General features: G+C 54.1%; 50 protein-coding genes, 3 rRNA genes and 1 other RNA gene (2 of these 54 running past the window's edge). 27 read left to right on the forward strand and 27 right to left on the reverse strand.

Annotation, left to right across the window (positions count from 1 at the left end; translation table 11 throughout):
- A protein-coding gene (gene gyrB / locus SR894_RS22565; RefSeq protein WP_133733123.1) for a DNA topoisomerase (ATP-hydrolyzing) subunit B crosses the window boundary here: on the forward strand, positions 1-2,028 show its 3' portion. It extends 393 nt beyond the left edge of the window; 2,028 of the gene's 2,421 nt are visible here — the last part of the coding sequence; the start codon falls outside the window, past its left edge; its stop codon occupies positions 2,026-2,028.
- Between the two features lie 225 nt (positions 2,029-2,253).
- Here the strand turns inward: gyrB and gmhB are convergent, their stop codons facing one another.
- The 3 genes from gmhB to glyQ all read right to left on the reverse strand — a co-directional run bounded on the left by gmhB (position 2,254) and on the right by glyQ (position 6,005).
- Positions 2,254-2,802 carry a D-glycero-beta-D-manno-heptose 1,7-bisphosphate 7-phosphatase gene (gmhB, locus tag SR894_RS22570; protein ID WP_133733122.1) on the reverse strand — a complete coding sequence of 183 codons (549 nt, stop codon included), beginning with the start codon at positions 2,800-2,802 and terminating at the stop codon, positions 2,254-2,256.
- A gap of 165 nt (positions 2,803-2,967) precedes the next feature.
- Positions 2,968-5,034: a glycine--tRNA ligase subunit beta gene (gene glyS / locus SR894_RS22575; protein WP_223289079.1), complete on the reverse strand. Its 2,067-nt coding sequence runs from the start codon at positions 5,032-5,034 to the stop codon at positions 2,968-2,970.
- A complete protein-coding gene (glyQ, locus tag SR894_RS22580) occupies positions 5,034-6,005 on the reverse strand; it encodes a glycine--tRNA ligase subunit alpha (protein WP_133733120.1) in 972 nt (323 codons plus the stop codon). The genes glyS and glyQ overlap by 1 nt, the downstream gene beginning before the upstream one ends.
- Before the next feature lie 109 nt (positions 6,006-6,114).
- Here glyQ and rfaD point away from each other — a divergent pair, with 109 nt between their 5' ends.
- Positions 6,115-7,071 (forward strand): ADP-glyceromanno-heptose 6-epimerase, encoded by a 957-nt coding sequence (gene rfaD / locus SR894_RS22585; protein WP_133733119.1) that lies wholly within the window; start codon positions 6,115-6,117, stop codon positions 7,069-7,071.
- A complete protein-coding gene (gene waaF / locus SR894_RS22590) occupies positions 7,064-8,107 on the forward strand; it encodes a lipopolysaccharide heptosyltransferase II (protein ID WP_133733118.1) in 1,044 nt (347 codons plus the stop codon). Before rfaD ends, waaF begins: the two co-directional genes overlap by 8 nt.
- On the opposite strand, the gene SR894_RS22595 is transcribed toward waaF, so the two are convergent.
- From SR894_RS22595 to SR894_RS22610, 4 genes are all read right to left on the reverse strand, one after another.
- A complete protein-coding gene (locus SR894_RS22595) occupies positions 8,097-9,749 on the reverse strand; it encodes a sulfatase-like hydrolase/transferase (protein ID WP_223289080.1) in 1,653 nt (550 codons plus the stop codon). The two genes, waaF and SR894_RS22595, sit on opposite strands and share 11 nt — an antisense overlap.
- A 73-nt stretch (positions 9,750-9,822) precedes the next feature.
- Complete coding sequence (locus SR894_RS22600) at positions 9,823-10,527, reverse strand: YrbL family protein (RefSeq protein ID WP_223289081.1); 705 nt, start codon at positions 10,525-10,527, stop codon at positions 9,823-9,825.
- A complete protein-coding gene (locus tag SR894_RS22605; protein WP_223289082.1) occupies positions 10,503-11,666 on the reverse strand; it encodes a glycosyltransferase family 4 protein in 1,164 nt (387 codons plus the stop codon). The genes SR894_RS22600 and SR894_RS22605 overlap by 25 nt, the downstream gene beginning before the upstream one ends.
- A 30-nt stretch (positions 11,667-11,696) precedes the next feature.
- Positions 11,697-12,449 (reverse strand): glycosyltransferase family 2 protein, encoded by a 753-nt coding sequence (locus SR894_RS22610; RefSeq protein WP_133733114.1) that lies wholly within the window; start codon positions 12,447-12,449, stop codon positions 11,697-11,699.
- Positions 12,450-12,531: 82 nt separating this feature from the next.
- Here SR894_RS22610 and SR894_RS22615 point away from each other — a divergent pair, with 82 nt between their 5' ends.
- From SR894_RS22615 to SR894_RS22625, 3 genes are all read left to right on the forward strand, one after another.
- Positions 12,532-13,560, forward strand: coding sequence for a glycosyltransferase family 4 protein (locus SR894_RS22615; protein WP_246638298.1), 1,029 nt, complete (start codon positions 12,532-12,534; stop codon positions 13,558-13,560).
- Positions 13,561-13,601: 41 nt separating this feature from the next.
- On the forward strand, positions 13,602-14,567 hold the full coding sequence (locus tag SR894_RS22620) for a glycosyl transferase family 90 (protein WP_223289083.1): 966 nt from the start codon (positions 13,602-13,604) through the stop codon (positions 14,565-14,567).
- A 163-nt stretch (positions 14,568-14,730) separates the two neighbouring features.
- Positions 14,731-15,999: an O-antigen ligase family protein gene (locus tag SR894_RS22625; protein ID WP_246638299.1), complete on the forward strand. Its 1,269-nt coding sequence runs from the start codon at positions 14,731-14,733 to the stop codon at positions 15,997-15,999.
- A 55-nt stretch (positions 16,000-16,054) separates the two neighbouring features.
- Here the strand turns inward: SR894_RS22625 and SR894_RS22630 are convergent, their stop codons facing one another.
- Positions 16,055-16,762 (reverse strand): 3-deoxy-D-manno-octulosonic acid kinase, encoded by a 708-nt coding sequence (locus tag SR894_RS22630; protein WP_133733112.1) that lies wholly within the window; start codon positions 16,760-16,762, stop codon positions 16,055-16,057.
- Here SR894_RS22630 and SR894_RS22635 point away from each other — a divergent pair.
- The 3 genes from SR894_RS22635 to waaA are packed head-to-tail and all read left to right on the forward strand — an operon-like array spanning position 16,761 to position 20,581.
- Complete coding sequence (locus tag SR894_RS22635) at positions 16,761-17,858, forward strand: glycosyltransferase family 9 protein (RefSeq protein WP_223289084.1); 1,098 nt, start codon at positions 16,761-16,763, stop codon at positions 17,856-17,858. The two genes, SR894_RS22630 and SR894_RS22635, sit on opposite strands and share 2 nt — an antisense overlap.
- A complete protein-coding gene (gene hldE / locus SR894_RS22640; RefSeq protein WP_223289085.1) occupies positions 17,848-19,278 on the forward strand; it encodes a bifunctional D-glycero-beta-D-manno-heptose-7-phosphate kinase/D-glycero-beta-D-manno-heptose 1-phosphate adenylyltransferase HldE in 1,431 nt (476 codons plus the stop codon). Before SR894_RS22635 ends, hldE begins: the two co-directional genes overlap by 11 nt.
- Before the next feature lie 10 nt (positions 19,279-19,288).
- A complete protein-coding gene (gene waaA / locus SR894_RS22645; protein WP_223289086.1) occupies positions 19,289-20,581 on the forward strand; it encodes a lipid IV(A) 3-deoxy-D-manno-octulosonic acid transferase in 1,293 nt (430 codons plus the stop codon).
- Between the two features lie 126 nt (positions 20,582-20,707).
- Here the strand turns inward: waaA and rpiA are convergent, their stop codons facing one another.
- Positions 20,708-21,382, reverse strand: coding sequence for a ribose-5-phosphate isomerase RpiA (gene rpiA, locus SR894_RS22650; RefSeq protein ID WP_223289087.1), 675 nt, complete (start codon positions 21,380-21,382; stop codon positions 20,708-20,710).
- A gap of 175 nt (positions 21,383-21,557) precedes the next feature.
- Between rpiA and ilvA the strand changes: the two genes are divergently transcribed.
- Entirely contained in the window at positions 21,558-23,072 is a 1,515-nt protein-coding gene (gene ilvA, locus SR894_RS22655; RefSeq protein WP_133733107.1) for a threonine ammonia-lyase, biosynthetic, read from the forward strand.
- Positions 23,073-23,502: 430 nt separating this feature from the next.
- Here the strand turns inward: ilvA and SR894_RS22660 are convergent, their stop codons facing one another.
- The 3 genes from SR894_RS22660 to SR894_RS22670 all read right to left on the reverse strand — a co-directional run bounded on the left by SR894_RS22660 (position 23,503) and on the right by SR894_RS22670 (position 24,736).
- Entirely contained in the window at positions 23,503-24,117 is a 615-nt protein-coding gene (locus SR894_RS22660) for a 5-formyltetrahydrofolate cyclo-ligase (RefSeq protein ID WP_223289088.1), read from the reverse strand.
- A gap of 45 nt (positions 24,118-24,162) precedes the next feature.
- Positions 24,163-24,345: non-coding RNA, 6S RNA (gene ssrS / locus SR894_RS22665), on the reverse strand.
- A gap of 91 nt (positions 24,346-24,436) precedes the next feature.
- Positions 24,437-24,736 (reverse strand): cell division protein ZapA, encoded by a 300-nt coding sequence (locus SR894_RS22670; RefSeq protein WP_071694902.1) that lies wholly within the window; start codon positions 24,734-24,736, stop codon positions 24,437-24,439.
- Between the two features lie 180 nt (positions 24,737-24,916).
- Between SR894_RS22670 and SR894_RS22675 the strand changes: the two genes are divergently transcribed.
- From SR894_RS22675 to SR894_RS22690, 4 genes are all read left to right on the forward strand, one after another.
- Positions 24,917-25,495, forward strand: a complete 579-nt coding sequence (locus tag SR894_RS22675) for a UPF0149 family protein (RefSeq protein ID WP_223289089.1) — start codon at positions 24,917-24,919, stop codon at positions 25,493-25,495.
- 35 nt (positions 25,496-25,530) lie between these two features.
- Entirely contained in the window at positions 25,531-26,871 is a 1,341-nt protein-coding gene (gene pepP / locus SR894_RS22680; protein WP_223289090.1) for a Xaa-Pro aminopeptidase, read from the forward strand.
- A gap of 94 nt (positions 26,872-26,965) precedes the next feature.
- A complete protein-coding gene (ubiH, locus tag SR894_RS22685) occupies positions 26,966-28,195 on the forward strand; it encodes a 2-octaprenyl-6-methoxyphenyl hydroxylase (protein WP_223289091.1) in 1,230 nt (409 codons plus the stop codon).
- A 41-nt stretch (positions 28,196-28,236) separates the two neighbouring features.
- The gene (locus SR894_RS22690; protein WP_223289092.1) at positions 28,237-29,517 is read left to right on the forward strand and encodes a UbiH/UbiF/VisC/COQ6 family ubiquinone biosynthesis hydroxylase; all 1,281 of its coding nucleotides are present in this window, start codon (positions 28,237-28,239) and stop codon (positions 29,515-29,517) included.
- 11 nt (positions 29,518-29,528) lie between these two features.
- Here the strand turns inward: SR894_RS22690 and SR894_RS22695 are convergent, their stop codons facing one another.
- The 3 genes from SR894_RS22695 to gpmI form a co-directional block, all read right to left on the reverse strand.
- Complete coding sequence (locus SR894_RS22695) at positions 29,529-30,842, reverse strand: S41 family peptidase (RefSeq protein ID WP_223289093.1); 1,314 nt, start codon at positions 30,840-30,842, stop codon at positions 29,529-29,531.
- A gap of 106 nt (positions 30,843-30,948) precedes the next feature.
- Positions 30,949-32,091: a murein hydrolase activator EnvC family protein gene (locus SR894_RS22700; protein ID WP_133733101.1), complete on the reverse strand. Its 1,143-nt coding sequence runs from the start codon at positions 32,089-32,091 to the stop codon at positions 30,949-30,951.
- Positions 32,091-33,668 (reverse strand): 2,3-bisphosphoglycerate-independent phosphoglycerate mutase, encoded by a 1,578-nt coding sequence (gpmI, locus tag SR894_RS22705; protein ID WP_223289094.1) that lies wholly within the window; start codon positions 33,666-33,668, stop codon positions 32,091-32,093. Before gpmI ends, SR894_RS22700 begins: the two co-directional genes overlap by 1 nt.
- A gap of 366 nt (positions 33,669-34,034) precedes the next feature.
- Between gpmI and SR894_RS22710 the strand changes: the two genes are divergently transcribed.
- From SR894_RS22710 to ruvX, 7 genes are all read left to right on the forward strand, one after another.
- A complete protein-coding gene (locus SR894_RS22710) occupies positions 34,035-34,457 on the forward strand; it encodes a rhodanese-like domain-containing protein (RefSeq protein WP_022521003.1) in 423 nt (140 codons plus the stop codon).
- Between the two features lie 41 nt (positions 34,458-34,498).
- On the forward strand, positions 34,499-35,008 hold the full coding sequence (gene secB / locus SR894_RS22715; protein ID WP_133733098.1) for a protein-export chaperone SecB: 510 nt from the start codon (positions 34,499-34,501) through the stop codon (positions 35,006-35,008).
- A gap of 3 nt (positions 35,009-35,011) precedes the next feature.
- Positions 35,012-35,779 carry a 16S rRNA (uracil(1498)-N(3))-methyltransferase gene (locus SR894_RS22720; RefSeq protein ID WP_223289095.1) on the forward strand — a complete coding sequence of 256 codons (768 nt, stop codon included), beginning with the start codon at positions 35,012-35,014 and terminating at the stop codon, positions 35,777-35,779.
- Positions 35,780-35,907: 128 nt separating this feature from the next.
- The gene (locus SR894_RS22725; protein WP_223289096.1) at positions 35,908-36,600 is read left to right on the forward strand and encodes a CvfB family protein; all 693 of its coding nucleotides are present in this window, start codon (positions 35,908-35,910) and stop codon (positions 36,598-36,600) included.
- 77 nt (positions 36,601-36,677) lie between these two features.
- Entirely contained in the window at positions 36,678-37,634 is a 957-nt protein-coding gene (gene gshB, locus SR894_RS22730; RefSeq protein WP_223289097.1) for a glutathione synthase, read from the forward strand.
- 72 nt (positions 37,635-37,706) lie between these two features.
- Positions 37,707-38,264 carry a YqgE/AlgH family protein gene (locus SR894_RS22735; protein ID WP_133733094.1) on the forward strand — a complete coding sequence of 186 codons (558 nt, stop codon included), beginning with the start codon at positions 37,707-37,709 and terminating at the stop codon, positions 38,262-38,264.
- Positions 38,264-38,719, forward strand: coding sequence for a Holliday junction resolvase RuvX (gene ruvX / locus SR894_RS22740; protein ID WP_022520995.1), 456 nt, complete (start codon positions 38,264-38,266; stop codon positions 38,717-38,719). Before SR894_RS22735 ends, ruvX begins: the two co-directional genes overlap by 1 nt.
- 38 nt (positions 38,720-38,757) lie before the next feature.
- Here the strand turns inward: ruvX and SR894_RS22745 are convergent, their stop codons facing one another.
- Together SR894_RS22745 and SR894_RS22750 are read right to left on the reverse strand one after the other, a co-directional pair.
- Positions 38,758-39,783 carry an aspartate carbamoyltransferase gene (locus SR894_RS22745; protein ID WP_223289098.1) on the reverse strand — a complete coding sequence of 342 codons (1,026 nt, stop codon included), beginning with the start codon at positions 39,781-39,783 and terminating at the stop codon, positions 38,758-38,760.
- 29 nt (positions 39,784-39,812) lie between these two features.
- The gene (locus tag SR894_RS22750) at positions 39,813-40,145 is read right to left on the reverse strand and encodes a hypothetical protein (RefSeq protein WP_322535478.1); all 333 of its coding nucleotides are present in this window, start codon (positions 40,143-40,145) and stop codon (positions 39,813-39,815) included.
- A gap of 228 nt (positions 40,146-40,373) precedes the next feature.
- Between SR894_RS22750 and SR894_RS22755 the strand changes: the two genes are divergently transcribed.
- The 4 genes from SR894_RS22755 (at position 40,374) to SR894_RS22770 (ending at position 46,880) form a co-directional block, all read left to right on the forward strand.
- Positions 40,374-41,906 (forward strand): 16S ribosomal RNA (locus tag SR894_RS22755).
- A gap of 284 nt (positions 41,907-42,190) precedes the next feature.
- Positions 42,191-45,090 (forward strand): 23S ribosomal RNA (locus SR894_RS22760).
- A 151-nt stretch (positions 45,091-45,241) separates the two neighbouring features.
- Positions 45,242-45,357, forward strand: a 5S ribosomal RNA gene (gene rrf, locus SR894_RS22765).
- Together the 16S, 23S and 5S rRNA genes form the textbook arrangement of a ribosomal RNA operon.
- Positions 45,358-45,548: 191 nt before the next feature.
- Complete coding sequence (locus SR894_RS22770; RefSeq protein ID WP_223289198.1) at positions 45,549-46,880, forward strand: deoxyguanosinetriphosphate triphosphohydrolase; 1,332 nt, start codon at positions 45,549-45,551, stop codon at positions 46,878-46,880.
- Between the two features lie 16 nt (positions 46,881-46,896).
- On the opposite strand, the gene SR894_RS22775 is transcribed toward SR894_RS22770, so the two are convergent.
- The 3 genes from SR894_RS22775 to SR894_RS22785 form a co-directional block, all read right to left on the reverse strand.
- Entirely contained in the window at positions 46,897-47,805 is a 909-nt protein-coding gene (locus SR894_RS22775) for a nuclease-related domain-containing protein (RefSeq protein WP_133733578.1), read from the reverse strand.
- A gap of 70 nt (positions 47,806-47,875) precedes the next feature.
- Positions 47,876-48,250, reverse strand: a complete 375-nt coding sequence (locus SR894_RS22780; protein WP_223289199.1) for a translation initiation factor Sui1 — start codon at positions 48,248-48,250, stop codon at positions 47,876-47,878.
- Between the two features lie 2 nt (positions 48,251-48,252).
- Positions 48,253-48,951: an HAD family hydrolase gene (locus SR894_RS22785; RefSeq protein WP_133733580.1), complete on the reverse strand. Its 699-nt coding sequence runs from the start codon at positions 48,949-48,951 to the stop codon at positions 48,253-48,255.
- Between the two features lie 284 nt (positions 48,952-49,235).
- Here SR894_RS22785 and SR894_RS22790 point away from each other — a divergent pair, with 284 nt between their 5' ends.
- The gene (locus tag SR894_RS22790; protein WP_133733581.1) at positions 49,236-49,667 is read left to right on the forward strand and encodes a hypothetical protein; all 432 of its coding nucleotides are present in this window, start codon (positions 49,236-49,238) and stop codon (positions 49,665-49,667) included.
- A gap of 16 nt (positions 49,668-49,683) precedes the next feature.
- On the opposite strand, the gene SR894_RS22795 is transcribed toward SR894_RS22790, so the two are convergent.
- From SR894_RS22795 to tkt, 7 genes are all read right to left on the reverse strand, one after another.
- Positions 49,684-50,034 (reverse strand): hypothetical protein, encoded by a 351-nt coding sequence (locus tag SR894_RS22795; protein WP_022520988.1) that lies wholly within the window; start codon positions 50,032-50,034, stop codon positions 49,684-49,686.
- 148 nt (positions 50,035-50,182) lie between these two features.
- Complete coding sequence (fba, locus tag SR894_RS22800) at positions 50,183-51,247, reverse strand: class II fructose-bisphosphate aldolase (RefSeq protein WP_223289200.1); 1,065 nt, start codon at positions 51,245-51,247, stop codon at positions 50,183-50,185.
- Between the two features lie 70 nt (positions 51,248-51,317).
- Positions 51,318-52,487 carry a phosphoglycerate kinase gene (locus SR894_RS22805; RefSeq protein WP_223289201.1) on the reverse strand — a complete coding sequence of 390 codons (1,170 nt, stop codon included), beginning with the start codon at positions 52,485-52,487 and terminating at the stop codon, positions 51,318-51,320.
- A 60-nt stretch (positions 52,488-52,547) separates the two neighbouring features.
- Complete coding sequence (locus SR894_RS22810) at positions 52,548-53,585, reverse strand: type I glyceraldehyde-3-phosphate dehydrogenase (RefSeq protein ID WP_223289202.1); 1,038 nt, start codon at positions 53,583-53,585, stop codon at positions 52,548-52,550.
- A 101-nt stretch (positions 53,586-53,686) separates the two neighbouring features.
- On the reverse strand, positions 53,687-54,412 hold the full coding sequence (locus tag SR894_RS22815; protein WP_223289203.1) for an LrgB family protein: 726 nt from the start codon (positions 54,410-54,412) through the stop codon (positions 53,687-53,689).
- Positions 54,402-54,755 carry a CidA/LrgA family protein gene (locus SR894_RS22820; RefSeq protein ID WP_133733586.1) on the reverse strand — a complete coding sequence of 118 codons (354 nt, stop codon included), beginning with the start codon at positions 54,753-54,755 and terminating at the stop codon, positions 54,402-54,404. The genes SR894_RS22815 and SR894_RS22820 overlap by 11 nt, the downstream gene beginning before the upstream one ends.
- 3 nt (positions 54,756-54,758) lie before the next feature.
- Positions 54,759-56,750, reverse strand: coding sequence for a transketolase (gene tkt, locus SR894_RS22825; protein ID WP_223289204.1), 1,992 nt, complete (start codon positions 56,748-56,750; stop codon positions 54,759-54,761).
- A 254-nt stretch (positions 56,751-57,004) separates the two neighbouring features.
- Here tkt and metK point away from each other — a divergent pair, with 254 nt between their 5' ends.
- Positions 57,005-57,264: the start of a methionine adenosyltransferase gene (gene metK, locus SR894_RS22830; protein WP_133733588.1), read on the forward strand. It continues 961 nt past the right edge of the window; only the first 260 of its 1,221 coding nucleotides appear in the window; the start codon lies at positions 57,005-57,007; the stop codon falls past the right edge of the window.

A 57,264-nucleotide genomic window follows, 5' to 3' on the forward strand; every position in this document is an offset into this window, starting at 1 on the left:
CGCCTAACGATTTGGCGTCAGGGTGAAGTATTCGAACAAATGTACCGTCACGGTGTTCCTCAAGCGCCACTGGGCGTTGTGGGCAAAACCGAAAAAAGCGGTACCCGGGTTCACTTTCGCCCATCGCCAGAAACCTTTGGTAATATCGAGTTCCATTTTGATATTTTAGCCAAACGGCTACGCGAACTCTCCTTCTTGAACTCCGGTGTGGCTATCCGCTTGCTGGATGAGCGCAGCGGCAAAGAGGAGCTGTTTCACTACGAAGGTGGTTTGAGAGCTTTTGTTGATCACCTCAATACCAATAAAAGTGTGATTAACCCAGTATTCCACTTTAACGCTGTTCGTGATGATGGCGTTGAAGTAGAGGTAGCCATGCAGTGGAGCGAAGCCTTCACTGAAAACATTTTCTGCTATACCAATAATATTCCTCAGCGAGACGGCGGCGCGCACTTGGCGGGGTTCCGGGCAGGTCTTACCCGTACGCTCAATAACTATATTGAAGCTGAAAACCTGCTGAAAAAAGCCAAGGTGAATACCACGGGCGATGATGCTCGTGAGGGGCTAACGGCTATTATTTCAGTTAAGGTTCCGGATCCTAAGTTTTCGTCTCAAACAAAAGATAAGCTAGTCTCCAGCGAAGTGAAGACAGCAGTTGAGCAGGAAATGAGCCGTCTCTTTTCCGAGTATCTTGTTGAAAAGCCTAATGAAGCCAAAGCGATCGTTAATAAGATGCTGGATGCCGCCCGCGCACGTGAGGCAGCACGCAAAGCGCGGGATATGACCCGCCGTAAAGGCGCGTTGGATATTGCCGGTTTACCTGGCAAGTTGGCGGATTGCCAAGAAAAAGACCCCAGCCAGTCAGAGCTTTACTTGGTGGAGGGTGACTCGGCAGGTGGCAGTGCCAAACAGGGCCGCGACCGCCGTACTCAGGCTATTTTGCCGCTCAAAGGTAAAATCCTGAACGTTGAAAAAGCGCGTTTTGATAAAATGCTCTCCTCTGCAGAGGTGGGCACGCTAATCACGGCGCTGGGCTGTGGTATTGGCCGTGAAGAGTTTAATCCTGATAAGTTGCGTTACCACTCGGTTATTATCATGACCGATGCCGATGTCGATGGTTCGCACATTCGAACGCTGCTGTTGACGTTCTTCTTCCGTCAGATGCCGGAGTTGATAGAGCGTGGTCATATCTTTATCGCGCAACCACCCCTTTATAAAATTAAGCGCGGCAAGCAAGAGCTTTACCTGAAAGATGAACAGGCAATGGTGGATTATTTAACCACCACGGCCTTGGATGGTGCAGGCCTGCATGTTAACGCGAATGCACCAGGTATTTCCGGTTCGCAGCTTGAAGCGTTAGTGAACCAGTACCGCAATGTGATGAAGCGGATTGATCGCTTGTCGCGGGTATATCCCAATGAAGTGCTTAAGCAAATCGTTCATGCTTCGGCACTGAAGGGTGAAGAGAGCCTGAAAGACCGTGTGACCATGCAGAACTGGATTGATGAACTCCAGAAGATAATGGATGATATGGTTGCCTATGAAGGCGGGCCTCGTTACCACTTCCATCTTCAAGAAGATTCTGAGCGTGGACTTTTCCTACCCACCGTCTCGCTGGTTGCTCACGGTGTGACGACTGAGTATAGGTGGGGTCTCGATTTCTTTGAAAGTGCCGACTATCGCGGTATCGCTGAGCTGGGCGAAACCCTGGATGGCTTTCTGGAAGAGGGCGCCTTTATTGCCCGTGGTGAGCGTCAGAAGCCTGTGTCGCACTTCTCAGAAGTGCTGGCATGGCTAATGCAAGAGGGCCAGCGTGGGCTATCTGTGCAGCGTTATAAGGGCTTGGGTGAAATGAACCCAGATCAGCTCTGGGATACCACCATGGATCCCGATAGCCGCCGCATGCTGCGGGTGACGATTGAAGATGCCGTGGGGGCTGATATGATGTTCAACACCCTGATGGGTGATGACGTTGAGCCGCGTCGTGACTTTATTGAGACCAACGCACTGGTGGCGAATTTAGACGTGTAAGATATGGATGTGCTAGCAAGTGTTTCACGTGAAACACTACGTTAACGAGTCTTGCCTTAACATGATTTAATGTCACTATGAAAAGCGCCGCTATGTATTCCATAGCGGCGCTTTTATTGGTAAGTAAATTAGCAGCATGCTTTAGCAGGAGAGGGTAGTTCCTTTTAGGCAAAGTTTCGCAGGCAACATAAAGCGGTTATAACTCTTCAACTCGGTGTCGTTTAGCTATTTAATGAGCCACTCAACAAATTGCGCTAAATCATCGAAGACCTTGGTTTTTTCAAGGCCAACGCCTTTTTGCTCCGTCTTAACTCCTTTTCCGGTTCTCACTAGCGCTGTTTTACAGCCTACTGCCTCGCCCGCCTGAATATCCCGTAGACTATCTCCGACCATCCAGCTTCCCGTTAAACTTTCTAGCCCCAGGATCTGCTGGATCTGTATTAGCATTCCTGGCAATGGTTTACGGCATTGGCAATTATCATTTGGCACATGGGGGCAGTAAGCAATATGAGCAATATGCCCGCCTTCCGCTTCTACTAACGAAATTAAGTGTTCATGCATCGCATGGAGGGTTGCTTCATCATAATAGCCTCGGGCAATGCCTGATTGATTCGTTGCGACGGCAACGGTGTATCCCGTGCGAGTGAGGCGGGCAATGGCAGTGACTGAAGAGGGGTAGGGCACCCACTCGTCGAGAGATTTGATGTAGTTATCAGAGTCATGGTTGATGACGCCGTCTCGATCCAAGATGACAAGGTTATCTGCACTTAGCATAGTGATCCTATTGGTACGGTTGCCGGCGATGCATGCTGCCCGCGAGATGAATGAATATTTTACCCCGATCTAGCAAAGATGTTTCACGTGAAACATCTATACCCCAAGCAGTAAAAAGCCCAGCCGGTAGGGCTGGGCTTGGGTTGCGAAAAAATTAGTCGACGACTACTGAGGGAGCAGCGATATATCGGCGACTTCTAAAAACAGCGCTTGAAGGCTAGCAAGAAGCGCCAATCGATTACGCTGAATAGCCGGGTCGTCCGCCATCACCATCACCTGATCAAAGAAGGCATCCACTGGATCGCGTAGTGTGGCAAGTGCGTCGAGTGCACGCTGGTAGTCACCCGCAGCAAATAGTGGTGCCACCTGTGCTTGGCTACCTTTCACAGCGTCGAACAGTGCCCGCTCGGCATCTTCCTGCAGCAAGTGTTGATTGACCTCTGTGCTGCCGTCATGCTCCTGCTTGCTTAAAATATTTGAAACGCGCTTGTTAGCAGCTGCCAGCGCTGATGCTTCGTCACGCTGAGCAAAGGCCTTCACCGCGCGCAGGCGGCGAGCGAAGTCGAGCGGGTTTGTGACTGGGCGTGCACGTACGGCAAGGTACATCTCCGCGCTGATACCTTCTTCCTGGCCCCAGGCGCGGAAGCGATCCAGCATGTACGTCAGCACGTCCTCAACCAATCCCTCAGCCTTGGGGAGGCCCTGGTGCTGCTCAGAGGCAACCGTAAGCAGCTCGCGCAGGTCAAGATCCAACTCGCCTTTGACCAGAATGTTAAGCACGCCAATCGAAGCGCGACGTAGCGCGAAAGGATCTTTCGCACCGGTTGGACGTTGGCCAATCCCGAAGATGCCTACCAGGGTATCCAGGCGATCCGCCAGGGCTAATGCTTTGCCTGTAGCACTTTGGGGAATCGTATCAGTTGCAAAGCGGGGCAGGTACTGCTCCTCAAGGGCTTGGGCAACTTCCGCGGGTTCGCCATCCTGCTGAGCATAGTAGCGTCCCATAATGCCCTGGAGCTCAGGGAATTCGAGCACCATCTCAGTCACAAGGTCACACTTGGCGAGCGCCACGGCGCGCTGGGCGTGAGCTTCGTTGCCATTGATACGCTCGGCAATAAACGTCGCAATAACCGAACTGCGGCGAGCTTTATCCGCCAGGGTGCCAAGCTGCTGCTGGAATACCACGCTCTCTAACTGCGGTATGCGCGAGGCTAATGTGCGCTTGCGGTCGGTATCGTAGAAAAACGCTGCATCGGCTAAGCGCGGGCGAATGACTTTCTCATTACCGGCAATGACCTGGTCGGGGTCAGCGCTGTCGATATTGGCAACGGTGATAAATAGCGGTTTTAGCTTGCCCGCGTCGTCCAGCAGGTGAAAATATTTTTGGTTAGCCTGCATTGAGGAGATCAAGCACTCGGCGGGTACTTCCAGAAAGCGTTCATCGAAGCTACCGGTAAGGGCGACTGGCCATTCCACCAAGCCGCTCACTTCTACCAGAAGCTCTTCGTCGATAACCGCATTGGCCTCCTGCACTTCGGCCTCTGCTAATACCTGTTCGCGGATGCGCTCGCGGCGCTGTTCCCGATCCACCAGTACATAGGCATTTTCCAGCGTCGCCACATACTCATCGGCGTGCGCCAGCTGAATGGCATCAGGGGCGTGGAAGCGGTGTCCGTAGGTGGTACAGCTAGCCTCTAGACCCAGTGCCTCGGCGGCCACTACGTCGCTACCGTAGATGGCTACCAGCCAGTGTACGGGGCGGGAAAATTCAACCCGTGAAGCGCCCCAGCGCATGTTTTTAGGCACGGGGAGGGTGCTGATTGATTTGCGGATAATCTCGGGCAGCAGTGCTTGAATTGACTCTCCCTGCTGCTGCTCACGGAAACCTAACCAAGTACCTTTATCGGTTTCTAAATGAATTAGCTCGTCGACGCTCACCCCGCAAGAGCGGGCAAAGCCTTCCGCGGCTTTAGTGGCAACGCCATCCTTAAAGGCAGCTGACAGCGCCGGGCCACGGCGCTCGACGTCACGGTCAGGCTGTTTATCGGCCAGTTCATGCACCTGCACCGCTAAACGCCGTGGCGTCGCAAAAGCGGTAACGCTGGCGAAGGGAACATCGGCTTCTTGCAGGCCTTTCTCAATGCTTGCGGCGAAGGCGTCGGAAAGAGCGTCCAGGGCCGTGGGCGGTAGCTCTTCTGCACCGAGTTCTAGTAAAAGCGTATTAACAGCCATTAGTCGTCTCCCTGATCGGCGAGTAGCTCTTGTAACAGTTCTCGGCGAAGAATTTCTGGCGCCATGGGGAAACCTTCGGCCTTACGCGACTCAAAGTAAGCAGTGGCGACATCCCGGGCCATGGTGCGAACGCGCAGTATAAAGCGCTGACGCTCGGTGACCGAGATGGCGTGACGGGCATCCAACAGGTTGAATGTGTGCGATGCCTTCAGAACTTGTTCGTAGGCCGGCAGCGGCAGGCTGGCGACGAGCAGCTTGCCACACTCTTTTTCCTGGTGGTCAAAGTTAGCAAATAGCTGGTCAACATCGGCATGTTCGAAATTGTAGGCGGACTGTTCACGCTCGTTTTGCAGATAAACATCGCCATAAGTCACTTTGCTGCCATCGGGGGCAATGGCCCAAACCAGGTCATAAACACTGTCGACGTCCTGCAGGTACATGGCGATACGCTCAAGCCCATAGGTCAGTTCGCCGGTGACCGGGTAGCATTCGATGCCACCGGCCTGCTGAAAGTAGGTAAACTGGGTTACTTCCATACCGTTTAACCAGATTTCCCAGCCCAGGCCCCAGGCGCCGAGGGTAGGGGATTCCCAGTTATCTTCGACAAAGCGCACATCGTGAACCAGCGGATCGAGACCCAGGCGTTTGAGTGAGCCCAGATAGAGATCCTGAAAGTTGCTTGGTGATGGCTTCATCACTACCTGGAATTGGTAATAGTGCTGGAGGCGGTTAGGGTTTTCGCCATAGCGGCCGTCAGTAGGGCGGCGGGAAGGCTGTACATAGGCAGCATTCCAGCTTTCGGGACCAATCGCTCGCAGGAAGGTGGCGGGGTGAAAGGTGCCCGCGCCGACTTCCATATCGAGCGGTTGCAGGATGACGCAACCCTGTTCTGCCCAGTACTGCTGCAGAGCAAGGATCAAGCCTTGAAAGGTCGACACATCAGGTGTCGATTGGTTTGTCGAGACACTCATCGCGGAAAGCACCGTTGGCCATGAATTCATAAGGCGTCAAGTATACAATCCTAGGCAGATGGGTTATAGGCAAGTATGCCAACAAGCCGCTTTAGGTAAGGAGAACAGTATGATTGTGGTAACAGGCGGTGCCGGTTTTATCGGGGCCAACATAGTCAAAGCATTGAACGCCCGTGGTCGAAATGACGTGATGGTCGTTGACGATTTACGCGATGGCACCAAATTCGTCAATTTAGCCGACTGCACGCTGGCGGATTATCTCGATAAAGACGATTTCCTTGCCAGGGTAAAAGCTGCCCTGCGCGGTGATAACGTCGAGCTACCTAAGATCGATGCTATTTTCCATGAAGGCGCCTGCTCAGATACCACCGAGTGGGATGGCCACTACATGATGGAAAATAACTTTGAGTACTCCAAAGTGCTGCTTAATTACTGCGAGCAGCAGAGTATTCCTTTTTTATACGCCTCGTCAGCCGCCACCTATGGCGGCAGCGAGGTATTTAAAGAGGTGCCCGAGTGCGAAAAGCCGCTTAACGTATACGGCTATTCCAAGCTGCTGTTTGATCAGCACGTGCGTTCGCGCTGGAGCGAGCTAACCACTCAAGTAGTGGGCTTTCGTTATTTTAATGTCTACGGCCCCCGTGAACAGCATAAGGGCAAAATGGCCAGTGTGGCCTATCACAACCATCTGCAAATTCGTAATGGCGAAACGCTCAAGCTGTTTGGCGGTTATGACGGCTACGAGGCAGGCATGCAGAGTCGCGACTTTGTTTATGTGGGCGATGTAGTCGATGTGAACCTATGGTTTTTAGATCATCCCGACAAGTCAGGTATCTTCAATCTTGGCACCGGTCGGGCCGAGCCTTTTAAAGCCATTGGCGAGGCGGTTACCGACTTTTATGGTAAAGGTGAGATTGACTACATTGCCTTCCCGGAAGAGCTGAAAGGACGTTATCAGAGCTATACCCGTGCTGATATTGGCCAGCTACGCGAAAGCGGCTGCGATGTGGAGTTTAAAACCGTTGCTCAAGGGGTAAAGGCCTACTTGGAGTGGTTAAATGGCTAACTCAGCTCAGCGTTTGCTGGTGATTGGCCCCTCTTGGGTAGGCGATATGGTCATGGCACAGAGCCTGTTTATGACCCTAAAAGCCCGTCAGCCAGGCACGACGATAGGCGTGGTTGCACCAGCATGGTCACAGCCTATTTTAGAGCGGATGCCCGAAGTGGACGAAGTGCTGCCACTGGCAGTGGGGCACGGTGAATTTGGCTTGGCCAGCCGCCGTGAACTCGCCAACCGCCTGCGTGGACGTTTTGATCGTGCCATTGTACTGCCACGCTCGTGGAAAGCCGCGCTGGTTCCCTTTATGGCACGCATTCCTGAGCGTATAGGTTTTTTAGGCGAACATCGCTATGGGCTCCTTAAAGAGCGCCGCAAACTCGACAAACAGGTGCTTGATCAAACGGTAAAGCGCTTTGTATCGCTGGGTTTACCGCTTGAAGAAGCGGCTAGCGGCGATTTTGCGGTGCCTAAGCCGCGCCTGCAGATAGACCGCGATAATCTGGTCAATTTACGCCTGACGCACTCGCTTTCATCGCGTTCGGCGATTGGGATGATGCCTGGCGCGGAATACGGCCCTGCCAAGCAGTGGCCGGTTAGTTATTTTCATGCATTAGCCAAACGGCTGGTGGAAGAGGGGTTCGAAGTGCGCGTACTCGGTGGGGCAAAGGATCACCCAGCGGGAGAGGAGATCACACAGGGGCTTTCCCATGCGCATAACCTGTGTGGTAAAACGCAGCTGGCCGATGCAGTTGATTTGTTGGCGGACTGCAGACAGGTAGTCACCAACGACTCGGGATTAATGCATGTGGCCGCAGCGGTAGGCGTTCGTATCCATGCGTTGTACGGTTCTTCGTCGCCCGCCTACACACCGCCGCTGACCGATAACGCCGTCATTCATTACCTAGCGCTCTCCTGCTCTCCCTGCTTTCAGCGTACCTGCCCGTTGGGGCATACCAATTGTCTGAATCTGCTCAGCGTTGAGCAAGTCTACCAACAGATTCACGCGGCTCATCAGTGGGAGAGCGTGATCGTTAATGGATGAGCTCGACTTCGTCTGCCGCGTCAGCAGGCGTCTCTAGCGTTTGCTCTTGAGTGGCTTCTTGAGGAGGCTCATCGGGCTCGCGCCGCTGAGGGGAAATGCCCTCCCAAAGGCGGTGCTGAAGCGCCGTCTCTTCCCGTAAACGCTCATTAAGCACTTCGATGCCGTGGGCCTCGACCAGCGTACGATTATTGCTGAAAAGCGAAGTGCCCAATCCAGCGCGGTCGCGCTCTAAACTAAAGCCCAGCGCATCGAGTATCGTGGGGAAAACATCCAGCATGGTAGCGTCTCGGCGAATACGCTGTGGCTCGATATCGTTGCCCAGCATTATCAGCGTGTTGTCGCGGTCTAGCGCGGTCAATTGATCCCACACAGAAACGCGCATCGTCAGATGGTCGCTCAGTATGACCACCAAGGTATTATCGAGAAGACCCTCAGAATCCAACCGTTCAACCAAATCTTGAGCCAGCCAAGTCGCGCACTCCACCGAGTAAAGAATGTCCTGGCCGTCAAACTCACCTTGTCGTTCCACGCATGATTGGGAGGGATAACCATTGGGGGCATGGCCTGCTAAATTCAGGCTAACCACACCCCAGGGGCCGTTATCTTCTTTATCTAAACGCCTGATTTCATCGGCGGTGATGTCATACAGCGTGTCGTCATAGAGGCCCCAGCTATTTACATACTCAGGATTCTCTAGCAGGGGCTCTAAATCTTCACGCCCTTTCACCGTATTGAATTGGTGGCCGCGATAGAAAAGTCCTTTACCCGCGAACTGAGTGCTAGCACCACCTAGATAGCTTAGTTGGTAGCCCTGTTCAGCAAGGATGTCGCCCAAACAATCGACGCCAGGGACAACCTTGGAAAGAGGCTCAAACTGGCTGTCATGAAGGAGCCCTGCAGGCATCAATGGCACGCCGCACTGGCTGGCAATCATGCCCGCCATCGTCCAGCCTGTATTATCCATCTGGCGCACGCCCTCAAAGACGGTACCCTGTTTCCCCAACTCGTTAAGGCTGGCGTAAGCATCCCCGAATATGTCATTGGAGTAGGTGCGCTCTATGCTTTCCAGATATAGGATGAGTAGGTTAGGTGCGTCCCTTAAATGTTCAGTGGGGGGTGGCTTATAGCGTCGGTCTAGCCAGGCGCCATCATCAGTGACTATCGACGCGCTGCGTTGACCTAGGCCATAAAGTAGCGGGTTGCTAGCCAGCAACAAAATAGCGAAAAAGCGCTCGGCTAACCGCCAGCGCTGATCGTGACGTGATAGCCACGTCACGGCTGCTAGTACGCCGATCATTATCAACGTATAGAGCACCGCTGAAATCATTTTGCCTGCGCCACCATGCTCGGCCATGCCTGCCTGGAGGTGAAAAAACACCGCACCCAGATCGACAATGCCAAAGCTATCCGCCAAGTAAACGTAAACACCCCAAAGACTTAACGGTACCAGTGACCAGGGCCACATTTTACGATAACGGGCGTTGGCAGGTCGGCCCCAGCGTAGCTTATGCCCTACACCAATCCATGCTGCGGCTACAAAAAATAGCGTCCACCAGGGCAGGCGGGTCATTACTGTTACGGTATAACCCAGGCAGAGGCCGATAGTTATTATCGCTATTTTTTGAATAGCATGAGGATTCATATGTAACCTACGTATCAAGCGAATGTTGGTCATCAGGTGCATTTGGCTATTAAATCAATTACCCATGACGAATTCACCTCGGTGAGCTATTAGAGTATCTAGGAGTGATGTCGTGTAGCGGAGTCGCTGCCGCAAAGCGATAGTTCCCAGCATAAACTTTTTCTGCGCAATAGGTGAATCTCGATTTTGTTTTTCGCCATTTCCGCTTGGTATAGTAATTCGACAATACTTTACTATGCAAAAGCAAATGAGTTTTTAAATTAAGATTTTTAGGAGAAAAACCATCAACCATTATTAACTTTCTGTTATTAATATCACCCTCAAAAATGAAGTTGTCGATATTGAAGTCGGAGGCAGGGATGCCAATTTCAGAGAAATTCTTTATAATGTTTTCAATCATATTCAAGGCGGACTCGACACTAATTTCTTTTCTGAAAAGAAGTTTTCTTAACGTCAAAGACTGGCCTTTATTGTCAATAATTCTATTTACCACCAAACCAGGCCCCTTATTGGTTCGTACCCACTTTTCGCATAAACTGACCCGGCACTCTATACCCTTTGAAGTGATATTTTTTGAAACATACCATTCAGAAAAGCTTTGTTTGTGATCGCTCTCCCAATCCTCTGGGTGTCGGGCAACTTTTATTAGCTTTGTGGGATTGGACTTGTATAAGTAACAAACCCTATTCGAGCAATAAGATATAATATCATTATCATGAATTACTATTTCATCGCCATGCTCTATTGCTTTTTCTATTCTTTTAAGTGAGTAAAACATGCTTCATCCTTGATGCTATTTTGGAGGTGCTGGGAAATCAATCCCTGAAGAACATCATATTGATAATCGTAAGAATACTTTTTTGCAGTATTAACTAATTTTTCTGTTATCTTGCTGTTATTGCTACGATTTATGTTATCAATAGCTTGGAACCATTCCTTTGGGTCATATCCTTTTATAATCAAATCTTTTAATTCATTTTGAAGTAACTCACCTGCTCCAACCCGCTCGGAGATTAATGGAATGGTTGAGCACGCCATTGCTTCCAACACGACACAACCGAACTCTTCAATATGAGCAGGTAATACAAAAACATCTAAAGCAACATAGTAGCACTCTACATTAGGAACGGTTTTTTTCCACGTAAAGTGCTTTTCAATGCCAAGTTTAGTAGCTTTTTCTTTATAGGGAGTTATATCTCCTTGGCCGATTACCAAAAAACGGTATGTGATCTCTGAGTTGTGAATTAGCTCATACGCAATGTCGATAAAGAGGTCAAGATTTCTTTTCTTGAAGTCTCCCGAGGTTATAAGTCCTATGAGTTTTTCTTTATCTTTAATACCCAATTCTTCACGCTGTTTCATTCTAGAGGTTGTTTTAACTGAAGTGTTAAACTGTCGATCGTCAAAGCCAGGATAAGAAATGCTAACTTTTTCCGATGGGATTTTATAGCGTTTGATCAAGTCATTAGCCATCATTTGAGAGTTCGCGACAACGAGTTTGTATTTACTTTTTTGCAAAACTCTATGATGTATTTTGGATACGTCACTTTGATTGCCAACGACATGTGGGCACATAATTTCCTGCGCTAAGTCGATGCAATTATGCATATAAATGATATCTGAATTTTCCATATCTCCATGGCTAATTACAAGTGAAGGTCTGTGCTGACGACACCAAGCATTTGCACGTTTGGTGAACCAAAGTCGTCTTATGAAGCTGCTTAGAGGAAGCTTGGGAATGATCTTCAAATCCGCACCATAGGAAGCTACCGTTTTTTTATTAGCTTTTTCGCATATAACTTTGACCCGATAACCCATACTTTTCAAAATAGAAATTTGTTGCAAAGCAATTCTTGCTGCGCCAGTAGTCTTATTCAATTTACGAATAGCAATAACGGCGGTTGGCACCTCTTCCATGATAGAACCTGCTGATAGTGGTTTTAAAAATTAATGTCTAGCCTTCAAATAATTTTTCATATATTTCCAAAATACGCCGTTAGCATTCGATACTGCTATCACTAGCCCTCTCCAGCCATCGCGCCAAGCTTGCTGTAAAAAATAGGTGCGCAGAAAAGCGAATAGTGCTTTGAAAAAAATGACCGGCACTGAATAAATCTTAAGCTTTCCTGACTCAGCGCGAAGAGTAGAGTAACGATTAATTTTTTCTAAAAACTGCGATAAATCCGTAACAGCCGTATGTTCAATACTACCCGATAAGCGCTGTATCCGGCTAACGCTGCTTACAGCGATTGCTTCATGAACCATGGCGTCATTAAAATTATGATTGCGACGATTGAATACCCGAATTAGCCAGTCATTACCCCATCCAGAGTAGCGAACAGGTTGCCCCATCATCCAGTTCTCGCGCACTATTTCACCAAGGTCATTGGGTGATGCGCTATTGACCCAAGATGTAAGCGACTCAATGAGCGCTTTTGAGGGGGCCTCGTCTGCATCCAGTGAGAGTATCCAATCGTGTTTAGCTAAGGAAACGGCATGACGTTTAGTAGGTCCGAAGCCTAGAAAATCACCTTCGTAAAGGGAAACGTTTGGATAGCTTGCTGCAATAGGTAAGGTCTCGTCGCTGGATCCGTTATCATAAATCACAACGTTTTCGAAGCATTGCAGCGCATCCAGCGTATGCCTCAACGTCGAGGCTGCATTTCGAGTGATGATAACAACGCTAACGCCAGCGGGCATAATTATACCGATCCTGTTAGTGAGTAGGTAGTGGGTGCTATTATAGCGGCTTTGTATTTACCATATCCCCCGTGAGGCGCTTTTGCACATCATTCATGTCAATCTGGCCAGAGGCTTTCGTGGTGGTGAACGCCAAACAGTCCTGTTGATACAAGCATTAGCCAAACAGGATGAGATAGGGCGCCAGACGCTCGTATGCCAGCCATCATCACCGCTGCGTGCTGAGCTAGCAGATACTCCCGATGTTGAATTTGTTAATGCTAATCATCAATTAGCGGGCCATTGGCAGGCTGGTAAGGGGGGGATTATCCATGCGCATGAGGCAAAAGCGGTTCATTGGGCATGGCTACATAGCGTGCTGTTTCGTACGCCTTATATTATTACTCGCCGAGTTGATACCCCTATTAAACGTAAATGGAGTAATAAGGTTTTTTATCGTTACGCCCACTGTTGTGTCGCCATTTCAAATGTCATTGCCCGTGAGATTAATGCGTTAGTGCCGCGATCAATATTTGTTATCGCAAGTGCATATACACCTGTTCGCCATAATCCTGATGTTGCAAAAAAACTACGTGATACGTACCCAGGACGCTTTATTGTGGGACATATTGGGGCATTGGTGGATCGCCATAAGGGGCAGAGAGTACTGCTAGAGGTGGCTCGACAGTTTGAAAAAACGTATCCAGAGGTGCTGTTTGTATTTTTTGGAAAGGGGGAAGATGAGCATAAGCTTCAACAGGAGAGCGAATCTTTAAGTAATGTTCGTTGGTTGGGCTTCAAAGCCAATATTGGTGACTATATGCCAGCATTGGATCTTTTTGCCTTTCCTTCACGGAATGAAGGATTAGGGTCGGTACTCCTAGATATAATGACTGCTAAAGTCTCCATTATTGCCAGCGACGTAGGGGGAATTCCTGATATAATAACGCATGAACAGACGGGTCTTTTAGTGCCCCCAAATAATGCCGCAATGCTAGCCGATGGTATCAAGAGAATGATGAATGATAGCCGGCTTAGGGCTGAATTATCTTATAGGGCTTTTGCTCAATTGGAGAACTACTCTCCTGATGCAATGGCCGCAGCTTACTTGCCGTTATACCGCTCCATATAGTGCTCCTGTGACACTTCTTATGACAGTATAGGCTAAAGCTTATGTCCTTGAAAAATCGATGGAAAGCAAACAAGCATAAATTTTTGTTTTACGGTAAAGGTGTTTTTGAAATTGGCTTGCCTAAAAGATACTATCACTATGAGCAGAGAAAAATTCTCAATGCATTTAATAGAATGCCGCTAGGTAGAGATCGATATTATATTGAAAGTCGAGTTAATTACTATAACAAGCTCTCTGGACAGAGTGTCCTTAATCAGCAAGCGGAAAGAGTCGGCAGTTTTTCCAAACAAAAAAGCTGGTCTTACTATATCGATATGAAACGCTATTTGTTGAGGTTTAATGAGTCCTTACAATTCCATTTCTTACCAGGTGATGTTCGCAACGTACCTCAAGAGCCTGCTTTTGTAAAAAGCCGCCCCATTACTCAAGATAATCAGTACTCTATCCTGCTGAAATTAAACCGAGTGAGACATTATTATTTTGTTAACGATCCGCTAAGCTTTGACGATAAGAAAGATAAGCTGGTGTGGCGTGGGGCCTGTCATCAGTCGCACCGTCAGGCATTTGTTAAACAGTATTACGCTCATCCCCTGTGTGATGTAGGAGACACACGTAAAGGTGTCCAAGGTGATCCCTGTGCACGCCCGTTTATGAGTATTAGTGAACAATTGCAGTATAAATTTATACTGAGTATAGAGGGTAATGATGTGGCGACGAATCTCAAGTGGATTATGGCCTCTAACTCTTTATGTTTTATGGCTAAGCCTAAGTATGAGACTTGGTTTATGGAAGGAGTGCTTAAACCGGGCTATCACTACGTTGAGGTAGCTGATGACTACTCAGATTTAGAAGAGAAGATGGCTTATTACTCTTGCCACCTTGGTGAGGCAAAGCAAATAATTCAAAATGCTAATGATTATGTAAAACCATTTTTAAATTATCAGCAAGAACACCTCATTGGCCTTTTAGTAATGCAAAAATATTTTGAAAAGACTGGACAGTTGTAAGCACGACTGTGAACCTTGAAGTCGAAATAGTTAATTATAACCACTGCTGCTGAGATACAAGCTAGTCTTCACATTGAACCCTGGCAGAGGATTGGCTGTCACGCAGTAAAGAGTCTGTCAGAATAGCGACTTTTCTCCACCCCGTGCCCAAACGGAAATACTTATGGACTTATCGTCACTCTCTTCTGCGCCCTCTCATTTTTCGCTGATGCGCGGGTATACCTCCTTTGCGGTGTTGCTACTGGGCGCCATTGCGCCTATTGTACCCTCAGGCTACTCAGTAGGCGCCGGGCTATTGCTGCTTGGCGCTTTTGCGCTGCCCTTCATCCGCACAAATGTACGCTTTGACCGTCAAGATTGGTGGGTTATTGGTGTATTGGCTTTTTACGCACTGGTGGGGCTATTCGAAGCCTGGAGCGACGAGCAGGGATTTCGAGGTGCGGATAAACCATTGCGTTTTATATTGGTAGTTCCTGTATTAGCGTTGATATTGGCCTATCCACCACGGCTAGGTTGGCTATGGAGTGGCCTGGCCGTGGGGGGAGTGGCTGTTGGAAGCTGGGGTGCTTGGCAAAAGCTGCTTATAGGCGTTGAGCGCGCAGGCGGGTATACCCATGTTATCCAGTTTGGGAACATTAGTATGTTAACGGGCATATTATGTTTAGCCGGTATGGGCTGGGCAATTGTGCAGCCCAATCGCAAACAGTGGCTGCTTTTGTTGACTCTGGGGGCTCTGGGAGGTGTCTTGGGTTCGCTCTTTTCCGGTAGCAGAGGGGGATGGGTAGGGCTTCCCTTTGTACTTTGGGTGCTGTACCGCGCCTATGGATATGAGCTCGCTACGCACTGGAAGATAGGCGCCTTAACTATAGTGTTGTTGGGGGCGTTGTGCGTATATGCAGTGCCTCAGCTAGGTGTTCAACAACGTGTCCATCAGGCGTTCGAAGATATTGAACGCTATGTATCGGGCGAGAGCCGAACCTCCTCAGTGGGAGCGCGCTTTGAGATGTGGAAGGGGGCCTCCCATCTAATCATTGAGAAACCGCTGCTTGGCTGGGGTAGCAATGGTTATCAACACGGAATGCAGGCGCTAGCGGGGGTTGGTGTGATTGATCCAGGCGTTGTTCAGTATGAGCATGCACACAATGAGTTTGTGGATGCGACCGCTAAACGAGGAGTCCTTGGTCTTGCCGCTCTGCTATTACTTTATCTGGTACCTCTGCGGCTATTTATGCGCCAGTTGAATGCGCCTAATCTGGAACTTCGATCATTAGCCGTAGGTGGGGCGCTGCTGCCGGTCGCTTATATAGATTTTGGTCTCTCACAAGCTTTTTTGACTCATAATAGCGGGGTCATGATTTACACTTTTTGGCTTGTGGTGTTATGGGGTAGCTACCGAGCCTGCCAGCGGAAGCTTGAGAATCAAGCTATATGAACTGAACCCAGAGAGGAACACTCAAAATTGATACCCGGTTTAGGTAACAACTGAATTAGCAGCGGTATCCTTTATAAATGATAGGCATAAACGGCGCTTCGGTGAACTTTTTGATGGAGCGCTCCAGCCTCTCTAAATTTTCTTTCCCCCACTTCCCTGGAGACCGTAGCCTGCAGCGATCAAAATCAATCAGCCAAGGCTCGCCCGTGGGGTCGATCAAAATATTGCGGGCGTTCAGGTCAACATGATCAAGCCCCGCTTGATGAAAGCGGTAAATCATAGCACCTACACGCTTTAATAACGCTTCATCCGCCAGATCGTTGACGAGTAACTCAGCGAATGCTTTGGCGCCAGCAATGCGCACGGTAATCAACGCGGCTTCATAAGTAAGCCCGTAGTGGGTAACGCAGCTCGCTACGGGGCGGGGTACCGGTAGGCCTTGCTCAAAAAGCTTGGCGGTTAAGCGCAGTTCACGAAATGCCCGGGTGCGCTCAGCGCCAGTCCATAAATAGCGTTTCTCACTGAGTTTGGCCGCCATGCCCCCCCGGCGATAGGGCCTTAATACCCACTGCTCGGTCGGGGTTGCCTGTAAAAACAGGCTACTGCCCCGGCCAGGCGCTTCGCCCACAATTAATCCGCGTTCACACCAGTAATCGCGAGTGAATAGGTCTGGATCAATTTGGTGTGTTCCCGGCGCGTCACATAAACTGTCTACATCATGTAAAATCAGCCAATTTCTCTGCCGGAGTGCCGCTAAGCGCATGAAGCCCTCTCTGCCTGTTCAGCCTAACCACATTGCCATTTTGCGCCTCTCCGCCCTAGGAGATGTGTGCAATCTCGTGCCCACGGTGCGGGCGTTGCAGCGCCAGTGGCCCGATGCGCGCATTACCTGGATTATCGGTAAGGGGGAGCACAGTCTACTGGCGGGGCTTTCCGGGGTCGAGTTCGTTGTTTACGACAAGTCGACCGGTATTGCCGGTATGCGTGCGCTATGGCGGCAGCTTGCCGATACGCGCTTCGATGTACTGCTGCATATGCAGCAGGCCATACGTGCCAGCATGCTGTCACTTGGGCTGAAGGCCGACGTACGTGTGGGCTATGACAAGGCGCGCGCCAAAGATGCTCAGCACTGGTTCACCCAGCATCAGCTCGCGCCCCACCCGAATGCCCATGTGCTGGAGTCCTTTATGGACTTCGCCCGGGTGCTCGGGGTAGAGGATAACCGCTTAACGTGGGATTTACCTGTGCCCGATACGGCACGTAATGAGGCTCAGGTGATCAGCGGTGAGGCCCCTTACCTCGTCATTAACCCGTGTAGCAACGTTCGCCTGCGTAATTTTCGCAACTGGTCGGTAGAAGGCTACGCTAGCGTTATTGAACACGCTTGGGTGCAATACGGTCTTAAAAGCGTATTGACCGGCGGTGGTAGTGCCTTGGAGCGGGAAATAGGCGATCAAATCGAAGCGCTTTGCCAGCCAGGCAGTGTGATTAACGCCATTGGCGGCACCTCTTTAAAAGGGGTTTTAGCGCTGATCGATCAAGCCCAAGCGGTGATAGCGCCGGATACCGGACCGATTCATATGGCCAATGCCATGGGAACACCCGCACTGGGGCTTTATGCCTCCACCAATCCCCAGCGCGCCGCGCCCTATTTGTGGCGTGATTTTGCGGTCAACGCCTACCCCGAAGCGGTACGTACTTATCTGCATAAGTCGGTAGATGAGGTGAGCTGGGGCCAACGGGTGCGCCACCCAAGTGCCATGATGCTGATTAAAGCAGACGACGTTATCGCTAAACTGGATACACTGCTGGCGCATACCGACTCTACCGCCAGCGCAGGGAGCATCGATGAAGATTGATTTAACCGCCTTAGAACATGCCCACGTGCTAGTGGTCGGCGATGTCATGCTAGATCGCTACTGGCATGGCGGTACCTCGCGCATTTCCCCCGAAGCGCCGGTGCCGGTGGTGCGCGTGGAAGATGTCGAAGATCGCCCAGGCGGGGCGGCCAATGTGGCATTGAACATTACTTCCCTAGGTGGCCACGCGGTGCTAGCGGGCGTGATCGGAGACGATGACAACGCACAGATTCTACAAGCCAGCTTGAGTGCTTCAGGGGTAAGTACTTACTTTCAGCGTAGCGCTGAGGTGCCGACGATTACCAAGCTGCGTGTGATGAGTCGTAACCAGCAGCTGCTGCGCCTGGATTTCGAGCAGCGCTTGGACAGTGTCGATACCACTGAGCTAGTGACGCAGGTAGAAAAGGCGCTCCCTGATTGCGACATAGTGATCCTTTCCGACTACGGCAAAGGCACGCTGAACCAAGTAGAAAACTTGATAGCCAACGCAAGAGCCCAGGGTAAGCGGGTGCTAATCGATCCGAAAGGGCAGGATTTCAGCAAATATCGTGGGGCGAGTTTAATTACCCCCAATCTCACCGAATTTGAAGCCGTGGTGGGCCATTGTGCGACCGATGCTGAGTTATCCCGCCGCGGCGAAGCGCTGCGCGCTGAGCTTGAGCTGGAAGCATTGCTGATTACCCGCAGTGAAAAGGGCATGACATTGATTCGTGATGGGCATGCGCCGCTACACCTGCCTACCCGCGCTCAGGAAGTCTTCGATGTGACAGGGGCGGGCGATACCGTTATTGGCCTAATGGGGCTAGCGCTAGCGGCAGGCCACGCCTTTCCCGAAGCGATGATGCTGGCCAACCTGGGGGCAGGGTTGGTAGTGGCCAAACCGGGCACGGCAACGCTTTCCATCGCCGAGCTCTACACGGCCTTACATGGCGATAAGCTGGCCGAGTTTGGGTTGATTGAGCCGGATGTATTGATCGAGGCGGTGCGTGCTGCTCAACTGCGCGGTGAGCGGGTGGTCATGACCAACGGCTGCTTTGATATTCTGCACGCTGGCCACGTGGCTTATCTGGAGCAGGCTAAACGTCTGGGTGACCGTTTAATCGTCGCGGTTAACGACGATGCCTCTATTGGCCGTCTGAAAGGGCCCAAGCGGCCGATTAATCCACTTAACCGGCGCATGCAGGTGTTGGCGGGGTTAGGCGCCGTCGATTGGGTCGTGCCGTTTGGTGACGACACCCCCCAGGCGCTGATCGAAGCGGTGCTACCCGATATATTAGTCAAAGGTGGCGACTACCGGCCAGAAGATATCGCCGGGGGCGCGGCGGTTATCGCTAATGGTGGCGAGGTTAAAGTACTGGGCTTTGAAGATGGCGTGTCGACCTCGGCGATGATTAGTTCGATTCTAGATCGTGAGCGTTAAGAAACCTCTGATGTCTTCACCTGCCTGGCCTCGGCTTGCCTACTCAGCGGCACTGTATGCGCTCTCACCGCTGATTGGCTGGCGCATCTGGCGTGAGCAAGTACCCACTTACTCACGCCTTCAACGGCTGGGTTTACGCCTGCAGCCGCTTCCCCCTGCGCCACGCATTTGGCTGCACTGCGCCTCGGTGGGAGAAGTCCGCGCTGCTCGACCGTTGATTGAGGGACTACTAGCGCGTCACCCAATGCATAGCCTGCTGCTCACCACCATGACCGCTACCGGCGCCCAGCAGTCCCAAGCGCTCATTAGCGAGCAACCCCCAAGCGATCAGGCAAGGCTTACCCATCGCTTCCTGCCGTTGGATTTTCCCGGTGCTGCCAGACGCTTTGTACGCAGCGTACAGCCCGAACTAGCGATCCTGTTTGAAACCGAGCTGTGGCCCAACTTGATTCACGCCTGCCGCCAGCAGGGTGTGCCGGTGGCCGTGGTGAATGGCCGCCTATCGCCCCGCGCCTTTAAGCGCTACCAACGCCTGCGCCCGCTAATGGCCAGCACGCTCGCCGAGATTAGCTGGCTAGCTGCAAAATCATCGGCAGACGCCGAACGCTTTAATGCCCTTGGCTGCAGCACGGGTATCACCCGCATAGTCGGCTCGCTGAAATTTGAAATGGCTAGCCAAAATAAGGCGAAGAAAGAGGGTGAGCACTTACTTCAAGAGTGGGGAGAGCGTCCGGTTTGGGTGGCGGGCTCAACCCGAGATGGCGAAGAAACACTGATACTTCAAGCTCATCGTCAGCTACTTAGGCGCTATCCGAGCGCGTTGCTGGTGCTGGTGCCCCGTCACCCCCAGCGCTTTGATGAGGTGGCTAAGCTTTGCCAAACAGAAAGCTGGGCACTCAGCCGCCGCAGCCTCCAGCAGCCTGCCACAAAGCAAACGCAGGTTTACCTGGGGGATACGCTTGGTGAATTGGCTATGCTGTATGCGGCGGGCCGTGTGGCCTTTGTGGGGGGCAGCCTAGTGCCATTGGGCGGGCACAATGTGCTTGAACCCGCGGCGCTCGGCAGGCCGGTGCTTAGCGGCTCCTCAATTGAAAACTTCGCTGATGTGGCTGAGCCGCTTCTAGCGGCAGGTGCGCTAACCTTAGTCGATAGCCCGGAGGCCCTGGCAGACACTGTGGCAGGCTATTTTGCCAACCCCGAGCGCGCCCAACAGGCTGGACGCGCCGGCCGCGCGGTGATTGAGGCACAAAAAGGTGCGCTGGCTCGCACCCTGACAGGATTGGAAGCCCTGCTGCCCCGGTAACCAGTGCAGTTATTTATATGCCGTTGTCTTGTTATCCGCTTAAATGGTCGCAAGCTAAAGCTACCTCCCACCCGTGCAGAAATCACTCTGGCAGAGATAATTCCTCAACGAGTGACAATAGTCTTTTTATGAACGCGTGATGCGCTCTACGCCATCTTCCTTGCCCAGCAGCAGAACATCGGCGCCGCGGGCGGCAAACAGGCCATTGGTCACCACTCCGACGATAGCGTTGATACGCGCCTCCATGGCTACCGGGTCTTCGATCAAAAATTCAAAGCAGTCGATGATTTGGTTGCCATTGTCGGTGACTACCCCCTGGCGATAAACCGGCTCGGCACCAAGCGCTACCAGCTCGCGGGCGACATAAGAGCGAGCCATGGGGATGACTTCAACCGGTAGCGGAAAATGACCTAACTGAGGCACGTACTTTGAGCCATCGGCAATGCAGATAAAGCGTTCGGCACAGGCAGCCACAATTTTTTCGCGAGTTAGCGCAGCGCCACCGCCTTTAATCATATGTAAGTTAGCATTTACTTCGTCTGCGCCATCGATGTAAAAAGGGACTGTGCCAACGCTGTTGAGCTCAAACACCTCAATGCCCAGTTTCTCAAGGCGCTCGGCGCTTGCCTTAGAGCTCGCCACCGCGCCTTTAAAGTGATGGCGTAGGGGGCCCAGGCGATCAATAAACAGGTTAGCCGTGGAGCCGGTGCCAATGCCTAAGATGGTATCCTTTTCCAATTGAGATTTAATTTCTGCAATGGCGGCATCCGCCACGGCGGCCTTTAATTCATCCTGGTTCATAGCTTGGTTCATAAAAAGCCTTGTGAGTCAGAGGAGAGTTAGAGAAAAGAGATAGTGGCGCTAGTATAACGACCTAAACGTTGCCTGCCGATGGAAACGCGGCTAGACGCCGCTATACGTAATCTGCTACCAATGAAAGCTTTGTCCGCTCACGTTTTTCTCTTGGGATACCCGCATGCTCGAAGCAACCGTCAAAAAGATCCTCCAAGCCCGCGTTTATGAAGCCGCTTGTGAGACACCGATTTCCCCTGCACCCTTTTTGTCGCGTCGTTTCAACAACCAGATTTTGATTAAGCGCGAAGATCTACAGCCGGTATTTTCGTTCAAGATCCGTGGCGCTTATAACAAAATGGCGCAGCTCACCCAGGCTCAAAAAGATAAAGGTGTCATTGCCGCCTCCGCCGGTAACCACGCCCAAGGGCTGGCCATGGCCGCCAAGCTGATGGGGGTCAAAGCCGTCATTGTGATGCCGCGCATAACCCCCGATATCAAGGTGCAGGCGGTGCGTGCCCGGGGCGCCAAGGTCGTCCTCAAAGGGGATGCCTTCGCCGCTGCCGTCGAGCATGCACAAGAGCTGATCAAAGAGCATGGCTACACCTATATTCCGCCGTTTGACGATATCGATGTGGTGGCCGGTCAAGGCACCATCGGCGTGGAAATTCTGCGCCAACACGCTGGGCGTTTAGATGCCATCTTCGTGCCGGTTGGTGGTGGTGGGTTGATCGCCGGTGTCGCGGCTTATGTGAAGTACCTACGCCCGGATATCAAAGTGATCGGTGTGGAAGCCGAAGACAGTGCCTGCCTAAAAGCCGCATTGGAGGCGGGTGAGCGTGTGGTGCTCGACCAAGTGGGCGTATTTGCCGAAGGCGTTGCGGTGGCGCAAATCGGCGAGGTGCCGTTTTCGTTGATCAAAGATCTGATCGACGGCGTTATCACCGTTAATACCGATGAAATGTGTGCGGCGGTGAAAGATATTTTTGAAGATACCCGTGCAGTGGCAGAAACTTCTGGCGCGCTTTCGCTGGCGGGGCTGAAAAAATATATCCAGCAGACCGGTGCTGAGGGCGAAACGCTGCTGTGCATTAACTCAGGCGCCAATACCAATTTTGACCGCCTACAGCACATTGCCGAGCGCACAGAGCTAGGCGAGCAGCGTGAAGCGATCCTGGCGGTGACCATTGCCGAGAACCCCGGCAGCTTTAAAAAGTTTTGCCGCACGCTGGGCAAGCGCATGGTGACCGAGTTTAGCTATCGCTACGCTGACAGCAGCGAAGCGCATATCTATGTAGGCGTGCAGGTGAAGCCCGGCGGTGAAGATCGTCAGGCAGTAATCGACAAGCTGCGTGACGGTGGCTACCAAGTGGAAGACCTGACCGACAATGAGTTAGCGAAGTTGCATATTCGCCACCTAAGCGGCGGCCGTCCCAGCGAGCGTTTTGAAGAAGAAGTGTACCGTTTTGAGTTCCCCGAGCGCCCCGGTGCGCTGATGAACTTTTTGACGCAGTTACCCCACGACTGGAACATCTCGTTGTTTCACTATCGCAACCATGGCGCAGCCTATGGTCGCGTATTGGTGGGTATGCAAGTGCCCAACGGTGATCGCACCCATGTGGCGGAGTATTTAGACGCCATCGGTTACCGTTACTGGCGCGAAAGCGATAATCCGGCCTACCGACTGTTTATGGCTTAAAGTTGCCTTGCGGTGAGTAAAAGGTATGAGCAAATAGTTGTGTGTAAGTGGTTGCTTACCTTAAACGTCAGAGCTGCTAGTGGCTTAACGTAACTTAATCCTCAGAAATGGGGCTAAAAAATGTCGTTAAACCAGTTGTCAACGGTGGCCTAATAGCCCTATAGTCGTGAGCGAAATTAAGCAAATCTGCCACCCTTTTAAAACAGTAAAGTGTGGTGGATTTAGCACATTCGGCAACGGCAAAGGTGTTGGAGAAGCGGCATGCGGCGGAAGAAGCCTGATATGGTAATGGCGTTGATGGTGGTTTTTGCATTAGGTGTACTTGCTACCGGCTATGCGCAGGCGTTGTCGGGAAGCTAATCCCCGCAAGGTGACAAATAGCATATGAGAGAGGCTGATCCTTTATTGGGTCGGCCTTTTTTGTAGTGGTTTATTGGCGGCGTACGCAGCCTTGGTCGCTGACGACTACCTGTAAAGGCACATCCCATGGCTCCACAGGCAGAGAAGCCACCTGTTGGCAGGCATGAGCGACGCCAATCAAAGTCGGCGATGGGCCGGGGCGATGCATAAACGCTAAGCTGCGGTCGTAAAACCCGCCCCCCATGCCCATGCGGTTCGCATTAGCATCAAATCCGACTAGCGGAACAATCAGCGTTTCTAGTGCCCAAGCGGGCAGCCGATTACGCCGCTGGGCGCTGAATCGCACATCAGGCTCCCAAATCCCAAAACGGTTTTTCACCATTGGGGTGTCAGAGCGATAGGCAACAAACCACAGGTGGTTAGCGCTAAACGGGCGTAAAACAGGTAGGTAAATATCGACGTTACGCTGGCGTAACCAGGGAATAAGCGGAGTAGGATCGATTTCGCCGTTGACAGGCAGATAAAGACTTAAGCGCCGTGCGCGGCGTATTTCAGGCAGGGTTTTTAATCGTTGGCACAAGCGCTCTGCTGCAAGGCGCTGCTCATGCTGAGAAAGGGCTCGGCGTTGGCGACGTAAAAAGCGGCGTAGCGCGCGCTTATCCTCTTCCGGATGCAGGCGTTCCATGCATATGTTCTCTTATGCCCTATATTTTCTCACAGCTATGTTCGGGTGTTCTCCAGAGTGCCGCTGTCATTCTGGCCCTGAACCTACTGGTTCAGGTGGGTGGCCGCAGCCAGACCGTCAGGCTTTCCGACGCACGGACATGCACACGGGCCTGGCTAGCATTTGGCCCCCTGGGTATTACGCATAGGCTCGAGGGACTATAACGACTGGCGTACACCCCAGAGAACCCCGCCATCCTAACAGAGCGACGGCTAATGCCAAAGGTCTGGGTTAAACGTTCGCCGAGTCTTTAATCGCTGACAGCACTTTCAGGTAAAGCCTAGGACGGGCGCGTTTTGGCCAATGCTCGCTCAAGGCGTTCATTTAGGCGGTGCAGGTTCTCTTCACCGGCGCGGTGTTCATCCATGGCTTCAAGAAGCTCGTGGGTGATATTGAGGGCTGCCATGATCGCCACACGCTCACTCCCCAACACGCTGCTTTGGGCATTGATACCCTGCATGGCGCGGTCTAAGTAGCGCGCGGCGCGATCAAGTTTGGCCTCTTCGCCCGTGTCGCAGGCAATGATATAGCCGCGCCCTAACAGGGTTATTTCTTTGGTTGGCCGCTTGGCGTTGCTCATCAAAGACTCCAGCACGGGCCAGCAAGGGGCCCAATGCGTTAACATCACAGCATAGGAAGATAGGTGTCGCTCACTATAAGAGAGGCGCTTGTGCGCGGTCAACGCGCGGCGAGTGCATCTCGTACCATTGACGCCACCCTATCCATCACACGCCCAGTGAATACGAGGTTATTAAATACTATGTCATTGATTGATGAGCGTCAGGACTTCTCCGATGTCGCAGATGTCTTTCTTCTCCATGGCAGCATGCAGTCACCAGCGTTTTTGGATGGCCGTTTATGTGCGCTGCTGGCACTACGCGATGTGAATGCAGAGGCTTGGTTGGACGAAGTCTGCCAGAGCCTAGGCGTTGAGCAGCCTCGCGATCAGGCAAGCGCCGAGCGGCTACTAGGCTGGCGGCGGCAAACCGTAGAGGCGCTCAGCGCTAGCGACCTGGACTATACGCCGCTGCTACCCGACGAGCTGTTCTCCCTGGGCGAGCAGGCGCAAGGGCTTAAAGAGTGGACGCTGGGCTTTATCGAAGTGGTCGATGAAGTAGCCGACAACGAGCTGCGTGAGCGCTGGTCTCCGGCGCTCCGTGAGGCGATTGATGACTTGCAGGCGCTGGGCCGTATAGATACCGATATCGACGACAGCCCCGAAAATGAAAACGATCTGTTTGCGCTTACCGAGCATGCCCGTATGGCCGCCATGTTGCTGTATACCGAGCAACACCCTGGGATGCCGCAAGTCGAACAAACCGACGCGCCCGTTCATTAATCGCCTCAGTCTGAATCTCTATGCTAGGAGCCTCTATGCGGCCCGAAATGTTACCTCGTCCCCCTGCGGTCAGCGTGGCCGAGTATCGCCACCGCCGTGACGCCTTAATGGCCCAGTTGCCACATAACGCAGCGGTGGTTCTTCCCGGTGCCGGACTGATGACCCGCTCCCGGGACAGCGAATTTGCTTTCCGCCAGAACAGCGATTTTTACTACCTGACGGGCATACGCGAACCGGATGCGCTGCTGTTGCTGCTCCCAGGGCGCGCTGAAGGTGAAAGCGTGGTGTTCTGTCAGGATCGTGACCCCACCATGGAAGCCTGGACAGGGCGCCGCTTGGGCGCCGAAGGCGTGGTCGCTGAATACGGAATTGATCAGGCGTTTGAAAATGCAGTACGCGATGAACGGCTGACCGAATTGTTGACGGGGCGCGAGCTGCTTTATCTACCACTAGATAATGCTGACGCTGTCAGCATGGCTGAAGAGGCTTTACAGGAAGCCCAGGCCGGGCTTAGGCGTGGTCGGCCGCCGCTAAAAGGTTGGCTGGATATCAGCCCGTTGATTCACGCCATGCGGTTAATCAAAAGCGACGCTGAAATTGCCCTGCTCAGGCATGCGGCGTTGATATCTGCCCATGCGCACCGGCGCGCCATGCAGGTGTCTAGCCCCGGGTTGAGCGAATTTCAGCTCCAGGCCGAGCTAGAGCATGAGTTTGTATGGCATGGGGCCAGTGGCCCTGCCTACAGTACGATTGTGGGTAGCGGTGCCAACGCCTGTGTACTGCACTATATTGAAAACAGCGCACCGCTGTGTGAAGACGGCTTGGTGCTCATTGATGCGGGCGCCGAGTTTGAGTTATATGCCGGTGATATTACCCGCACATTTCCGGTGTCTGGGCGTTTTAATGATGCCCAGCAAGCGCTCTACCAGGTGGTGCTCGACGCCCAGCAGCGCGCTGTGAGTGCCGTCCAGCCGGGTGCCACCCTTGTGGATATCCACAAGGGCGTGGTGCATGACTTAACTACCGGGCTGATTGAGCTTGGCCTGCTGGAAGGTGATGTACAGGCGCGCATTGATGACGAGAGTTATCGACGCTTTTACCTGCACTCAACGTCGCACTGGTTGGGGCTGGACGTACACGATGTTGGTTCCTATCGGCTGGATGAGCAAACACCTCGGCCACTGGTCGCAGGCATGGTGCTCACCGTGGAGCCCGGCCTGTATATCCCTAGCGATGACGATATTCCTGACGCCTATCAGGGCATTGGTATTCGAATTGAAGATAATGTGGTCGTCACTAACGAAGGTCATGAAGTGCTGACCGCAGACGTGCCTAAGCAGATCGTCGAAATCGAAGCATTAATGGCTAAAAAATAACCAGTCATAAATGTTTGCAATGGCCTTTATGTAATTTACGTTACGAAATTATTAGTGCCTCTTTATGAAGTGGCGTCGTGGTCGGGAGAAGCCAATGCAGCAGTCTAATCAGGCGGTTAAGGGAGCGCTGACGCATGACATCGTGATTGTGGGAGGGGGCCTGGTAGGCGCCAGTTTAGGTTGCGCCCTGGCACCGCTGATTGAGCGCCATGGCTGGCGTGTGGCGATCATTGAGTCGGCACCGATGGCTGTTCAGTCGCAGCAAACTACCTGGCAGCCCAGTTTTGATGCCCGGGCCAGCGCGATCGCGGAGGGTTCAGCCCAGCGCTTTCAGCAGTTGGGCGTGTGGGAAGCGATGCGCGGTGAGGCCACGCCTATCAAACGCATTCATATCAGTGAGCGAGGCCGCTTAGGAGCGACACGGCTGAGCGCTGACGAGCTGGGCGTTGCAGCGTTGGGCCATGTAATCCCCAATGCGTGGATGGGCCGTGTGCTACACCAACGGCTTGCTCAACTGCCGCTGGAGTGGCACTGCCCGGCGAAGGTTGAGCAACTTACCCCCGTAGCGAACGGTCATGATCTGCAGCTCTCAGACGGTAGCCAGCTAACGGCAGGGCTAACGGTATTGGCAGATGGAGGGCGTTCTGGGCTGAAAGAGCAGCTTGGTATTGGCAGCCGCCATGAGTCTTACCAGCAGACGGCGCTGATCGCACACGTAGGGGTAAGCCAGCCCCACCTAGGGGTTGCTTACGAGCGCTTTACCTCCCAAGGGCCAATGGCGCTGTTGCCACTGCCCGGCCAGGCCATGGAGTTAATCTGGACGCACCCCAGCGGCAGCGAAACAGCGCGTATGGCGCTCCCCGAGCGTGAATTTCTGCTGCAACTTCAGCGTGCTTTTGGCGACCGGGTGGGTCGCTTTACCCGCGTAGGCACCCGACACGCCTATCCGCTTTCACTGGTCACCGCTGAAGAACCGGTGCGCCCAGGGCTGGCGGTATTGGGTAACGCTGCCCACGCTTTGCACCCGGTCGCGGGGCAGGGGTTCAACTTGGCCCTGCGTGGGGTAATGGATCTGGTCGAAGCGCTGGAGCAGGGCGAGCAGGCCAAGCGGCCGTTGGGCGATATGAGTACGCTGCAAGCCTTTGAGAAGCAGCGCTCCCGAGACCGCGCCAATGTGATTCGCTTTAGCGACGGCCTGGTGCGGCTATTCGGGCTCTCCTTCCCGCTGTTGCCCCATGCCCGGGCCGCGGGGTTAATCGGCTTGAATCTGGTTGGGCCCCTGCGGCGAGGGCTGGCTCGACGCGCCATGGGCTTAGAACGTTAAGCTTATACATCCTAGGCTATGAATATGAACAAGGGAACGCTATGCATACGGACTCTTCTATTGCGAAGCCGTCGGTGGAAAGCTTTGAAGCGATTATTGTTGGCGGAGGCATGGTCGGTACTGCGCTCTGCGCGCTGTTAGCCCAGGCGGGCATGCAGGTAGCGCTTGTGGAAGCAAAGCCCGCGCCGTTAAGCCTTGAACATGCCACTAGCCAGCTGCCAGCGCCGCGGGTAAGCGCGTTAACGCCGGTCTCTCAGCGTTTGCTAACCCATTTGGGCGCTTGGCCTGCAATGCAGAAATCCCGAGTGACTCCCTACCAAGGTATGCAGGTATGGGATGCCGAAGGCAGTGGTGAAATTGCCTTTTCTGCCGACGAGGCGGGTGTCGCGGTGCTGGGCCATATTGTTGAGAACGCGGTCACGCTGGCCGCGCTCAATAGCCAGGTCGTTGGCCATCCCAATGTCACCCCATTTTTTGGCGCTCGCCTACAGGCGTTGCAGCGCACAAGCTCACCTACTTCAAAGCCAGCCTCAAGTGGCGACTGGCTGATACTTGACGATGGGCGACAGCTACATGCGCCGTTAATCATCGCCGCAGATGGTGCCCACTCGGTGCTACGCGAAATGGCCGGTATCGAGGTGGCCAGCGACGATATGCAGCAGGAGGCTGTGGTGACCACCGTTATGTGCGCCAAGTCCCATGGTGGCGCTGCTCGGCAAGCGTTTATTGACGGTCGCCCACTGGCATTTCTGCCTTTAACCGTGGAAGGGAATGACCATTACTGCTCCATCGTATGGTCGACCACGCCGGAGCACGCCGCTGAGCTTAGTGAATTGCCCCGCCAAGCGCTTGGGGAGGCGCTCGAGAGGGCGTTTGGCCATCGCCTAGGTGAGGTAACGGTCTGCGATAAGGCCCACCGGTTTCCGTTAGTGCAGCGCCATGCCCGTCACTATGTGCAGCCGCATTTCGCACTGGTGGGAGACGCTGCCCACAGCATTCATCCGCTGGCGGGCCAGGGCGTCAATTTAGGCCTTATGGATGCGGCGGTCTTGGCAGAAGAGGTGGTGCATGCTTGGCAGCGCGGTGCGCCCTGGGGAGAGTTAAGTACTTTGAGGCGCTATGAGCGCCGGCGGCGCTTTGATAACAGCGCCATGCTGGGGCTGATGAAGGGGTTTAAAGTGCTGTTCGGCAGCCACGATCCGGCGTTGACGCTGGCGCGTAACCTGGGAATGAGCGGCATGAACCAGTTGGTGCCGCTAAAGCGGGTATTGATGCGGCAGGCGACCGGGGAGCGCGGCCGCCTGCCGCTTAGCTGTCGTTAAATCAGGCGTCGTTAACGCCGCTGACGGTCGACTACATTGAGTGCTTTAAGCAGATTAAGCGCTTCGCTGAGCTGGTAATCATTGAGTAGCCGCTCGGCCATTTCCTGGCGATCCCTTGGCGCCTGCTGAGCGCTTAGGTGGCCCTCGAGATCGGCTTCACGAATTTCACGACGGCTCTCGGCGACTTCCAAACGACCGCGCACGACGTCCACATCGGGCTCAATACCTTGGGCCTGAATGGAGCGTCCGTTGGGAGTGTAGTAGAGCGCCGTGGTGAGTTTGAGTCCTTCGCCATTACCGAGTGGCATAATCTGCTGCACTGAACCTTTACCAAAACTATCGGTGCCCATAATCACGCCACGCCGCTGATCCTGCAGCGCCCCGGCGACGATTTCCGCCGCTGACGCACTGCCGCCATTGATCAACACGACCAGCGGCACATCGGCAGCGGGCGTGGTGGGTGAGGCGGAGAACGACATTTCGGTATCCGAAAGGCGCCCCTCGGTGTACACGATCAAGCCCTCATCCAGGAACAGGTCGGCAATGCCGACGGCGGCCTGTAGCACCCCACCGGGGTTATTACGTAAATCGAGTATCAACCCTTCTAAAGGCTGCTCGTGAGCCATAAGCTCAAGCGCATCGCGCGCCTGTTCCGGGGTACGCGACTGGAACTGGCTAACACGCAGGTAGCCATAACCGGGCTCGAGCAGCTCATGTTTAACGCTTTCGCTGCGAATAACCTCGCGGGTCAAGGTAAATTCTCGCGGTGAATCTTCGCCTGAACGCAGCACGCTAATGCGTAGATCGGTGCCCGGCTCGCCGCGCATCAGGGTGACGGCCTCTTGCAGCGACATGCTGTCGGTGGGTGTGCCATCAATGGCGACGATAATATCGCGAGAAAGTAGCCCCGCGCGGGAAGCGGGTGTGTCATCGATAGGCGTAATCACCATGAGCTGCCCATTCTCGGTGCCCACCTCGATACCGATGCCGCCAAATTCGCCCTGAGTCGACTCGCGCAGGCTCTGGTACTCCTCCTCATCCAAGTAGGCGGAGTGGGGGTCTAGCTCGCTTAGCATGCCGCGCATAGCGTTGCGTAGCAGCGTGCTGTCATCGACCTCCTCAACGTAGGCACGCTTAATGCGCTCGAACACCTCGGCGAAGGTCTGAATATCTTCCAGGGGTAGTTCGTAGGATGGCTCATCCCCCGCACCACTACCAGCTGGTTGGGCGAGCAGCGGTAGCGGGGCCGACAGTAAAGCAATCGGGAGCAGGGTAGCCAAGAAGCGCTTGGCGGGGGCTGATACCCCGGTAACTGATAGCGTCATGCAGACTCCGCAGGGCGATAGGTGGCGCCATAGCGCGCACCCTGTCGTGGAAAATGTTTAGTTGAAAATGAACATTGAGACATCAATAGTCATGCAGCTTATCCCGTCAGCGACGCGCAATCCAACGCTGTGGATTAATTGGTTCACCCCCGCGGCGAACTTCGAAGTAGAGCGCCGCGCGGGTTTGACCACCGCTATCACCTACGCGACCAATTTCATCACCGCGACTGACCTGCTGACCAGGCCTGACGCTAAACTGTTGCAGGTGAGCATGCAGCGTCATGATCTGGTCACCGTGGTCGATAATCAACAAGTTACCAAACCCGCGCATCCAGTCAGCGAATACCACTCGGCCAGTGTGTACGGCAGTGACCGGGGTGCCAGCGCTGGCCTGAATCACAATACCGTTATAGTGCACGCCGTCGCGATGGTGAAAATTGCTGCTGATTGAACCCTGTACCGGCCAAGGCAAATCACCTTGGGTGCTTACAATATGCGTAGTAGGCGTGGGTTCAGCAAGTTTTGCCATCTCCGCCTGGATATTACGGAGTACCCTCTCGGCCTCTTCGCGGCTCTGATTGAGGTCGGCCAGCCGCTCCTCTTCACTGCCGTAGCGGTCATCCAGGTTGGAAACAACGCCTCGCCGTTCGGTGGTGCGTTGGGCTAACAGCGCGCTTTGCTCTTCTAGCTCATCGGCCAGCGTATCGAGGCGGGCCTGTCGCTCGCTTAGCTCCTTTTGGGTATCGGCGAGCGCCGTATCAAGGCGGGCGATAGCATTTAAGCGTCGATTGCGTGCTTCAGTTAGCCGATTCATATACGCCTGCATACGATCAAGCTCGGACGGGTCGCCCTGGTTAAGCAGCAGTTTGAGCTGCGGCGTTGGGCCAAGGCGGTAAAGCGCTGAGAGCTGCTGGCCTAAGGCGGCATATTGATCAGCACGCTCGCTCTCGAGTCGGTCACGATGTTGACGGAGCTGGGTCGTTTCATCATTCAACTGGCGGCGCTCAGCTTGTAGCGTGTCTAAGCGCTGATGAGTCTCGGCAAGTTTGGTTTCGACTTCCTTGAGCTCGCGTTCGGCGTTATCGCGGGCCTCGCCAGTGGCGCTGAGGCGTTGGGCAACGGACTCGATCTCTTGGCCAATCGCATCCAATTGCCGGCGCGCCGCATTTTCATCCTGTTGGGCGAAGCCTGCTGGCGCATAACTTAGCGCCAGCAGGAGAGTTATTGCCAAATAGCGCCGATTAGACATTACTTATAATGGATCAGTGGTTTACCCGTCATCGCCTCGGGCTGCTTCTGATCCATCATGGTCAACAGCGTGGGGGCCAGGTCGCATAGTTTGCCCTCTTCAAGCGAGGCCGCACGTTCGCCGACGTAGATAAGCGGTACCACAAAGGTGGTGTGGGCGGTTTGCGGTGCGCCGGTTTCGGGATGAACCATCTGTTCGGCATTACCGTGGTCGGCGGTAATTAAGCAGGCGCCGCCTGCACGCTCGATGGCTTCAACGACACGACCCACGCAGGTATCGACGGTCTCAATGGCTTTTACCGCTGCATTGAAGTCGCCGGTGTGGCCGACCATATCGCCGTTAGCGTAGTTGCAAACGATCAGGTCAAAGCTGCCGCCATCGATAGCGTCGACAAGCTTATCGGTAATCTCAAAGGCGCTCATTTCAGGCTTTTCGTCATAGGTGCGCACATCTCGCGGTGAGGGCACCAGGATTCGCTCCTCGCCTTCGTACTCGGCTTCATTGCCGCCTGAAAAGAAGAACGTCACGTGGGGGTACTTCTCTGTTTCGGCAATACGCAGCTGTTTCATGCCACGCTTGGCGACGACTTCCCCCAGGGTGTCATTGAGATCTGATGGCGGGAAGGCGGCAGGCGCAGGAATGTCAGCGGCGTACTGGGTCATCATCACCAGTCCTTTACCGGCAAGCTTGGGACATACCCGGCGCTCGAAGCCGTTGAAATCCGGCTCGGCAAAGGCGCGGGTCAGCTCCCGGGCGCGGTCGGAGCGGAAGTTAAGGAAAATTGCTGCATCGCCATCCTGCAGGGTGATGGCATTTTCTTTGGAACCATCTTTGAGCGGTATGCTGCTAGCCGATACGAATTCGTCGGTTTCACCGCGCTGGTAGGCGTCACGGAGCGCAGTTTCAGCGCTGGTGGCGTAGTACTCCGCTTGGCCCTCGGTGAGCAGGCGGTAGGCTTGCTCAACCCGCTCCCAGCGGTTGTCGCGATCCATGGCGTAGAACCGGCCAATAATTGAGCCGACAAAGCCGTTATCAGCGCCCACCAGCTCGGCCAGGCGAGCATTGGCGCGCTCTATCGAGGCTAACGCACTCTGCGGTGGCATGTCGCGACCATCGAGGAATGCATGAATAAAAATACGCTGGGCCCCACGGCGTGCCGCGAGTTCGGCCATGGCAATAAAGTGGTCTTCATGGCTGTGGACTCCGCCGGGGGAGAGTAGGCCAATTAAGTGTACCGGCCGACCATTGGCGACAGCTTCGTCAATTGGCTGGGTGAGGTTGTCATTAACATCCAGGTCGCCGTCTTCAATCGCCTTGCTGATACGGGTGAAGTCCTGATAAACGATACGCCCGGCACCAATATTCATATGGCCGACTTCAGAGTTGCCCATCTGGCCATCGGGTAGCCCCACGTTAAGGCCATCGGTATGAACGAAGGCGTGAGGGCGGGTTTCCCACAGTTTATCCATCGTCGGCGTATGGGCAGCGGCCACCGCATTATGGTCGCTCTCGGGGTTGTGGCCGTAGCCGTCGAGAATAATCAGCGCCACGGGGCGCGGGGTGCGAGAAGTATCCATAAAAAACCTCGTTAAGATTGGCAAGCCGAACGACTCGAAAATTCGGGGTCGCGACAGGCGCACGCTTGGGGCATCATAACGCAGGCAACTGCCAGGCGTCATGATTTAGGAGGCTGTCCGGCTTAACACTGATCTACTGCGAATCCCGGTATTTTGGCCAACTTTAGTCGATCGATTTCGTTAAATAGCGCGCTATTCGCCTCAATCGATCGATAAATTTGGATCAAAATCCGTGCTTCTCGCGACGATCGGCCAAGCCGGACAGCCTCCTGGCCTGCGCGGGAAGCTATCTGACGTGTATACTTGTCGCGTTTTGGCAGCGGTTAGGCCGCTTTTTTCTGCATAGACCAAGAGATTGTGTTCGCGATGATCGATCAGGTGTTCGAATTCGTACAGAACCACCCCCTGCTAGTTGGGGCATTTTTGCTGGTGCTGATAGCGTGGATTATTTATGAAACGCGCAGCGCCTCCACAAATGCTCTGACCGCCTCGCAGGCCACTCAGCTTATCAACCGCGAAGACGCGGTGGTGCTGGATATCCGTGAAAATAAAGACTTCAAAGCCGGGCATATCGCGGGGGCGCGCAACATCCCGCAGAGCAACCTCGATAGCCGCATGAGCGAACTGGATAAAGTGAAAGCCCAGCCGATCATCGTGGTATGCAAGCACGGTCAGAGTTCTGGTGCCGCACAGGCCAAGCTCACCAAAGCAGGCTTTGAGCGCGCTTACAAGTTGAGAGGCGGTATGGCGCAGTGGCAAGGCGACGGCCTTCCGGTGGTTAAAAAGTAACCAACACTACCTTTATTTAATCAACAATCAGGAGTTTTCTCATGGCGGAAGATAACAACACACCGCAGGCGGGCGCCGCGGCAGACGAAAAACCGCAGCTCAAATTCTCGCTGCAGCGTATTTATGTAAAAGATATTTCCTTTGAAGCGCCCAATTCGCCCTCGGTGTTCAAGCAGGCGTTCAAACCCAAGGTGAACCTGGATCTTAATACAACCAGCACTAAAATTGCTGATGACCAGTATGAAGTGGTGGTCAAAGTCACTGCCCAGGTGAACGACAACGAAACCGGTACCACCTCTTTCCTAGCGGAAGTGGAGCAGGCAGGCCTTTTCCGTATTGCCGGTATTGAAGGTGCGCAGTTGGATCAGACTCTAGGTGCCTTCTGCCCTAACCTGCTGTTCCCCTATGCCCGCGAGTGCGTGGATAACCTGGTCAACCGTGGTGGTTTCCCGCCGCTGATGCTGGCACCGGTTAACTTCGAAGCGATGTACGCCCAGCGTAAGCAGCGCGAAGCACAGCAGGCTCAGAAAGCAGAAGAGAATACCCACTAAGCGATGTCGTCAGAAACGCATGCCGCTGATTGGTATGCTCGGCATGGCAAAATGCCACGACTCTATGTGCCTGCTGCTTTCGTAGCAGGCAGTGACGTCGTACTGCCTGACGGCCCGGCGCGCCATATCACCCGCGTATTGCGCATGGGTGAAGGCGCGCCGCTGGTGCTATTTGACGGCCAAGGTCTCGAGGCGGGGGTGCGTTTGGCAGACGTTAGCCGCAAGCAGACGCTAGCGCGGGTCGAAGCTGTATGGTCGGGTAGTGGTGAATCGCCACTGTCTGTCCATTTAGGCCAGGCCATCTCTAAAGGCGACCGAATGGATTACGCCATTCAGAAGGCCGTCGAGTTGGGCGTTGCGGCGATTACTCCGCTGTATACCGAGCGCGGTGACGTTCGCTTAAAGGGCGACCGCGAAGATAAAAAGCTCGCCCACTGGCAGGCAGTGGCTGCTAGCGCCTGCGAGCAGAGTGGTCGTGCGGTGGTGCCCCAAGTGCATCCGCCTATGGCGCTATCATCATGGCTTGAAGAGCGCCAAGAGCCGCTGCGCTTGATGCTGCATCTAGCGACCGGCAATGCGTTCGATCGCCAAGACCGCCCGGCGTCGGTAGCGCTGCTTATCGGCCCGGAAGGCGGTTTGAGCGAGAGCGATATCGCCGCTGCCCAAACCGCTGACTTTACGCCACTGACACTCGGCCCACGGGTTCTGCGTACGGAGACGGCTCCTGTTGTGGCACTTTCGCTGCTGCAGCACTACTTTGGAGATTTGTAAGTACTTACTATTAGTGAAAGCCATCTATCATCAAGCGTGGCTGTTTTTTTTCACTCTTATCCTGCCGCGCTTTGCCTTATCTATCTTAGGCACAATAATGTTTATCTATTTCTTTAAGGACGACACCCATGGTGCGTGAGTCACACTCATCCCCCCGATCCGCCAGCGATGCAGCCGCCCAGTTGGGAGAGGTGGCGTACCTAACGGTCACGGCCGTCAATAACATCGGCGCGTTTCTACAATGGGGGCAGCCGAAAGATGTGTTGCTGCCGTTTAGTGAGCAGCAGTTCCGCCCTGATCCCGGTAAACGGGTACTGGTCATGCTGTATAGCGACGATCAGGGGCGGCCAGTGGCGTCGATGAAGCTGGATCGTTTTTTGACCGATGAAGCCTGGGCCATGGAAAAGGGTGACGAAGTCGCCGTCGTGGTGGCGGAGCGTACTGATCTGGGTATGAAGGTGGTGGTGAATCACCGTTACTGGGGGCTTATTTATCAGGACGACGTCACTCAGCCATTGCGCCGTGGTCAATCAGTCAAGGGCTACGTGAAGCAGCGTCGTGAAGATGGTCGCCTGAATATCTCGCTGCTACCGCCAGGTGCTGCTCGTTTAGATGTGGTGGGCGATAAGATACTGCAGGCATTGCGTGAAAGCGGCGGCTATTTGGCGCTGGGGGATAAAAGCCCTGCCCATGAAGTTAAAGCACGCTTAGGGGTAAGTAAAAGCGCCTATAAACAGGCCATTGGACGGCTTTATAAGCAGCAGTTAATCACCCTGGAGCCTGACGCTATTCGCTTAGTACCTGGTGCGCTCAGCGAGTAGTGAGCTAGGGCAGTTGGAGCCTAGCGGGCAGTGCGGCATACTGGGCCTCTATTGTTCATGTTTGGATAGTGCCCCCGATGAGCCAATCAAATCTGCAGCTCGGCGTTGTGATGGATCCCATCAGCGACATCGCTTACAAGAAAGACACCACCATGGCCATGCTATGGGCCGCCCAGGATCGCGGCTACACCCTGCACTATATGGAGCAGGAGGATCTTTTCTTGAATGCAGGGCAAGCCTACGCACGTATGCGGCCGTTAACAGTGCATCGTGATCCGAACCACTGGTACGACCTGGGCGAGCCCTCTGCGCGTCCACTGGTTGAGCTGGATGTGGTGTTGATGCGTAAAGATCCGCCCGTCGACGCTGACTTTACTAACGCTGTACATTTGCTGGGCTTTGCTGAGCGTGAAGGTGTGCTGGTGGTTAACCCCACGGCAGCGCTGTTGCAGTGTAATGAAAAGCTGTTTGCGCAACAGTTCCCTCAGTGCTGCGCGCCGACGCTTGTGGCCAGCCGCGACGATGTACTGCGCGCTTTCCATGCGGAGCACGGCGATGTCATCTTCAAGCCGCTGGATGGCATGGGCGGCACCGGCATTTTTCATATTGGCCCGGAAGGCCGAAATATCGGCGCGGTCATTGAGCAGCTTACCTTGCGCGGGCAGCGGCAAATTATGGCCCAGCGCTACCTGCCGGAAATTAAGAATGGCGATACGCGTATTCTGTTGGTCGATGGTGAACCCGTTCCTTTTGGACTGGCGCGTATACCCTCTGCGGGCGAGACTCGTGGCAATCTAGCTGCCGGTGGGCGGGGCGTGAGTCGCGAGCTCACTGATCGTGATCGCTGGCTAATTCAGCAGGTACAGCCCATGATTCGTGATAAAGGCTTAATGTTTGTCGGCCTCGATGTCATCGGTGACTATATTACTGAAATCAACGTTACCAGCCCCACCTGTGTGCGTGAAATTGATGATCAGCGGGGCACTAATATTGCCGGTTTACTGCTGGATGCCATTGAGCGCCGCTTAGCCTAAGCACGGCTTCACTCTTATAATGACACTTATTACGCTATGCCTGCTGGGATGCCAGCAGGCAGTGGGAGACGCATGCAAAGTTTGAAACATCACTTTCTAATGGCTATGCCGCATTTAGAAGATCCTAATTTTGCCGGTAGTCTGATCTATCTTTGCGATCACGATAACAACGGCTGCATGGGGGTGATCACTAACCGACCGTTAGAGATCACGCTTGAGGCGCTGTTTGATCAGCTGGAATTAGGCGGTGAAGCGAGTCCACACCGTAACGCGCCGGTTTATTACGGCGGGCCGATGCATAAAGACCGTGGCTTCATTCTGCATGTTGGCGATAGCCAGCAGTGGGACTCGAGTATTCAGGTGGAGGATGGCATTGCGCTGACCACCTCGCTGGATATCCTTCAGGCCTTTGCCGCTGGCGAAGGGCCAGAGCACTTTTTAGTCTGCTTAGGCTGCGCGGGCTGGGAAGTTGGGCAGTTGGAAGAGGAACTGAAGGAGAACAGCTGGCTAACGGTTGAAGCCGAGAGCAGCGTGCTCTTCAACACACCACCCGTTGAGCGCTTAACCGCGGCGGCTGGCTTACTGGGTATTGATCTTAACCTGATGACCCGAGACGCGGGGCACGCCTGATGGCCGAAGCGGGGCAGCGGTTAATCCTGGCCTTTGACTACGGCACTCGGCGTATCGGTGTGGCGGTGGGCAACGAGCTGCTGCGCAGTGCACGCGAGCTCACTCCGCTGACGGCAAGGGATGGGATTCCCGATTGGAATGTCGTGTCACGGCTGCTTAACGAGTGGCAGCCGGATCTGTTAGTGGTGGGGCTGCCGCTTAATATGGACGGCAGCGAGTCAGATATGAGCACCCGCGCTCGCAAGTTCGGAAATCGTTTGCATGGTCGTTTTGGTAAACCGTGTGAAATGGTCGATGAGCGTGGCACCACGCGGGAAGCCAAGCTAATCGCTCGTGAGGCGGGCCATAAAGGCAACTATCGTCAAGACAGTGTCGATGGCATCGCGGCCATTCTTATTCTTGAGGGCTGGTTCGCCCACCAGGAAGGCTTACCTGGCGGACGCCTCTCTTTATAATTCCTGTCTTGAAATTCCTACCCTTAAACTTTTGCGCTTTATCGATCCAACGTGCCCGTTTGGGTGGGTACGTACCAGCGCACGGGGCGTAGCTCTTTTTCGATTAGCTCATCGACTTGGAGCAGTGTCGCGAAAATCGCCATTCGCATGGGGATGCCGTTATCGGTTTGGCGGAAAATCGCCAGACGCGGGTCGCCGTTAAGATCGACATTTAAATCATTCGCGCCGGGGCGGCTATCCCTGGGCAGCGGGTGCATCACAATGGTGCTTTGGCTGCAGCGGTGATCGAGAAAATCGCGGTTAACCATAAAGTCGTCAGAGAGCCCCTGAAAGCTCTCATTCATCTCGTCGGTAAAGCGCTCCTTCTGTATCCGCGTGGTGTACACCACATCTAAATCGGCAAAACCACTAGCGAGTGAATCGCGCTGCTCAATGCGGTGGCCGCGAGAGGCTACTAAGTCAATCAGTTTGGAAGGCATCTCAAGGCCCGGCGGCGACACCAGGGTAATGCGCAGCGGATCATAGAGGGATAAAAGCTTAATCAGTGAATGTACGGTGCGGCCGTACTTCAAGTCGCCGGTGAGTAAAATATGCGCACCGGTCAGTGATTTGCCCAGGCGCTGGAACTCTTTATCAATCGTATAAAGGTCAAGTAGCGCTTGGCTGGGGTGCTCACCGGGGCCGTCACCGCCATTAATCACCGGCACATTCGTCGCCGCAGCAAACTCAGCCACCGAGCCCTGGTCGGGGTGGCGCATTACAATGGCGTCGCAGTAGCCACTCATTACGCGGCTGGTGTCATATAGTGACTCCCCCTTCGCCATAGAGGAGAAGGTGAAGCCCGTGGTGTCGCAAACGCTGCCACCTAAACGGCAAAAGGCAGCATTGAAGCTTACCCGCGTACGGGTGCTGGCTTCAAAAAACAGGTTGCCGAGTACCGCCCCTTCCAACACGCGTGTCACCTGGCGCCGCTGAGCGATTGGCTCCATGCGTGCAGCCACACGCAGTAAATGATCAACGCTTTCGCGGTTTAATGAGTCGACAGTTAGCAGGTGGTGGCTCATGACGGACCTCAGTAAAGTGGTAGATAGCGCTAGTGTAACCGCCAATAAGGGTAGTGCCGAAGGGCTTTCATTCGCTCATGGCGACCAATCTGTAATTTTTCTACAAAACCGCTTGCCAACTCGGCAACGAAACCGTAAAGTACGCATCCGCTGCCGGGGACGCCAAGCGTTACCAGCGGTGAATGAAGTGTAAAAGCAAAGCTTCGGTTTGTCAGGTAGTTAGTGCTTTTACGAAAGCCAGCGGTTTTGGATGTGGTCAGGTTTGCATCGAAAACAACGCCCTTGACAAACACCAGGAAATGCGTAGAATACGCCTTCCTCGCTGAGGCAAGCCAAGTCAACGGCAGCTCGGTTGCTTTCACAGCAACCTAACAGCGAAACAGCTCTTTAACAATTTGATCAGGTAATTCATGTGGGCGCTTGCTGATGTTGGTGACAAATCACCCAATATCAAGGCAAGCGACTCAAGCAATAAGGTTTTAAAGGATTCGTCCTTTGGGATCTGTTTTGAATGAATTCGTTTGAACCTTGAGCCAAGTTTGGTTCGCTTCTGTCACTTTCGAGTGGCGGGTAAGAACCGCATAGATCTTAAACTGAAGAGTTTGATCATGGCTCAGATTGAACGCTGGCGGCAGGCCTAACACATGCAAGTCGAGCGGTAACAGATCTAGCTTGCTAGATGCTGACGAGCGGCGGACGGGTGAGTAATGCATAGGAATCTGCCCGATAGTGGGGGATAACCTGGGGAAACCCAGGCTAATACCGCATACGTCCTACGGGAGAAAGGGGGCTCCGGCTCCCGCTATTGGATGAGCCTATGTCGGATTAGCTAGTTGGTGAGGTAATGGCTCACCAAGGCAACGATCCGTAGCTGGTCTGAGAGGATGATCAGCCACATCGGGACTGAGACACGGCCCGAACTCCTACGGGAGGCAGCAGTGGGGAATATTGGACAATGGGGGGAACCCTGATCCAGCCATGCCGCGTGTGTGAAGAAGGCCCTCGGGTTGTAAAGCACTTTCAGCGAGGAAGAACGCCTAGTGGTTAATACCCATTAGGAAAGACATCACTCGCAGAAGAAGCACCGGCTAACTCCGTGCCAGCAGCCGCGGTAATACGGAGGGTGCAAGCGTTAATCGGAATTACTGGGCGTAAAGCGCGCGTAGGTGGCTTGATAAGCCGGTTGTGAAAGCCCCGGGCTCAACCTGGGAACGGCATCCGGAACTGTCAGGCTAGAGTGCAGGAGAGGAAGGTAGAATTCCCGGTGTAGCGGTGAAATGCGTAGAGATCGGGAGGAATACCAGTGGCGAAGGCGGCCTTCTGGACTGACACTGACACTGAGGTGCGAAAGCGTGGGTAGCAAACAGGATTAGATACCCTGGTAGTCCACGCCGTAAACGATGTCGACCAGCCGTTGGGTGCCTAGAGCACTTTGTGGCGAAGTTAACGCGATAAGTCGACCGCCTGGGGAGTACGGCCGCAAGGTTAAAACTCAAATGAATTGACGGGGGCCCGCACAAGCGGTGGAGCATGTGGTTTAATTCGATGCAACGCGAAGAACCTTACCTACCCTTGACATCTACAGAAGCCGGAAGAGATTCTGGTGTGCCTTCGGGAACTGTAAGACAGGTGCTGCATGGCTGTCGTCAGCTCGTGTTGTGAAATGTTGGGTTAAGTCCCGTAACGAGCGCAACCCTTGTCCTTATTTGCCAGCACGTAATGGTGGGAACTCTAAGGAGACTGCCGGTGACAAACCGGAGGAAGGTGGGGACGACGTCAAGTCATCATGGCCCTTACGGGTAGGGCTACACACGTGCTACAATGGCCGGTACAAAGGGCTGCGAGCTCGCGAGAGTCAGCGAATCCCTTAAAGCCGGTCTCAGTCCGGATCGGAGTCTGCAACTCGACTCCGTGAAGTCGGAATCGCTAGTAATCGTGAATCAGAATGTCACGGTGAATACGTTCCCGGGCCTTGTACACACCGCCCGTCACACCATGGGAGTGGACTGCACCAGAAGTGGTTAGCCTAACGCAAGAGGGCGATCACCACGGTGTGGTTCATGACTGGGGTGAAGTCGTAACAAGGTAGCCGTAGGGGAACCTGCGGCTGGATCACCTCCTTAAACGATGCGTCACAGTCAGTAAGCGTCCACAATGAATTACCTGATCAGATAGCTGTTGATGAGCAGTGATAAGCGAATGCTTTTCTAGCTTAAAAAAAGAAAAAGGTCTTCTTTTTTTAAAGTGAAAAAACGCTTATCACTGCTTATAGCAGTCGCTCTTTAACAATGTATATCATGCTGACAAGAACACTTCGTAAGAAGTGGTCTTAAATTGTGATACGCGCAAGCGTATCCGGCAAAATGAAACGTGATTATTGCGAACCCCAGACTCCTTCGGGTTATAGGGTCAAGCAATTAAGCGCACACGGTGGATGCCTAGGCAGTCAGAGGCGATGAAAGACGTGGTAGCCTGCGATAAGGTTCGGTGAGGTGGCAACAACCTGTGACCCGGACATCTCTGAATGGGGAAACCCACTGGCCATAAGGTCAGTATCTTACACTGAATACATAGGTGTAAGAGGCGAACCAGGGGAACTGAAACATCTAAGTACCCTGAGGAAAAGAAATCAACCGAGATTCCCCTAGTAGCGGCGAGCGAACGGGGACCAGCCCTTAAGCATGTGAATGATTAGGCGAACAGATTGGGAAGTCTGGCCGTAGCGGGTGATAGCCCCGTAGTCGAAAATCTGATCATGTGAAATCGAGTAGGTCGGGGCACGAGAAACCTTGACTGAAGACGGGGGGACCATCCTCCAAGGCTAAATACTCCTGACTGACCGATAGTGAACCAGTACCGTGAGGGAAAGGCGAAAAGAACCCCGGAGAGGGGAGTGAAATAGATCCTGAAACCGTGTGCGTACAAGCAGTAGGAGCAGACTTGTTCTGTGACTGCGTACCTTTTGTATAATGGGTCAGCGACTTATATTCAGTGGCGAGGTTAACCGTATAGGGGAGCCGTAGGGAAACCGAGTCTTAACTGGGCGACACAGTCGCTGGATATAGACCCGAAACCGAGCGATCTATCCATGAGCAGGGTGAAGGTTGAGTAACATCAACTGGAGGCCCGAACCAGGATCTGTTGAAAAAGATTTGGATGACTTGTGGATCGGAGTGAAAGGCTAATCAAGCTCGGAGATAGCTGGTTCTCCTCGAAAGCTATTTAGGTAGCGCCTCACGTATTACCGCCGGGGGTAGAGCACTGTTTCGGCTAGGGGGTCATCCCGACTTACCAACCCGAGGCAAACTCCGAATACCGGTGAGTAGAGCGTGGGAGACACACGGCGGGTGCTAACGTCCGTCGTGAAAAGGGAAACAACCCAGACCGTCAGCTAAGGTCCCGAAATCCTGGTTAAGTGGGAAACGATGTGGGAAGGCTCAGACAGCTAGGAGGTTGGCTTAGAAGCAGCCATCCTTTAAAGAAAGCGTAATAGCTCACTAGTCGAGTCGGCCTGCGCGGAAGATGTAACGGGGCTAAACCAGGTACCGAAGCTACGGGTGAGTCCATATTTCGATATGGATTCGCGGTAGAGGAGCGTCGTGTAAGCCAATGAAGGTGAATTGAGAAGTTCGCTGGAGGTATCACGAGTGCGAATGCTGACATGAGTAACGATAAAGGGAGTGAAAAACTCCCTCGCCGGAAGACCAAGGGTTTCTGTTCGACGCTAATCGGAGCAGAGTGAGTCGGCCCCTAAGGCGAGGCCGAAAGGCGTAGTCGATGGGAAACGGGTCAATATTCCCGTACCGGACATGGTTGCGATGGGGGGACGAAGAAGGCTAGGTGAGCCAGGCGTTGGTTGTCCTGGTGAAAGTGAGTAGGCTTGGATCTTAGGTAAATCCGGGATCCTTTAAGGCCGAGACACGAGATGAACTGACCACGGTCAGGAAGTCACTGATGCCACGCTTCCAGGAAAAGCCTCTAAGCTTCAGATCATGTGCGACCGTACCCCAAACCGACACAGGTGGTCAGGGTGAGAATCCCAAGGCGCTTGAGAGAACTCGGGTGAAGGAACTAGGCAAAATGGTGCCGTAACTTCGGGAGAAGGCACGCCGGCGTAGGGTGATGAGACTTGCTCTCTAAGCCCGAACCGGTCGAAGATACCAGGTGGCTGCAACTGTTTATTAAAAACACAGCACTCTGCTAACGCGCAAGCGGACGTATAGGGTGTGACGCCTGCCCGGTGCCGGAAGGTTAAATGATGGTGTTAGCCGCAAGGCGAAGCTCTTGATTGAAGCCCCGGTAAACGGCGGCCGTAACTATAACGGTCCTAAGGTAGCGAAATTCCTTGTCGGGTAAGTTCCGACCTGCACGAATGGCGTAATGATGGCCACGCTGTCTCCACCCGAGACTCAGTGAAATTGAAATCGCCGTGAAGATGCGGTGTACCCGCGGCTAGACGGAAAGACCCCGTGAACCTTTACTATAGCTTCACACTGGACGCTGATGTTGCCTGTGTAGGATAGCTGGGAGGCTTTGAAACTCGGACGCCAGTTCGGGCGGAGCCAACCTTGAAATACCAGCCTGGCATCATTGGCGTTCTCACTCAGGTCCGTCATCCGGATCGAGGACAGTGTGTGGTGGGTAGTTTGACTGGGGCGGTCTCCTCCTAAAGAGTAACGGAGGAGCACGAAGGTACCCTCAGCACGGTCGGACATCGTGCATTGAGTGCAAGAGCATAAGGGTGCTTGACTGCGAGACAGACACGTCGAGCAGGTGCGAAAGCAGGTTCTAGTGATCCGGTGGTTCTGTATGGAAGGGCCATCGCTCAACGGATAAAAGGTACTCCGGGGATAACAGGCTGATACCGCCCAAGAGTTCACATCGACGGCGGTGTTTGGCACCTCGATGTCGGCTCATCACATCCTGGGGCTGAAGTCGGTCCCAAGGGTATGGCTGTTCGCCATTTAAAGTGGTACGCGAGCTGGGTTTAGAACGTCGTGAGACAGTTCGGTCCCTATCTGCCGTGGGCGTTGGATGTTTGAGAAGGGCTGCTCCTAGTACGAGAGGACCGGAGTGGACGACCCTCTGGTGTTCCGGTTGTCACGCCAGTGGCATTGCCGGGTAGCTATGGTCGGACGGGATAACCGCTGAAAGCATCTAAGCGGGAAGCCCCCTTCAAGATGAGACATCCCTGAGGCCTAGAGCCTCCTGAAGGGCCCAGCGAGACCAGCTGGTTGATAGGCACGGTGTGGAAGCGCTGCAAGGCGTTGAGCTAACGTGTACTAATGGCCCGTGAGGCTTGACCCTATAACACCCAAGGGGTCTGGTCGTGATGATGACGTGAATGAATACCGGATACGCAGCGTGTGGCCCAGGCAACAGACTGCCAGGGCGGCAGGCGATAAGACGCTCACAATTTAGTTAAAAACAGTCAGCATGATGTACATTACCCGTTACGCCTGACGACCATAGCACGCGTGAACCACCTGATCCCTTGCCGAACTCAGAAGTGAAACCGCTTAGCGCCGATGGTAGTGTGGGGTCTCCCCATGCGAGAGTAGGTCATCGTCAGGCACTTATTATGAAAAATCCCCCAGGGCTGATGCCTTGGGGGATTTTTTTTGCTTGTGTGGTGAATGGTGAGGCGTAAGGGGTAAGTCGTGAATCGTGAGTAGAAAAACCTCACACTGACTCTTCACTCTTCACCATAACGTACGGTTTTCCGGCGTTTTATGTCAGAATGCACTCCTCAAGGAGAAATGCCCATGACTCAGATGCGCTGGGAACAGTTACTTTCCCCACGTCGTCTTCACGATCAACGCTCAACAAGCACCCGTGAAATTGGCCGTAGCCCGTTTCATAAAGATCACGACCGAATTGTTTTCTCAGGTTCGTTTAGGCGCCTTGGGCGTAAGACCCAGGTGCATCCGCTGACTGAAAACGACCATATCCATACTCGTCTAACTCACTCGCTAGAGGTTGGCTGTGTAGGTCGTTCCTTGGGTATGATTGTGGGCGAACTATTACATGATCGTTTGCCAGCGTGGATAACACCAGCGGATCTTGGCGTCATTGTGCAGACGGCTTGCCTAGGGCATGACATTGGTAATCCCCCTTTTGGTCATGCTGGTGAGTATGCTATTCGCGACTGGTTTCAGCGTGCTCAGAGCAGCGGCTTGTTAGAAGGTCTTTCAGACGCTGAGCGCGAGGATCTACTGACCTACGAAGGTAACGCTCAAGGTTTTCGGGTAATTACCCAGATCGAATATAACCAGTTTAATGGCGGCATGCGGCTATCAGCGGCCACACTGGGGGCGCTGCTTAAATATCCTTGGACGGTTCGCTACAGCGGGCGCGCAGGCAAGTTTGGTGCATACCAGTCAGAGCAGGCGCTGTTAAAAGAAGTGGCTGAAGCGGTGGGGTTATTGCCCCAAGGCGAGCAACGCTGGTGTCGCCACCCGTTGGCTTGGCTTGTCGAAGCCGCCGATGATATCTGTTACGCCCTGTTGGATCTGGAAGACGGTTTAGAAATGGGCATCCTGCGTTATGAAGAGGTAGTCGAAATACTACGCCAAATTGCCGGGGAGTTTCCGCCCGAGTATGCCGATATGCAAGCCCGTAACGTGTCTCAGCGTCGCCGTATTGCGCTGCTACGAGGCGCTGCCATGGAGCGTGCGGTTAATGATGTCGGTGCGGTGTTTGTGCAGCATGAGCAGGCCCTGCTGAGTGGCTCGCTCAGTGATGACCTTTTAGAGTTGTGTCACCCCGACCTGGGGTGGGGCGTTCAGGCGGCTAAGCAGTTGGCTCGAGAGCGTATTTTCCAGAATGAGCGTAAGGCAAAGCTGGAGATTGGCGCCTATACGACGCTGGGTATTCTGCTGGAAGCCTTTATTGGCGCTGCACACGAGCTTCATCACACAGGGCACTCATCGTTTAAACATCAGCGTGTGCTGGCCCTGATCGGCGAAAATACTCCCCTGCCATCTTGGTCACTCTACGATAGCTATCGACGAATGCTGGACTTTATTGGTGGGATGACAGACCACTATGCAGTGGATCTGGCCCAGGAAATGGGCGGCCGACTACGCGGCGATTGAGCGGAGGGGAGGACACTTAAACTGAAGGTTGGCTCAGGTGTTTCAACTCCATCAACTGAGCGCGCTCAAGTAGAACATTAATGATCTTGTCATGGATGTCATCATTGAGTGGGGCTGGCGTTAGCTCGGTTATCTGCTTTGCAAGGGTATCACCGCTTACCACCAGAATATCCGTGGCAGCTTCGCTGTTATCTATTTTCCAACCCGGCAGCACCAATACGCCCCGTACGGGTACGGGCACGCCGCAGCGTCGCTCGAGCCAGTGAGTCAGCCAGCTAACCCCTTGGCGTGTTTTATGCAGCGGACGACGCTCTTGCCAGTGCGGAAAACGCAACCGCTCGCGCTCCACCGCTACGGTGTTGAGCTCATTACCATCGGTGCCGATCGCGAGTGTTCTTGCCCGTGTCTCGACCACAAATACCCCATGCGGCGTTACGACGACGTGATCAATCGTGAAGCTATCGGTGGGCACATCATGAAATACATAGTAAGGGTGGGCATCAGGGCGGACTAAGCGCTCTAGCTCTTGGCCAACAGCGAGTTCGCAAGCTAAGCCTAGTTTTAAGCGCCGGATACGCTGATAGTCGCGAACCAACAGTAGTGAAAAAGTCAGTACCAGCAACGTACTAAGCAGCCCATACAGCGCCCACTCAACCCAGTCCTGCTTATCCACAAACAGCATGCGTCCCATGCCGTAAACTAGCGGGGCGAGGCTGATAATGGGCCCTAATGCACCGTTTAAAAAAAGGCTGGAAAACGCTTGATCAAGGCGATGCCGTAGCGCTTGGCCCGGCTCACGAAGGGGGGCGTTGAATGGGGAGTGAACGCGAGCATCATGCAGGCTGCGCAGCGCAAGGACAATACTGGCCATTGCCGCCATGGGGAATAAAAAAATCAGGGGTAGCACGTATTCCAGCCAAGCCATTGCAGTGCCTTGCTCTATAGAGACTTACTCAATGGTAAGCCCTGATGGTAAGTCATAGTGGGGTAGAGGCCTAACCTCCAGCGAATTTAACCTGGTAGCCAAGGGCGCTTAACTCCTGATGCAAGGTATCGCGGTGGTCGCCTTGAATTTCAATAATACCCTCTTTAACTGCGCCACCCGTTCCACACCGCTTTTTAAGCGTTTTAGCTAACGTTTTCAGCTCTTCGCTCGGTAAAGGAATGCCACTGACGGTGGTAACACCTTTGCCTTTACGGCCACTCGTTTCGCGGCGAATGCGCACCACGCCATCAAGTGCCGCTAGCCGTTGCTGCTCACTCAAATCATCGCAGTGGCAGTCATCGAGTGGTTCCCGGCAGTTGGGGCAGATTTTGCCATGTTCGGTGGAGTAAACCAGCCCACCAAGCTGGTCACGTAAAGAGGCCATTATCATCCTCCAATCGAGTGTTGAGGCACGGGCGTTTGCCAATATTCACGTGTAAGCCGCTCCACCACGGCGGGTAACTGAAACATGTTACTGATCATGATAGCGTTTTCAGGCGTTGTTTCAGCATCAGGGAAACGGTTTAGGTGGATCACCGTCATTCCCGCTTGAAGCGCCGCGCGCACACCTACCAAGGCATCATCTATGGCAATGCAGTCACGCGCTGAATAGCCCATGATACTCGCTGCGTGTAAATGTAAACAGGGTTCGGGCTTCCAGCAATTGGCGGTGTAGCCACTGAAAAAGCGTTTGCCAAAATAGTGGCTGAGTCCGGTAGCCTCTAATGCAGTGCGAATTTTGCTTTCAGGTCCATTAGACACCACGGCACTGGGATACGCCGACAATATATCCAGCGCTTCGTGGGCGCCTGGTATGGTCATCAACTCCTGAGCAAGCCGGGTGGCTAGATTGGCCCGCATAGAGGCTTCCATGCGGTCAAGCTGTTCAGGGTCAACGTCACCATAGCGTTGCTGCAGTTCAGCAACGATGCGTCGAAAGCGCGCTCCACGAAATTCGCCAAGATAATCAGCAGGCGCGAAAGGCAGGCCTACTGAATTGAGCCCGGCAGCCATTTCTTCGGCCAGTAGCGGCTCGCTATCGACAAGAGTGCCATCACAGTCAAACAGCAAAAGTGGGAGCGGCATTGTGATTCCTTGCAGCGGCTTATGCACTGCCAGTGTTAGTTGAAGCCATCCATACTGCTATTGAACGGGATTTTACGTCATTTGTGAACACTGTTTTGTTATTTTTTGCTTGCCTGATCGCGACTCTTGAGCCAGCTTAAACGGCTACACTGGTTTTAGTGGGCTGTTTGATGCGATCTAACATCGGGAAAAAATGTTGCGTTAGCGTTGGAAATGGCCAAGCTGCGCTGAAGAGATTGTAGGGATACACTATCTTGTCATAACCACAACATGGAGAACGCCCAATGCGTCTAACCCCTTGGTTGCTACCCTTTGCGCTCAGCGCTGCTTTGCTAACGACCACTGGCTATGTGTTTGCTGATAGCCATGAGTCAGAGGGCGAGCAGCACGAGCCTCTGGACGATGAAGCGCTTGAAGAGGAGTACGGTATTAAAGCGGGATCAGTAAAGCGTGATGAAGATGAAGGCACTTCTTCTAGCGGTTCAGAAAGCGCTGACGAGCAGGCACGTGTTCGTGAAGAGGAAGAGGAGGAAGAGAAAAACGAAGAAGTAGCCACCAGCGAGGGCGAGGCTGATGTCGAGCTTGAGCCTGGAAAGAGTGAAGATCGCAACCCAGAGGCTGGCACAGGCGGCACTGGTAGCCCGGAAGATGCCATTCACAGCAGCGAAGAAGAGAATAGCGAAGATGATGAAGAAGGCACCGACGATAATGAGTAACGTCAGTGCCTAAGCGCTACTTGGCGAGTCTGCGCGAGTTAGCGCTACTACGCTGGTGGTAAGGCTTCATCGTGCGCTGGCTGGTAACCCACCAGGGGGCCTGCTTACCGCTCATTGAGTTGAGCAGCGCTTTTTGCATAACGAGGCCAGCTTCCATGCTGGCCTCGAGTTTTTCAGTGACCATGCGTTGATTCTCTTGCATCATTTTAGGGCTGAAAAACGGCTGTGTTTGCCATAAATGATTTCGCATAGTGATTGTCGATAAAGACGTCGACCATAGCTCAAAAGCCATGATGCCGACTTTCCATATATCGAACATCGCTACCGGGGTAGTGGGCATTAGGGAAAGGGGAGTGGTCGATTTCATCAGCGTTGTGGCCTCCTTGCTGGAACACGAGACGTCGTGGCCTCATCACCAGTGTTAGCCTATCAATGCTGCGTTGCAACATCTATTTAATTAGCCACAAAAAAGACGACCAGTTGGTCGTCTTTTTCGAAAGTGCGCAATTACACGCTTATTTTACCTTGGGAGCCAGCTCGCCGCGCTCGTAGCGCAGGAACATCTCTTCCAGGCTAATCGGCTTAATCTTGCTGGCGTTGCCAGCCGTGCCAAAGGCTTCGTAGCGAGCGATACATAGATCGCGCATCGCGGTAACGGTCTCTTTCAAGAACTTACGCGGGTCGAATTCTGACGGGTTCTCGGCCAAAAAGCGCCGCACTGCACCGGTAGATGCCAAGCGCAGGTCGGTATCGATATTGACCTTGCGCACGCCGTGTTTAATACCCTCAACGATCTCTTCGACGGGCACGCCGTACGTTTCGGGGATCTCGCCGCCGTACTGGTTAATCACTTCCAGCCACTCCTGGGGAACAGAAGAGGAGCCGTGCATGACCAGATGAGTATCCGGAATCCGCGCGTGGATCTCTTTAATACGCTGGATAGAGAGCGTGTCACCGGTAGGCGGCTTAGTGAACTTGTAAGCACCGTGGCTGGTGCCAATGGCAATCGCCAGTGCGTCCACATGGGTCGCTTTCACGAACTCCGCGGCTTCTTCCGGGTCGGTCAGCAGCTGCTCCATATCCAACTTGCCTTCCGCGCCGATACCGTCTTCTTCACCGGCCATGCCGGTTTCCAGGCTGCCCAGGCAGCCCAGCTCGCCTTCGACGGAAACGCCACAGGCGTGCGCCATCTCTACCGCGCGACGAGTAACGTTGACGTTATAGTCGTAGTCGGTTGGCGTTTTGCCATCTTCACCCAGCGAGCCATCCATCATCACCGATGAGAAGCCGAGCTGAATAGAGCGCTGGCAGACCGCAGGGCTGGTGCCGTGATCCTGATGCATGACCACAGGAATATGCGGAAACTCTTCGACGGCCGCCAAAATCAGATGACGCAGGAACGGTGCGCCTGCGTACTTACGTGCACCGGCAGATGCTTGCACGATGACCGGCGAATCGGTGGCATCAGCGGCTTCCATAATGGCGCGCATCTGCTCAAGGTTGTTGACGTTGAACGCCGGAATGCCGTAACCGTATTCGGCGGCGTGGTCGAGCATCTGGCGCATGCTGATCAGAGCCATGAAGTTACCTTATCTATGTTTTAGAGACTGGGTTTTAGAGACTGAGCGTTCAGGTTCAAGACGTGCAATGTTAACCGCGTTTGGCTGCGGCTTCGAGTGCAGCGACAGCAGGTAATTGCTTGCCTTCTACATATTCAAGAAAGGCACCACCACCGGTAGAAATGTACGAAACACGATCCGCAATGGCATATTTATCAATGGCCGCTAACGTGTCGCCGCCACCCGCAATAGAGAAACCTGCGCTATCGGCGATAGCCTGCGCGATTACCTGAGTGCCTTTACCAAACTGATCGATTTCAAATACACCGACGGGGCCGTTCCACAATATGGTGCCGGCGTCTTTGAGCATGCTGGCCAAGTGAGCAGCGGTATCTGGGCCGATATCCAGAATCATCTCGTTGTCAGCTACTTGATCTACCGGTTTGACAACCGCCTTGGCCGACTCAGAAAACTCGGTGGCGACGACAACATCGGTAGGAAGCGGAATCGAGACCTTCTCCATCAGCGCTTTGGCTTGGCCCACCAACTCGGCCTCATGGAGCGATTTACCGACATTGTACCCCGCCGCGGCAATAAAGGTGTTGGCGATACCACCACCGACGATCAGTTGATCGCATTTATCCGCCAGCGCGGTGAGAACATCCAGCTTGGTAGAGACCTTCGAGCCGCCGACGATGGCTGCCATGGGTCGGGCCGGGTGCGCTAGCGCTTTTTCAAGCGCATCGAGTTCCTGGGCAAGCAAAGGGCCAGCGCAGGCGCTGGGGGCAAAACGTGCCACGCCGTGGGTAGAGGCTTGAGCACGGTGGGCGGTGCCAAAGGCATCCATCACAAAGATATCGCACAGCGCGGCGTATTGTTTCGCCAGCTGTTCATCGTCTTTTTTCTCGCCGCTGTTAAAGCGTACGTTCTCTAGTAGTACGACGTCGCCGTTGGCGAGATCCAGCGTTTCGCCGAGATAGGCTTTAATCAGCGGCACTGGGCGGCCTAACAGTTCACTCAGGTGTTCAGCCACCGGCGCCAGGGAAAACTCTTCGGCGGGCTCACCTTCGGTGGGGCGTCCTAAATGACTCATCAACATCACCTTCGCCCCAGCCTTTGCGGCGGCTTGGATTGTTGGCAGTGCGGCACGCAGGCGGGCGTCGCTGGAGACGCGGCCGTGTTTGATGGGCACATTCAAATCTTCACGAATCAGCACGCGTTGTCCTTCCAGGGGAAGGTCAGTCATCTTGTTTACATTCATGGAAGCGGTTTCCTCGTGTTTAGGCCGTGGAACTCAATATAAACAGCTAATGCAAATAGGTTACGTTTCTGTCGAAAGTCTGGCCAGCCGCTGGCTAATATCGAGCATACGGTTAGCGAACCCCCACTCGTTGTCGAACCAGCACAGCAGCTTGATAAGGCGCTTGCCCGCTACCCGTGTCTGGGTAGCGTCCAGGATGCCTGAGCGAGGGTCGTGATTAAAATCAACCGACGCCATAGGCGCTTCAGTATAGCCAAGTACGCCCTTTAAGCGCTGCTGACTGGCGGCCAGCAGTAGCGTATTCACATCGTCGCGGTGGGTGTCGCGGCTGACGGTGAGCGCCACGTCCATGGCAGAGACATTGATCGTGGGGACGCGTACGTGCAGGCATTCAAAGCGGCCCGCAAGATTGGGCATCAAGCGGCTAATACCCAGCGCCAAGCCGGTGTCCACTGGCACAATAGAGTGCATTGCCGAGCGAGTAAGACGCAGGTCGGTCTGGTGGTAGGCATCGATCACCGGCTGGTCGTTCATCGCCGAGTGAATCGTCGTGGTGACACCGTGCTCAAGGCCTAGAGCTTCATCCAGAACGGTCAATAGCGGCACAAGACAGTTTGTGGTGCACGAAGCGGCAGACAGAACGCGCTGAGAAAGCGACAGCTCGCCTTCATTAATGCCCCACACAATGGTGGCATCGACATCATTTTCCGCTGGCTGAGAAAAAAGCAGCCGTTTAGCGCCTGCTGCTAAGTGCAGCTCGGCGGTGGCACGATCTTTAAAGCTCCCTGAGCACTCCAGCACCAGATCCACATCAAGCGCCCTCCAGGGTAGCTTGCGTGGGTCTTGTTCGCAGAGTACCTGGATGCGCTGGCCGTTGACGATGAGGTACTGCCCGTCGTTCTCGACGTCACCGGGAAAGCGGCCATGGGTGGTGTCGTAACGGGTTAGATAGGTGATGGTCGCGAGATCAGAGAGTTCATTGATAGCGACCACTTCAAGTTCGGGGTGTCGCCGCTCGACGAGCGCCCGCAACACGCATTGGCCAATGCGTCCGTAACCGTTAATGGCGATGCGATACCTGGGAGCAGAATTAGCCATGCAGAAGGGTGGCTCTTAAAAGTGATTCAACAATGATCGAAATAGGCCATTGCGATGATAACGTATTTCAGTGGTCGATTCTTATCAACTGCCCGTGCCCATCAGCCTCCCATGCCTACCAATCGCCAGGCGAGAGGCAGCAGCACCGCGGTGAAAATACCGGTAAGGCTCATACCCAGTGATGCAAAAGCCCCAGCGGTGGGACTGATCTCAAACGCTCTTACCGTGCCAATGGCATGCCCGTTAAGCCCCAGAGCGAAACCGATCAAGCGCTCGTCGTCAATATGCAGCCAACGCGCAGCGAGGCTGACACAGGGAATGGTGATCACCCCTGTCACCAACAGCGCGCCCAACAGCAGTGCCGTGGTGCCGCCAAGCTGCTCCGTAATACCGATAGCGATAGGCGCCGTCACCGATTTAGCGGCAATGGAAGCGAGTATGATGTCCGAGCTGCCCAGTAACCAAGCAATTGCCAGCGAGTAGCAAGCCGCCAGCGTCGCGGCGATGGGCAAACATATCGCCAAAGGCCGCCATAGCTCAACGATCCGCGGCAACTGTTGATAAAGCGGCATCCCCAGCGCCACCGTGGCTGGCCCCAACAGCACCGTTAACCATGTGGCCCCCTGCTGATAGGTAGTGTACGGCAGCCCTATTAGCGCTAACGCTCCCGCCAGCAGCAGCGCTGCGATCAAAATAGCGGGCAGCCAAGAAGGGCGCCTTAAACGTTGGAACAGAGAGCTACCCAGCAAATAAGCGGTGAGCGTTAACCCCACCGCAAACAGCGGGGTGGTGGTTAATAGAGTAAGCAGCGGTGTATCAGCGGACATTGGGTTGCCCGATTAGTCGCTTGAGCAGCCACAGAGTAGTCACCACACTGAGTAGCGTGCCTACCACCAGGGCGATTAGGATAGCCGTCCACTGACCGGCCAGTTCACCGATGATGAAAAATACCCCCACAACGCCGGGCATAATCAGCATAGCAAGGAGCGCAATCAGTGGTTGGGCAGCAGCGGCAATGCTGGTAGGGACTCGGCCTCGAACGGCGAGCGTCGCGCAGAGCAGCAGCATGCCGATCACGCCTGACGAGATCGGCAAAGCGGTGAAGTGGATCACCACTTCACCGATAAGCCAGTAGCTAATCAACCACAGAAAGCCACTGAGTACTGGCATGGCTTAGCCGAGTAGTTCGTTGGCTTGCTTGACCACATTCTCGACGGTAAAGCCGAAGTGTTTGAACAGATCACCCGCCGGCGCGGATTCCCCGTAGGTGGTCATGCCGATCACGCGGCCTTCCAGGCCCACGTACTTGTACCAGTAGTCGGCGTGAGCGGCTTCGATGGCGATACGTTTGGTCACCGCTTTGGGCAGTACGCTCTCACGGTACTCGGCGTCCTGACCGTTAAAGCGATAGGCCGAGGGCATGGAGACTACGCGTACCGCTTTGCCCTGCTGTTCGAGCTCGGCGGCGGCGTCCATGGCCAGGCCGACTTCAGAACCGGTGGCAATCAGAATCAACTCCGGCGTCCCTTCGCTATCTTTCAGAACATACGCACCGTTTTGAATCGCTGCCAGCTGCGCTTTCGTGCGCTGCTGATGGGGCAGATTCTGGCGTGACAGCACCAGCGCGGTGGGGCCGGAGTGACGCTTAATCGCCGCATCCCAGGCGGCGGCGGTTTCGACCGCATCGCAGGGGCGCCAAGTGTTTAGATTCGGCGTCGTGCGCAGGCTGGTGAGCTGCTCAATGGGCTGGTGGGTCGGGCCATCTTCACCCAGACCGATAGAGTCATGGGTAAACACATAAATCACCTGCTGGCCCATCAGCGACGCCATGCGGATCGAGTTACGCATGTACTCCATGAAGATCAGGAAGGTCGCGCCGTAAGGCACCAGGCCGCCGTGCAGGGCGATGCCGTTCATGACCGCCCCCATGCCAAACTCACGCACACCGTAGTGCAGGTAGTTGCCGCTGGCGTCTTCCGGGGTGATCGCTTTGGCGCCTTTCCAGAAGGTCAGGTTAGACGGCGCCAGGTCGGCACTGCCGCCCAGCAGTTCCGGCATTTGCGGGCCGATCACATTGAGCGCTTCAAACGAGGCTTTGCGTGAGGCAATGGTCTCGCCACGCTCTTGGGCCTGCTCAATTAAGGCTTCAGTGGGCAGTTCCGCGGGCAGCTGGCGCTTCATCCGACGGGTGAACTCCCGCGCTTCCGTGGGGAAGGCTTCCGCGTAGCGGGCGAAACGCGCGTCCCACGCCTGTTGAGCTGCTTTGCCAGCTTCACGAGCATCCCAGGCGGAGTAGATCGGCTCGGGAATATGGAACGGGGCATGGGGCCAGTCGAGCTGGGTGCGCGCCAGAGCCACTTCGTCATCGCCTAAGGGGGCACCGTGAGCGTCTTCCTTGCCCTGCTTGTTGGGGGCACCAAAGCCGATAATGGTCTTGCAGATAATCAGGCTCGGCTTATCGTCGTGGCTCTTGGCCAGCTCGATCGCGGCTTTCACTTCTTCAGGCTTGTGACCATCTACATTGGGCACCACGTGCCAGCCGTAAGCTTCAAAACGCTTGGCGGTATCGTCAGTAAACCAGCCTTCCACTTCACCATCGATAGAGATGCCGTTATCGTCGTATACAGTGATCAGCTTACCCAATTGCTGGGTACCGGCCAGGGAGGCCGCTTCATGGGAGATCCCTTCCATTAAGCAGCCGTCACCTACAAAGCACCATGTGTGGTGGTCAACGATGGTGTGGCCGGGGCGGTTAAACTGCGCCGCCAGGGTTTTTTCAGCAATCGCAAAACCCACGGCGTTGGCAAAGCCCTGGCCCAGCGGGCCAGTGGTGGTCTCAATACCCGGGGCGTAGCCAAATTCCGGGTGTCCGGCAGTGGGCGAGTGCAGCTGGCGGAAATTCTGCAGCTGTTCCAGGCTTAGCTCGTAGCCGCTGAGGTGGAGCAGGGAGTAAAGCAGCATGGAGCCGTGGCCATTGGAGAGCACAAAGCGGTCACGATCGGCCCACTTGGGGTCTTCGGGGTTGTGCTTGAGGTAGTCATTCCATAGCACCTCGGCAATATCAGCCATACCCATGGGGGCGCCCGGGTGGCCGGACTTGGCCTTCTGAACGGCATCCATGGACAGGGCGCGAATGGCATTGGCTAGCTCAAAACGGGACGGCATGGGGGTGCTCCTCGCCTGAAAACAGAAATTATAAAGGCGCTATTGTCGCTGACTTCCCATGTTGCGGCAAATGTAGCGGCAAATTCTCGGGATCACGTTCTGGGAAGCATCGCCGACAGCGTGTAGACTCTGCCTCCCGACGCGGTAGAAAAGTAATGCTATCGCTTCACTAATACGGGCAGGGGTCACCTGCCATGATTTCCTGCTGATGCTGTGGATTACATACAGCCGTCATACAGAGGGTAGAGTGCGCGATGAGCGAATATTCCCTGTTTACCTCCGAGTCCGTCTCCGAAGGTCATCCCGATAAGATTGCCGATCAGATCTCTGACGCAGTGCTAGACGCCATTATCGCCCGCGATAAACAGGCCCGCGTTGCCTGTGAAACCATGGTGAAAACCGGGGTGGCGATCATTGCCGGCGAAATTACCACCTCCGCCTGGGTTGATTTAGAAACCCTGGTGCGCGATGTGATTATCAGCATTGGCTATAACTCGTCTGATGTCGGCTTTGA

This window comes from Vreelandella neptunia (genome assembly GCF_034479615.1).
In the GTDB taxonomy this organism is placed as follows: Bacteria; Pseudomonadota; Gammaproteobacteria; order Pseudomonadales; family Halomonadaceae; genus Vreelandella; species Vreelandella neptunia.

Excerpts from the sequence above, each read along its gene's own strand:
- gmhB (WP_133733122.1), bottom strand. The coding sequence starts at position 2,802 with ATGCTAAGTGCAGATAACCTTGTCATCTTGGATCGAGACGGCGTCATC.
- glyS (WP_223289079.1), bottom strand. The coding sequence starts at position 5,034 with ATGGCTGTTAATACGCTTTTACTAGAACTCGGTGCAGAAGAGCTACCG.
- glyQ (WP_133733120.1), bottom strand. The coding sequence starts at position 6,005 with ATGAGTGTCTCGACAAACCAATCGACACCTGATGTGTCGACCTTTCAA.
- rfaD (WP_133733119.1), top strand. The coding sequence starts at position 6,115 with ATGATTGTGGTAACAGGCGGTGCCGGTTTTATCGGGGCCAACATAGTC.
- waaF (WP_133733118.1), top strand. The coding sequence starts at position 7,064 with ATGGCTAACTCAGCTCAGCGTTTGCTGGTGATTGGCCCCTCTTGGGTA.
- SR894_RS22595 (WP_223289080.1), bottom strand. The coding sequence starts at position 9,749 with ATGAATCCTCATGCTATTCAAAAAATAGCGATAATAACTATCGGCCTC.
- SR894_RS22600 (WP_223289081.1), bottom strand. The coding sequence starts at position 10,527 with ATGTTTTACTCACTTAAAAGAATAGAAAAAGCAATAGAGCATGGCGAT.
- SR894_RS22605 (WP_223289082.1), bottom strand. The coding sequence starts at position 11,666 with ATGGAAGAGGTGCCAACCGCCGTTATTGCTATTCGTAAATTGAATAAG.
- SR894_RS22610 (WP_133733114.1), bottom strand. The coding sequence starts at position 12,449 with ATGCCCGCTGGCGTTAGCGTTGTTATCATCACTCGAAATGCAGCCTCG.
- SR894_RS22620 (WP_223289083.1), top strand. The coding sequence starts at position 13,602 with ATGTCCTTGAAAAATCGATGGAAAGCAAACAAGCATAAATTTTTGTTT.
- SR894_RS22625 (WP_246638299.1), top strand. The coding sequence starts at position 14,731 with ATGGACTTATCGTCACTCTCTTCTGCGCCCTCTCATTTTTCGCTGATG.
- SR894_RS22635 (WP_223289084.1), top strand. The coding sequence starts at position 16,761 with ATGAAGCCCTCTCTGCCTGTTCAGCCTAACCACATTGCCATTTTGCGC.
- SR894_RS22630 (WP_133733112.1), bottom strand. The coding sequence starts at position 16,762 with ATGCGCTTAGCGGCACTCCGGCAGAGAAATTGGCTGATTTTACATGAT.
- hldE (WP_223289085.1), top strand. The coding sequence starts at position 17,848 with ATGAAGATTGATTTAACCGCCTTAGAACATGCCCACGTGCTAGTGGTC.
- waaA (WP_223289086.1), top strand. The coding sequence starts at position 19,289 with ATGTCTTCACCTGCCTGGCCTCGGCTTGCCTACTCAGCGGCACTGTAT.
- rpiA (WP_223289087.1), bottom strand. The coding sequence starts at position 21,382 with ATGAACCAGGATGAATTAAAGGCCGCCGTGGCGGATGCCGCCATTGCA.
- ilvA (WP_133733107.1), top strand. The coding sequence starts at position 21,558 with ATGCTCGAAGCAACCGTCAAAAAGATCCTCCAAGCCCGCGTTTATGAA.
- SR894_RS22660 (WP_223289088.1), bottom strand. The coding sequence starts at position 24,117 with ATGGAACGCCTGCATCCGGAAGAGGATAAGCGCGCGCTACGCCGCTTT.
- SR894_RS22670 (WP_071694902.1), bottom strand. The coding sequence starts at position 24,736 with ATGAGCAACGCCAAGCGGCCAACCAAAGAAATAACCCTGTTAGGGCGC.
- SR894_RS22675 (WP_223289089.1), top strand. The coding sequence starts at position 24,917 with ATGTCATTGATTGATGAGCGTCAGGACTTCTCCGATGTCGCAGATGTC.
- pepP (WP_223289090.1), top strand. The coding sequence starts at position 25,531 with ATGCGGCCCGAAATGTTACCTCGTCCCCCTGCGGTCAGCGTGGCCGAG.
- ubiH (WP_223289091.1), top strand. The coding sequence starts at position 26,966 with ATGCAGCAGTCTAATCAGGCGGTTAAGGGAGCGCTGACGCATGACATC.
- SR894_RS22690 (WP_223289092.1), top strand. The coding sequence starts at position 28,237 with ATGCATACGGACTCTTCTATTGCGAAGCCGTCGGTGGAAAGCTTTGAA.
- SR894_RS22695 (WP_223289093.1), bottom strand. The coding sequence starts at position 30,842 with ATGACGCTATCAGTTACCGGGGTATCAGCCCCCGCCAAGCGCTTCTTG.
- SR894_RS22700 (WP_133733101.1), bottom strand. The coding sequence starts at position 32,091 with ATGTCTAATCGGCGCTATTTGGCAATAACTCTCCTGCTGGCGCTAAGT.
- gpmI (WP_223289094.1), bottom strand. The coding sequence starts at position 33,668 with ATGGATACTTCTCGCACCCCGCGCCCCGTGGCGCTGATTATTCTCGAC.
- SR894_RS22710 (WP_022521003.1), top strand. The coding sequence starts at position 34,035 with ATGATCGATCAGGTGTTCGAATTCGTACAGAACCACCCCCTGCTAGTT.
- secB (WP_133733098.1), top strand. The coding sequence starts at position 34,499 with ATGGCGGAAGATAACAACACACCGCAGGCGGGCGCCGCGGCAGACGAA.
- SR894_RS22720 (WP_223289095.1), top strand. The coding sequence starts at position 35,012 with ATGTCGTCAGAAACGCATGCCGCTGATTGGTATGCTCGGCATGGCAAA.
- SR894_RS22725 (WP_223289096.1), top strand. The coding sequence starts at position 35,908 with ATGGTGCGTGAGTCACACTCATCCCCCCGATCCGCCAGCGATGCAGCC.
- gshB (WP_223289097.1), top strand. The coding sequence starts at position 36,678 with ATGAGCCAATCAAATCTGCAGCTCGGCGTTGTGATGGATCCCATCAGC.
- SR894_RS22735 (WP_133733094.1), top strand. The coding sequence starts at position 37,707 with ATGCAAAGTTTGAAACATCACTTTCTAATGGCTATGCCGCATTTAGAA.
- ruvX (WP_022520995.1), top strand. The coding sequence starts at position 38,264 with ATGGCCGAAGCGGGGCAGCGGTTAATCCTGGCCTTTGACTACGGCACT.
- SR894_RS22745 (WP_223289098.1), bottom strand. The coding sequence starts at position 39,783 with ATGAGCCACCACCTGCTAACTGTCGACTCATTAAACCGCGAAAGCGTT.
- SR894_RS22770 (WP_223289198.1), top strand. The coding sequence starts at position 45,549 with ATGACTCAGATGCGCTGGGAACAGTTACTTTCCCCACGTCGTCTTCAC.
- SR894_RS22775 (WP_133733578.1), bottom strand. The coding sequence starts at position 47,805 with ATGGCTTGGCTGGAATACGTGCTACCCCTGATTTTTTTATTCCCCATG.
- SR894_RS22780 (WP_223289199.1), bottom strand. The coding sequence starts at position 48,250 with ATGGCCTCTTTACGTGACCAGCTTGGTGGGCTGGTTTACTCCACCGAA.
- SR894_RS22785 (WP_133733580.1), bottom strand. The coding sequence starts at position 48,951 with ATGCCGCTCCCACTTTTGCTGTTTGACTGTGATGGCACTCTTGTCGAT.
- SR894_RS22790 (WP_133733581.1), top strand. The coding sequence starts at position 49,236 with ATGCGTCTAACCCCTTGGTTGCTACCCTTTGCGCTCAGCGCTGCTTTG.
- SR894_RS22795 (WP_022520988.1), bottom strand. The coding sequence starts at position 50,034 with ATGAAATCGACCACTCCCCTTTCCCTAATGCCCACTACCCCGGTAGCG.
- fba (WP_223289200.1), bottom strand. The coding sequence starts at position 51,247 with ATGGCTCTGATCAGCATGCGCCAGATGCTCGACCACGCCGCCGAATAC.
- SR894_RS22805 (WP_223289201.1), bottom strand. The coding sequence starts at position 52,487 with ATGAATGTAAACAAGATGACTGACCTTCCCCTGGAAGGACAACGCGTG.
- SR894_RS22810 (WP_223289202.1), bottom strand. The coding sequence starts at position 53,585 with ATGGCTAATTCTGCTCCCAGGTATCGCATCGCCATTAACGGTTACGGA.
- SR894_RS22815 (WP_223289203.1), bottom strand. The coding sequence starts at position 54,412 with ATGTCCGCTGATACACCGCTGCTTACTCTATTAACCACCACCCCGCTG.
- SR894_RS22820 (WP_133733586.1), bottom strand. The coding sequence starts at position 54,755 with ATGCCAGTACTCAGTGGCTTTCTGTGGTTGATTAGCTACTGGCTTATC.
- tkt (WP_223289204.1), bottom strand. The coding sequence starts at position 56,750 with ATGCCGTCCCGTTTTGAGCTAGCCAATGCCATTCGCGCCCTGTCCATG.